General features: G+C 33.9%; 50 protein-coding genes (1 of these 50 running past the window's edge). 29 read left to right on the top strand and 21 right to left on the bottom strand.

Going from position 1 to position 57,671, the window contains the following annotated elements; genetic code table 11:
- The 4 genes from CHB80_RS22625 to CHB80_RS22610 form a co-directional block, all read left to right on the top strand.
- Nucleotides 1-533: the 3' portion of a tetratricopeptide repeat protein gene (locus CHB80_RS22625; RefSeq protein WP_089373802.1), read on the top strand. 268 nt of this gene lie to the left of the window's left edge; the window shows 533 of its 801 coding nt (coding positions 269-801); its start codon lies off the left edge, out of view; its stop codon occupies nucleotides 531-533.
- Between the two features lie 414 nt (nucleotides 534-947).
- A complete protein-coding gene (locus CHB80_RS22620) occupies nucleotides 948-1,175 on the top strand; it encodes a hypothetical protein (RefSeq protein WP_089373801.1) in 228 nt (75 codons plus the stop codon).
- A 195-nt stretch (nucleotides 1,176-1,370) separates the two neighbouring features.
- Nucleotides 1,371-2,993 carry a vitamin K epoxide reductase family protein gene (locus CHB80_RS22615; protein WP_089373800.1) on the top strand — a complete coding sequence of 541 codons (1,623 nt, stop codon included), beginning with the start codon at nucleotides 1,371-1,373 and terminating at the stop codon, nucleotides 2,991-2,993.
- Between the two features lie 78 nt (nucleotides 2,994-3,071).
- Nucleotides 3,072-3,287, top strand: coding sequence for a hypothetical protein (locus tag CHB80_RS22610; protein WP_143337227.1), 216 nt, complete (start codon nucleotides 3,072-3,074; stop codon nucleotides 3,285-3,287).
- Between the two features lie 235 nt (nucleotides 3,288-3,522).
- Here the strand turns inward: CHB80_RS22610 and CHB80_RS22605 are convergent, their stop codons facing one another.
- On the bottom strand, nucleotides 3,523-6,321 hold the full coding sequence (locus tag CHB80_RS22605) for a CHAT domain-containing protein (RefSeq protein WP_089373798.1): 2,799 nt from the start codon (nucleotides 6,319-6,321) through the stop codon (nucleotides 3,523-3,525).
- Nucleotides 6,322-6,341: 20 nt separating this feature from the next.
- Nucleotides 6,342-6,722, bottom strand: a complete 381-nt coding sequence (locus tag CHB80_RS22600; protein WP_089373797.1) for a putative periplasmic lipoprotein — start codon at nucleotides 6,720-6,722, stop codon at nucleotides 6,342-6,344.
- A gap of 87 nt (nucleotides 6,723-6,809) precedes the next feature.
- Between CHB80_RS22600 and CHB80_RS22595 the strand changes: the two genes are divergently transcribed.
- The 4 genes from CHB80_RS22595 (at nucleotide 6,810) to CHB80_RS22580 (ending at nucleotide 10,680) form a co-directional block, all read left to right on the top strand.
- Complete coding sequence (locus CHB80_RS22595) at nucleotides 6,810-7,376, top strand: RNA polymerase sigma factor (RefSeq protein ID WP_089373796.1); 567 nt, start codon at nucleotides 6,810-6,812, stop codon at nucleotides 7,374-7,376.
- Nucleotides 7,376-8,176, top strand: a complete 801-nt coding sequence (locus CHB80_RS22590) for a hypothetical protein (RefSeq protein WP_089373795.1) — start codon at nucleotides 7,376-7,378, stop codon at nucleotides 8,174-8,176. Before CHB80_RS22595 ends, CHB80_RS22590 begins: the two co-directional genes overlap by 1 nt.
- Nucleotides 8,177-8,206: 30 nt before the next feature.
- The gene (locus CHB80_RS22585; RefSeq protein WP_089373794.1) at nucleotides 8,207-9,016 is read left to right on the top strand and encodes a DNA/RNA non-specific endonuclease; all 810 of its coding nucleotides are present in this window, start codon (nucleotides 8,207-8,209) and stop codon (nucleotides 9,014-9,016) included.
- Nucleotides 9,017-9,261: 245 nt separating this feature from the next.
- Nucleotides 9,262-10,680, top strand: a complete 1,419-nt coding sequence (locus tag CHB80_RS22580; RefSeq protein ID WP_089373793.1) for a M12 family metallo-peptidase — start codon at nucleotides 9,262-9,264, stop codon at nucleotides 10,678-10,680.
- Nucleotides 10,681-11,297: 617 nt separating this feature from the next.
- Here CHB80_RS22580 and rodA read toward each other — a convergent pair.
- From rodA to purH, 6 genes are all read right to left on the bottom strand, one after another.
- The gene (gene rodA, locus CHB80_RS22575; protein WP_089373792.1) at nucleotides 11,298-12,557 is read right to left on the bottom strand and encodes a rod shape-determining protein RodA; all 1,260 of its coding nucleotides are present in this window, start codon (nucleotides 12,555-12,557) and stop codon (nucleotides 11,298-11,300) included.
- Nucleotides 12,554-14,476: a penicillin-binding protein 2 gene (gene mrdA / locus CHB80_RS22570; protein WP_089373791.1), complete on the bottom strand. Its 1,923-nt coding sequence runs from the start codon at nucleotides 14,474-14,476 to the stop codon at nucleotides 12,554-12,556. Before mrdA ends, rodA begins: the two co-directional genes overlap by 4 nt.
- Nucleotides 14,473-14,979 carry a rod shape-determining protein MreD gene (locus tag CHB80_RS22565; protein ID WP_089373790.1) on the bottom strand — a complete coding sequence of 169 codons (507 nt, stop codon included), beginning with the start codon at nucleotides 14,977-14,979 and terminating at the stop codon, nucleotides 14,473-14,475. Before CHB80_RS22565 ends, mrdA begins: the two co-directional genes overlap by 4 nt.
- The gene (mreC, locus tag CHB80_RS22560; RefSeq protein ID WP_089373789.1) at nucleotides 14,969-15,802 is read right to left on the bottom strand and encodes a rod shape-determining protein MreC; all 834 of its coding nucleotides are present in this window, start codon (nucleotides 15,800-15,802) and stop codon (nucleotides 14,969-14,971) included. Before mreC ends, CHB80_RS22565 begins: the two co-directional genes overlap by 11 nt.
- Nucleotides 15,803-15,816: 14 nt before the next feature.
- On the bottom strand, nucleotides 15,817-16,845 hold the full coding sequence (locus CHB80_RS22555; protein ID WP_089373788.1) for a rod shape-determining protein: 1,029 nt from the start codon (nucleotides 16,843-16,845) through the stop codon (nucleotides 15,817-15,819).
- Between the two features lie 109 nt (nucleotides 16,846-16,954).
- On the bottom strand, nucleotides 16,955-18,487 hold the full coding sequence (gene purH / locus CHB80_RS22550; RefSeq protein ID WP_089373787.1) for a bifunctional phosphoribosylaminoimidazolecarboxamide formyltransferase/IMP cyclohydrolase: 1,533 nt from the start codon (nucleotides 18,485-18,487) through the stop codon (nucleotides 16,955-16,957).
- Nucleotides 18,488-18,632: 145 nt separating this feature from the next.
- Here purH and CHB80_RS22545 point away from each other — a divergent pair, with 145 nt between their 5' ends.
- A complete protein-coding gene (locus CHB80_RS22545; protein ID WP_089373786.1) occupies nucleotides 18,633-19,892 on the top strand; it encodes an ABC transporter permease in 1,260 nt (419 codons plus the stop codon).
- 72 nt (nucleotides 19,893-19,964) lie between these two features.
- On the opposite strand, the gene CHB80_RS22540 is transcribed toward CHB80_RS22545, so the two are convergent.
- Nucleotides 19,965-20,420 (bottom strand): GAF domain-containing protein, encoded by a 456-nt coding sequence (locus tag CHB80_RS22540; RefSeq protein ID WP_089373785.1) that lies wholly within the window; start codon nucleotides 20,418-20,420, stop codon nucleotides 19,965-19,967.
- Between the two features lie 5 nt (nucleotides 20,421-20,425).
- On the opposite strand from CHB80_RS22540, the gene xrtF reads away from it, so the two are divergent.
- The 4 genes from xrtF to CHB80_RS22520 are packed head-to-tail and all read left to right on the top strand — an operon-like array spanning nucleotide 20,426 to nucleotide 22,293.
- Nucleotides 20,426-21,001 carry an exosortase family protein XrtF gene (gene xrtF, locus CHB80_RS22535; RefSeq protein ID WP_179218252.1) on the top strand — a complete coding sequence of 192 codons (576 nt, stop codon included), beginning with the start codon at nucleotides 20,426-20,428 and terminating at the stop codon, nucleotides 20,999-21,001.
- On the top strand, nucleotides 20,998-21,432 hold the full coding sequence (locus CHB80_RS22530) for an exosortase F system-associated membrane protein (RefSeq protein WP_089373784.1): 435 nt from the start codon (nucleotides 20,998-21,000) through the stop codon (nucleotides 21,430-21,432). The genes xrtF and CHB80_RS22530 overlap by 4 nt, the downstream gene beginning before the upstream one ends.
- A 34-nt stretch (nucleotides 21,433-21,466) precedes the next feature.
- A complete protein-coding gene (locus CHB80_RS22525) occupies nucleotides 21,467-22,021 on the top strand; it encodes a DUF3347 domain-containing protein (protein ID WP_143337226.1) in 555 nt (184 codons plus the stop codon).
- A 56-nt stretch (nucleotides 22,022-22,077) separates the two neighbouring features.
- Nucleotides 22,078-22,293 carry a hypothetical protein gene (locus CHB80_RS22520; protein ID WP_089373782.1) on the top strand — a complete coding sequence of 72 codons (216 nt, stop codon included), beginning with the start codon at nucleotides 22,078-22,080 and terminating at the stop codon, nucleotides 22,291-22,293.
- Here the strand turns inward: CHB80_RS22520 and CHB80_RS22515 are convergent.
- From CHB80_RS22515 to miaB, 11 genes are all read right to left on the bottom strand, one after another.
- Nucleotides 22,286-23,431, bottom strand: a complete 1,146-nt coding sequence (locus CHB80_RS22515) for a serine hydrolase domain-containing protein (protein ID WP_089373781.1) — start codon at nucleotides 23,429-23,431, stop codon at nucleotides 22,286-22,288. The two genes, CHB80_RS22520 and CHB80_RS22515, sit on opposite strands and share 8 nt — an antisense overlap.
- 84 nt (nucleotides 23,432-23,515) lie before the next feature.
- On the bottom strand, nucleotides 23,516-25,261 hold the full coding sequence (locus CHB80_RS22510; protein WP_089373780.1) for a redoxin domain-containing protein: 1,746 nt from the start codon (nucleotides 25,259-25,261) through the stop codon (nucleotides 23,516-23,518).
- 60 nt (nucleotides 25,262-25,321) lie between these two features.
- Nucleotides 25,322-26,818, bottom strand: a complete 1,497-nt coding sequence (locus CHB80_RS22505; protein WP_089373779.1) for a sodium/proline symporter — start codon at nucleotides 26,816-26,818, stop codon at nucleotides 25,322-25,324.
- Between the two features lie 229 nt (nucleotides 26,819-27,047).
- On the bottom strand, nucleotides 27,048-28,682 hold the full coding sequence (groL, locus tag CHB80_RS22500; protein WP_089373778.1) for a chaperonin GroEL: 1,635 nt from the start codon (nucleotides 28,680-28,682) through the stop codon (nucleotides 27,048-27,050).
- Nucleotides 28,683-28,819: 137 nt separating this feature from the next.
- Nucleotides 28,820-29,095, bottom strand: coding sequence for a co-chaperone GroES (locus CHB80_RS22495; RefSeq protein ID WP_089373777.1), 276 nt, complete (start codon nucleotides 29,093-29,095; stop codon nucleotides 28,820-28,822).
- Nucleotides 29,096-29,269: 174 nt separating this feature from the next.
- The gene (gene secG / locus CHB80_RS22490) at nucleotides 29,270-29,620 is read right to left on the bottom strand and encodes a preprotein translocase subunit SecG (protein WP_089373776.1); all 351 of its coding nucleotides are present in this window, start codon (nucleotides 29,618-29,620) and stop codon (nucleotides 29,270-29,272) included.
- Nucleotides 29,621-29,626: 6 nt separating this feature from the next.
- On the bottom strand, nucleotides 29,627-30,502 hold the full coding sequence (locus tag CHB80_RS22485) for a hypothetical protein (protein ID WP_089373775.1): 876 nt from the start codon (nucleotides 30,500-30,502) through the stop codon (nucleotides 29,627-29,629).
- Entirely contained in the window at nucleotides 30,502-31,017 is a 516-nt protein-coding gene (locus CHB80_RS22480; protein WP_089373774.1) for an LptE family protein, read from the bottom strand. The genes CHB80_RS22485 and CHB80_RS22480 overlap by 1 nt, the downstream gene beginning before the upstream one ends.
- A gap of 61 nt (nucleotides 31,018-31,078) precedes the next feature.
- Nucleotides 31,079-32,353 (bottom strand): sigma-54 interaction domain-containing protein, encoded by a 1,275-nt coding sequence (locus CHB80_RS22475; RefSeq protein ID WP_089373773.1) that lies wholly within the window; start codon nucleotides 32,351-32,353, stop codon nucleotides 31,079-31,081.
- Nucleotides 32,354-32,356: 3 nt separating this feature from the next.
- On the bottom strand, nucleotides 32,357-33,262 hold the full coding sequence (locus CHB80_RS22470) for a hypothetical protein (RefSeq protein ID WP_089373772.1): 906 nt from the start codon (nucleotides 33,260-33,262) through the stop codon (nucleotides 32,357-32,359).
- Nucleotides 33,263-33,403: 141 nt separating this feature from the next.
- Nucleotides 33,404-34,855, bottom strand: coding sequence for a tRNA (N6-isopentenyl adenosine(37)-C2)-methylthiotransferase MiaB (gene miaB, locus CHB80_RS22465; protein WP_089373771.1), 1,452 nt, complete (start codon nucleotides 34,853-34,855; stop codon nucleotides 33,404-33,406).
- A gap of 150 nt (nucleotides 34,856-35,005) precedes the next feature.
- On the opposite strand from miaB, the gene CHB80_RS22460 reads away from it, so the two are divergent.
- From CHB80_RS22460 to CHB80_RS22410, 11 genes are all read left to right on the top strand, one after another.
- A complete protein-coding gene (locus tag CHB80_RS22460; RefSeq protein WP_089373770.1) occupies nucleotides 35,006-35,866 on the top strand; it encodes a hypothetical protein in 861 nt (286 codons plus the stop codon).
- Nucleotides 35,867-35,909: 43 nt separating this feature from the next.
- On the top strand, nucleotides 35,910-36,875 hold the full coding sequence (locus CHB80_RS22455; RefSeq protein ID WP_089373769.1) for a lipid A deacylase LpxR family protein: 966 nt from the start codon (nucleotides 35,910-35,912) through the stop codon (nucleotides 36,873-36,875).
- Between the two features lie 94 nt (nucleotides 36,876-36,969).
- On the top strand, nucleotides 36,970-38,211 hold the full coding sequence (locus CHB80_RS22450; RefSeq protein ID WP_143337225.1) for an LVIVD repeat-containing protein: 1,242 nt from the start codon (nucleotides 36,970-36,972) through the stop codon (nucleotides 38,209-38,211).
- A gap of 61 nt (nucleotides 38,212-38,272) precedes the next feature.
- Nucleotides 38,273-39,082, top strand: a complete 810-nt coding sequence (locus CHB80_RS22445; protein ID WP_089373767.1) for an ABC transporter ATP-binding protein — start codon at nucleotides 38,273-38,275, stop codon at nucleotides 39,080-39,082.
- A gap of 153 nt (nucleotides 39,083-39,235) precedes the next feature.
- The gene (gene topA, locus CHB80_RS22440) at nucleotides 39,236-41,731 is read left to right on the top strand and encodes a type I DNA topoisomerase (protein WP_089373766.1); all 2,496 of its coding nucleotides are present in this window, start codon (nucleotides 39,236-39,238) and stop codon (nucleotides 41,729-41,731) included.
- A gap of 3 nt (nucleotides 41,732-41,734) precedes the next feature.
- A complete protein-coding gene (locus tag CHB80_RS22435; protein ID WP_089373765.1) occupies nucleotides 41,735-42,901 on the top strand; it encodes a formimidoylglutamase in 1,167 nt (388 codons plus the stop codon).
- Nucleotides 42,902-43,010: 109 nt separating this feature from the next.
- A complete protein-coding gene (gene porK, locus CHB80_RS22430) occupies nucleotides 43,011-44,384 on the top strand; it encodes a T9SS ring complex lipoprotein PorK/GldK (RefSeq protein WP_089373764.1) in 1,374 nt (457 codons plus the stop codon).
- A gap of 66 nt (nucleotides 44,385-44,450) precedes the next feature.
- Entirely contained in the window at nucleotides 44,451-45,077 is a 627-nt protein-coding gene (porL, locus tag CHB80_RS22425) for a type IX secretion system motor protein PorL/GldL (protein WP_089373763.1), read from the top strand.
- 47 nt (nucleotides 45,078-45,124) lie between these two features.
- The gene (porM, locus tag CHB80_RS22420) at nucleotides 45,125-46,687 is read left to right on the top strand and encodes a type IX secretion system motor protein PorM/GldM (protein ID WP_089373762.1); all 1,563 of its coding nucleotides are present in this window, start codon (nucleotides 45,125-45,127) and stop codon (nucleotides 46,685-46,687) included.
- Between the two features lie 18 nt (nucleotides 46,688-46,705).
- Complete coding sequence (gene porN, locus CHB80_RS22415; protein WP_089373761.1) at nucleotides 46,706-47,605, top strand: type IX secretion system ring subunit PorN/GldN; 900 nt, start codon at nucleotides 46,706-46,708, stop codon at nucleotides 47,603-47,605.
- 122 nt (nucleotides 47,606-47,727) lie between these two features.
- Complete coding sequence (locus CHB80_RS22410) at nucleotides 47,728-48,780, top strand: NAD(P)/FAD-dependent oxidoreductase (RefSeq protein WP_089373760.1); 1,053 nt, start codon at nucleotides 47,728-47,730, stop codon at nucleotides 48,778-48,780.
- On the opposite strand, the gene CHB80_RS22405 is transcribed toward CHB80_RS22410, so the two are convergent.
- Nucleotides 48,781-49,179 (bottom strand): DUF983 domain-containing protein, encoded by a 399-nt coding sequence (locus tag CHB80_RS22405; RefSeq protein ID WP_089373759.1) that lies wholly within the window; start codon nucleotides 49,177-49,179, stop codon nucleotides 48,781-48,783.
- Between the two features lie 81 nt (nucleotides 49,180-49,260).
- Here CHB80_RS22405 and CHB80_RS22400 point away from each other — a divergent pair, with 81 nt between their 5' ends.
- The 5 genes from CHB80_RS22400 (at nucleotide 49,261) to CHB80_RS22380 (ending at nucleotide 57,365) form a co-directional block, all read left to right on the top strand.
- The gene (locus CHB80_RS22400; protein ID WP_089373758.1) at nucleotides 49,261-51,174 is read left to right on the top strand and encodes an ABC-F family ATP-binding cassette domain-containing protein; all 1,914 of its coding nucleotides are present in this window, start codon (nucleotides 49,261-49,263) and stop codon (nucleotides 51,172-51,174) included.
- 201 nt (nucleotides 51,175-51,375) lie between these two features.
- A complete protein-coding gene (locus CHB80_RS22395) occupies nucleotides 51,376-52,506 on the top strand; it encodes an efflux RND transporter periplasmic adaptor subunit (RefSeq protein WP_089373757.1) in 1,131 nt (376 codons plus the stop codon).
- A 3-nt stretch (nucleotides 52,507-52,509) separates the two neighbouring features.
- A complete protein-coding gene (locus CHB80_RS22390) occupies nucleotides 52,510-55,797 on the top strand; it encodes an efflux RND transporter permease subunit (protein ID WP_089373756.1) in 3,288 nt (1,095 codons plus the stop codon).
- A complete protein-coding gene (locus tag CHB80_RS22385; RefSeq protein ID WP_089373755.1) occupies nucleotides 55,787-57,151 on the top strand; it encodes a TolC family protein in 1,365 nt (454 codons plus the stop codon). Before CHB80_RS22390 ends, CHB80_RS22385 begins: the two co-directional genes overlap by 11 nt.
- A 34-nt stretch (nucleotides 57,152-57,185) precedes the next feature.
- The gene (locus tag CHB80_RS22380) at nucleotides 57,186-57,365 is read left to right on the top strand and encodes a CPXCG motif-containing cysteine-rich protein (protein ID WP_089373754.1); all 180 of its coding nucleotides are present in this window, start codon (nucleotides 57,186-57,188) and stop codon (nucleotides 57,363-57,365) included.
- Nucleotides 57,366-57,671 lie beyond the last annotated feature (306 nt).

Genomic DNA, 57,671 nt, shown 5'->3' with positions numbered 1-57,671 from the left:
GTACTTATCAAAAGAAGAATTCAAAAAGCACGAGGGTATGGTTGTTTTATGCAAGTGCTGCTTTGATAGCTATTATTATTTCGATAGGGGTTTTAATGTCTGGACCTCAAAATGTTCAAGAACTATATGTAGATTATTATGATACTTCCGATATTCCATCATTAGTCACTCGTGGCGTAAAAGAAGATACATTACTCATAAATGCCGAACGCTATTTTGAAGAAGGGAAGTATCAGGAAGCTCTCACTATTCTTGATGCTAAAATTGAGACTACTACAAAAAACAAAGCGAGTATACTGTTATACAAAGGAATTTCAGAAATGGAATTAAATCAATTCCAAAAAGCACATACTACCTTTGACCAACTTAGCAATACAGACCTGATGGATGCGCCTATGGGGGCATGGTATAAGGCTTTATTATACTTGAAAATGGATGATCCTGAAAAAGCAAAAACAATACTTCAAGAAATTAGCACATCCTCTTCTAATTATAAGTATACCGAAGCAAAAGAACTTTTAGAGAAACTGTAATCCTTTTGGTAATTAACTTCCTCTATGAATTATTAAATTAATTGATTTTTAGGGGTTTGTGTTTGGTTACGTATTTTTTTCTTACCTTTCTAATAAAATATTGCATCTGTTTTACCATCATATTTTAACCCTTTTTAGAATCAAATCCAGGAGATAAGCAACTATAATTTGATAGAAATTTATGGTATTGAAAACCCAATACCTATAAAGATTGTTTGTTTCTAAAAATAGATAGTGATATCAAAAGTCGAAATACTATTTGTATACGTATATATTTTAATAGGAAGCCAAAACTTTTTTAAAAATAAAAGAACTCAATGCCGATTGAGTTTTCAAAATATTCTTGCAAGGATAGACACAAACTGTGAGTGTCTCAAAAAGTTCATAGTAAGATTAATTATAAATTTTACGATTATGTTAAAAAACATTTTAAATCTAAACGGGGCTCAAAAATTGAGCAAAAATGATCAGAAAGTTGTAAATGGAGGAATGCGTCCAACAATAGGAGGTTGTGCAAGTACTAACTATTGTCCTACGGTATGTGGTTCTGCTCCATCAGGACATCGTTGTGATATACACTGTGATTGTCCAAATACGAATGATGGTATGTGTAATGGTAATGGCGGATATCTTATCCTATAATAAAAAAGAAAGTCGTAGTTTTTATAAATACTATATAAATTACGACTTTCTATACTTAAAAAAACAGCAGCTTAAAAGTAACTTTTATAGTCTTTAAGCTGCTGTTTTTTTTAGAAGGAAAATATTTTTTTTAATTTTTAGGGTAAGATTTTTTGTTGTTCAGAACATATAGGTGTTTATCAAAAACATCAACGTATGGACGAGTTAGTTTTTCGCTTTTTAGTACAATCAAAAATTACTTCGCTTGCTAAGGAAGATATTCATCTTCAATTGCTTTCTCATGCAGATTACCCAAGTATAAATGCGATTACTGACACGTTAGATTATTTTGGAATCGAAAATATAGCAGCCAATGTCCCTAAAGATGCATTGCAACAACTTCCAAAATTGTTTTTAGCACTTATTGAAACAGGAAAAAACACAGAACTTGTTTTAGTAACACAACTTCAAAAAGGAATACGTGTCAGGACACTACAAAATAAAAAGAAGATACGATCTATAGAGAAATTCTCTTCTCAATGGACAGGTACAATCATAGCGATAGAACAAGAAGAAAAAAAAGGTTCTTTTATAACAAGACAATCAAGTTTTAAAACCATTATAACTACGAGTATACTGCTATCTATTATAGTGATGGCGCTACTATTTACAACATCAATATCGCATGCAGTATATACATTTCTAACCGTAATAGGTAGTGTTGTAAGTTATCTGATATATAAAGAAAGTACTGGTGTAAAAGATACTGTTACATCAAAAGTATGTGCGATAGTATCGTTAAAAGTAGATAGCTGTTCAGCAGTAATTACCTCAAAAGAAGGAAGAATTAGTAAAAACGTTGGTTTAGGCGATGCTTCATTACTCTATTTTACAAGTTTATTTTTTGTAATAACCTTAGTTGGGGTTCATACAAGTACGCTATTTACAATAGCCATAGGGTCATTGTTTGTAGTTGCATACTCTTTATATCTTCAGGGAATACAACTTAAGCAATGGTGCGGTTTATGTTTGTTAATATCTGTAGTTTTAATATCCCAATTCGTGACGCTTTTCATTGCGTTTTCAAATTGGGATTTTTCTTTGCTATATGTCATAAAAGGCCTTGTTGTAAGTATGACACTCACTCTCTTATGGTTCTATAGCAAACCATTATTGCAAAAGAATAAAGAATTACTTAAAACAAAGAAAGAATACCTTTCTTTTAAAAGGAACGATGCATTTTTTCTAAACGCACTCCAGCAAGATAGTATTGAAAATTTAAAGCATTTACCTCAAGAAGCTCAAGTATATTTTGGAAACAGAGATGCCCCTATACAAATAACTGCATATACCAACCCTCTATGTGGATACTGTGTTGCTGCATTTGAATTGTATGATAGATTATTAATGCAATTCCCAACAGACGTAGGAATACAATTCATATTCAATACTTCAAAAGATTTAGAAAACCCATCTACTCAAATTGCAAAACGAGTTTTAGAACTATACCACAAAAGTGTTTCAGATGCTTTTAGTGCTTTAAAAGATTGGTTTGCGCACAGAGATGTGGATCGTTGGATAGAAAAATATGGAATACCAAACTCAATGCTTTTAATGGATGACCGTATACTTGAAATGCATCGTGATGTAGCACATCAAAATGATATTCGATATACCCCAGAAACACTTATAGGGAATCAAAAATTCCCTAATAAATATTATACATATGAAGATCTGTTTCTATTTGTTGAGACGTTAAAAGAAAACGCCCCTATAGAAATAAAACATCAAATGAATTCTAATAAAAATAAAAAGAGCCCAGTGGTTACCAGGCTCTAAAACATTCTTGCAAGGACAGACACAAACTGTGAGTGTCTCAAAATGTTCGCAGTAAAATTAATTATAAATTTTACAATTATGTTAAAAAACATTTTAAATCTAAACGGAGCTCAATCATTAAATAAAAAAGAGCAAAAAGAAATTAATGGAGGAATGATCACTGTAGGTGGTGGTTGTGGACCAAATCATTACGCATCTCTTGTGTTGTGCGAAGGAGAATGCGGAACATTAGGATATTGTACTCAGGATTATGATAATCCTAACTGTTTCAAGTGTAACTACGATTTTAAATAAGATATTACTTCAGAAAAAGAGAGCTTCTATATAGAGGTTCTCTTTCTTTTCTATTTCCTAATAAATAAAACACTGCCTTATATACCGAGTCAGTAAAAGAGCTTGTTAATTATCATCATAAATTAATGAGATTTATATGTAAACTTTAGGGTTACTTCTCATGGGTGGCCCTAATTTTACGCTTTTACTAATTCGGAAGTTTTACTAATTCGGAAGATTGATTGCCAATTAATGGCTATTTTTTTGAAGATATACGCTTTCGCGAAAGCGTATAAATGAAAATAACCCCCATTACGAGGAGACTACAACTAATAAGAATCCAGTAGTCCAGGGTAGTGTTTTCAATAAGTAATGTATTGTCTTTCCCCAAAAGTATGGGAGATGCCCAATAATATGGAGATGTCTCAGACCCTGAGTGTTGTTGTAAATATGATTTTTTTGAATGATGTAATGCCTCTGAAGTTGTTAGGCCGTTATTTAAATTCTTATAAAACTGATCTGTAATATAGGCGGTAGATTTGTCATCAATACTCCATAAAGTAGAAATCACACTTTGTGCTCCAGAATAAAAGAAACCTCTGGCAAGACTCATCACACCTTCCCCCGCTTTGTGATCTCCCAATGTCGTATTACAACCACTTAAAAATACAAGAGCCGCATTGTTTTCTGTAAGATATAATTCTTCAAGAGTTATTTTTTCATCTTGAAAAGCAATCCAAGGAGACGTTGTATCCGAAATATCAGCATGTGTGGCTAGATGAATAATGGTATGTTGGTTTAAAGCATCCAGAAAAGCTTGTTTAGTTCCTTTTTCTTGCAATAATTTATCTCCAGGATAATACGCATCTATACTATTAATTTCCTGTAAACTATAATCTAATGAGGTAAGCTGTGTATCTTGAAATTGTACAGGGGCAATACCTAAATACGTATGTTTTTGTGGAGTGACTTCTCTGTGAATATTTCTAATAAATGAATTAGAGTATACATAACGTATTTCTGTATTCTGAATGAGATATGAGGTTTTGTCGGCAGATGTAGAAAGCGCTTCAAAGGGTAAAAATGAGAGATAGCTATCTGGAGAAATAATTAGTTTTTTATTTTTGATTTGACTTCTTACTTCTTCTGTTGGGAAGAGTTTTTTGTAAATAGAATTAGAAAGTTGTGTATAGCGGGTTATATCTTCTTGTGTTTTAAAAGGGCGCTTTAAAAATGTTAATGCTAATTGGATATCTGTCTGCAATGCATTGGTGTTTTCTATTTCAAAAAATTTATTTTTTTGGCTCGTAGAGATACTAATATAGCCTTTGTTATTATTGGAATAAATTCCATATCCATCGTCATTTGAGAGATGATAATTGACTATTACTTCATCAGGCTTAAGTGATTTTTGAAGCTCAGATAATGCTATAATAGAGGGCTCAAATGAGAGTTGTTTTTCAGGGAGCATATTTTCTCGTAATTGTTCTAGGGCTCTTTTCTTCTCTACTAATACTCCATAAAGGTTACTTCCTTGATTTGTGCCTGAAGTTTGTGCTTGTGTTTTAAGAAGCTTTTCTTGTTCTAGAATTTCTCGTTGTAAAACTTCTTCTTGCGCTATAATTTCAGGCGAAATAGTCAAAGACCGTTTATACGCTTGACTAGCTAGATCTTCCATTAAGAGTAATGCTTTATTCTTTTCTATGAAGTAATGTGCTTTTTCTAAATCTTGATGTAGATAACATGCTCTAATGGCTTTTCCATAGATGCTAGTACTTACATTTCTCCAAAACAAACGAGAGGTAAATTCGCTACTATCTACTTTTAAAAGGTCGATAAGTTGATCTCCCATCGTAAAATAAGCAATGCATTTTTCTAGTAATACAGGGTCTTTTGTTTCTTCGTAATAGCGTAAATAGGTTTGTGCAAGAATGGAAAGTTGTGTTAAGATATTTTGTTTGTAGGGAGATGCTAGGAATATTTTTTGGTAATCATCTGTGTGATTTTTAAAATCTTTTAGAGTAAGTATGTGTAATGCATCAAATGCATATGTGAGACCTTCGGGATATTTTCCAAAATAACTGTTAGCAAACCCTATGTTACTAGTTATTTTATGACGCGTTAAAGAATCTTTTTTAGGAGTTATTTTTAATGCTATTTGATCATATGCGAGTGCTGTATTAAGATTTGTTGTCTGGTGTAAATTTCCAAGATCAAGATATGTCTTCCTAATTTTGGAAGAATCGTTAAGATCAATAGCTATTTGTAAAGCTTCTTTATAATACGTTTCTGAAAGATTAATATTTAATGTCTTATACGTATTGTAGAGATAACCTAAGCGATACTTAATGCGATATTGTATGGTTTTAGGTGTTTCTACTAGTTTAGAGATCTCATCAGCTTTTTTTGCATAAGTAATCCCTCTTTCTAGACCTTCATCTGTGTTTGTCTGTATTAAATTGATTGCAGCTCTACAATATACATCTGCTAAGAAGGGAGATGGAGATTTACTTTCCAATCTTTCTATAAGTGTTTTATAATAAAGATCAGATTTATAAAAGTCTTTAGCTCTATAATATGTATATGCTATTCCGAGGTATGCTTTGTCTGCTTGTGGAGTGCTTTTATGAAAATTAATGCTTTTATGATAGCTTTCAATAGCTTTTTTGAATTGGTAGTTACTACGGTAATAATTACCTAATGTATAAACGCTTTTTTGAGCAATTAAAGAATCTGTTTCTTTGGAAGAACTAATATTATTGAAGGCTTTTTGCTCATATATGATAGCATTTTGTATATCATTTTTAATAGAAAACCAATGTGCGGCTTTTTGGTAGTAGGTATAGAGAGAATCAGTATTGTTTTTTTCGAGAGTATTAAAAAGAGATATCAATTGTAGCTCTTTTTGTTTACTATCACTTGAAGAATTTAGAATTGAAGTGATGTTATTACTCTCTTGAGCTGTTATTGATATATTAAAAAGAAAAACCACCCAGATTACTATTTTAAAATAACCTAGGTGGTTTTTTTTATGTGAGTTTATAGGGAAAATCATATAGTGATTTTCATAAAAGATTATCCTCTTCCTCCTTTAGGAACAATAGTTACTCCAGTTGGTGGATCATCTTCTCCATTTTGACCTCCAGGATGTCCTAAATAACGACACCATACTTGATGATAAGGATATCCGTCAGGTTGTGTAGGTGCTGCAAACCAATAATATCCATCGGCAAAATACCCATCTCGAATTAACTGAATAGATAATGGGTCATGAATTTCAGGGTCGAAAAACACATCAAAACATTCAAATTGATTAGCGTATGGGTTTCCTTCTTCTCTTGTATTACTATCTTCTTTAATGATAGCATTACTAGTTTCTACAATTTCATTTGTTTCTTCTGTAGTGCATCCTACAAGGAGAATAAAGGTGAGTAAAGCTAAAAATGTTGTTTTCATAATTAAATTTTAAGATTTATATGTTATTTTGCCCTTATGTTCCAAAAGAACTATAATCTTACCCCCCTAAACCTCCTTTTTTAATTTATGGTCACAAAAAATGGTATAAATTATTTAGAAGGATTGCGAACTGGTGATGAAAAAATCATTAAAGCAATCTATACATCTATGTTTCCAAAAGTAAGGCATTTTGTGTTAAAAAATGAAGGAGGGCAACAAGATGCAGAAGAGGTTTTTCAAAATGCACTCTATCAATTAAGTATTCGTTTGAAAGTGAGTGATATAGAAATTAAGTCGTCTTTTGAAGCCTATTTATTTACCGTTTGTAAAAATATATGGCGTAAAGAATTAAATTCTAAAAAAAGATGGGTAAGAAATGAAGAGGTTATTGCACTTAAGAGTGAAGAAAGTAATCATAGTGAAGCTATTATTGCACAAGAACGTTGGGATCTTTTTGAAGAGAAACTACAGCAATTATCTCCTAATTGTAAGGAGTTATTAAAAGACTACTTCAAAAAAGTGCCTTATGATCGCATTGTAAAGAAGTTCCAATACGCTTCTGAAAATGTAGCCTTTCAGCGTATTTTTAAATGTAAAAAGCGCTTGGCAGATTTGATTAAGAAAGATGGTAACTACGCAAAACTCAAATCGTAATGGAAGAACACGTATACAAAAGAATAGAAGCATATATAAGCGGCAATATGTCTGCGGAAGATGCACAGCAATTTGAGTCGGAAATGGCAACACAGCCAGACTTAAAAGAAGAAGTGGCCTTATACACATCTATAAACCATCATCTCACAGAAACCGAATTTGAGGATACAAACTATAATACAGCTTATAAAAAAGAAATAGACACCTATATAGAAAGTGAAGAAGGGAAAGCGCTCAAAAAGAAACTTTTAAAAGTAAAGGAAGCCTATAAGGCGACTTCGCAAGAAGAGGCGCCTACATCTAAAACACGACCGCTCTATTATATCTTATCTATAGCAGCTGCAGTAATTTTAGTATTTGGACTTTTATTTACTGGAAATTCTAACACCGATTTATATACCGATTATTACCAGTCTTCAGAATTGCCATCATTTACAAGTAGATCAGATGAGACATCACTACTATCAAAAGCAAGTCTTGCTTTTAAGAATAATGACCTAGATACATCTTTGTCAGACTTTAAGGAATACCTATCCGTAAGTAAAGAAATAGATCCGTTAGTATATATATATACAGGATTGATTCATGCTGAAAAAGGAAACCTTGAAGAAGCAATCGCACAGTTTGACCTTTTAGAAACATCACAAAGCCTCGATAATTCTCGTGCATTATGGTATAAAGCATTAACCTATATAAAGTTTAATGAATCTACTAGAGCCAAAGAAATACTAACAACTCTTTTAGAGAATCCATCAAATTATAAGTATACCGAAGCAAAAGAACTTCTTGATAAATTGTGATTCTTTATCGTGTAAACGATATTTGCGCTAATGAAACGAAAATACACCTATCCGCTTCTTGTTGTTCTATTTATGTTAGCCTATTTGGCTTTTGAAAAATATGCCAACCAAAAATTAGATGCGCCTATTATAGAAGCTGGAGCACAAGAAAAAGAAGCTACGAATACTTATTTTTTGCCTACTTCTACAACGGGGCAAGTCATTCATCATAATTACTATTCATTAAGTTATAGCGAACCTCATGAGCAAGCAGAATGGGTAGGGTATGAGCTTAAGAAATCTCAGGTAGTCAATAGTGATTTTAAACGTCCTTATTTTGAAATAGATCCTGCTGTAAAAACACAATCTGCACACTGGCGTAACTATAAAAATTCAGGCTATGACCGAGGTCATTTATGCCCAGCTGGCGATCGTGAGTTTAGTAAAGAAGCATATGATGAAACCTTTTTTACTAGCAATATCACCCCACAACGCCATGATTTTAATGCAGGCGTTTGGAATCGATTGGAACAAAAAGTTAGGTATTGGGCCAAAAAATATGATGGTGTTTTTGTCGTAACGGGAGGTGTTTTAAAAGATAAGAGTACCTCTATAGGTACAGAAAAAGTAACCGTGCCTTCCTCTTTTTTCAAAATTATATACGATCGTTCCGGTGGTAATACACGTATGATTGCTTTTTTGATGGACCATAAGCAATCTGATGCCCCTTTATATGATTTTGTGACTTCTGTAGATGAAATAGAACAACTCACAGGAATTGATTTCTTCCCAAAATTAGATGATGCCATAGAACAAAAACTAGAAACTTCTTCAGATTACAAACAGTGGAGCTTTAGGTAATGTTGCTGTATACGCTTTCGCGAAAGCGTATAATGGTTCATACAAATGATACAGAACAACCACTTCGATTTAAAAAGAATTAGGAATGATAATTCTATGTCTTATCATGTAATAAGCTAGATTCTTTTACTAATTTTCATTCACATTATTACAAGTTAATTTAATCAATAAAAAAATAATTATTTTTTATTGATTAGGTAAGTGTCTGTATTATAATTATTTATATTGCGATTAAAAAAATCGCCATGAAAAAATCACTTTTTTACACCCTAATTGTATCCATTTTTATTGTAGCATGTCAAATTGACGAGCAAGAATTAGAACCATTAAACAACATTGATGAAGCATCTTCCATTCTCATAATACCAGAAACAGAAATAGATGTGTTAATAGTTGTCTCGCAACGATTATCTCAAAATCCAATTGATGGTATTTCTATTTCAAATGAAATTACAAGAGGTTTTAATGAATGGAATATAGCAGCAGATAATAGTGAACTAAATGTTCGTTTAAAAAATATTATTGGGCAAAATCCTCCAATAATTTCTTGGGATTATCATGAAAGTGCAGGTTTAGATGCTAAAGAATTAATCAACAATGCGAGATCTCTAAGAGAGTTCTATAAGGCAGATATCGTGGTGGCTTTAACAGATGGCAACCCCGCAAATGTGATGAATAATGGAGCGTACACTAGTGGCGCTAGAGGGGCTGCTGCAGCAGTTGGACCTGATATAGATAGTGCTTACGCTGTTGTAAATATCAAACATGTATCCGATGGAACTTTTGTGCATGAAGTAGGCCATTTATTAGGGGCAGATCATCAAGCAGGTAATAATACTACTGGGGTAGATAAAGCAAGAGCACGTGCTTTTACAACACCACAAGGACTATTGAGGCAAACAATAATGCATACTACTAATACTCCTGCAAATAGGATACTATATTTTTCAAATCCAGAAGTAGCGTACGAAGGAATACCTACAGGTAATGAAAATAATGCAAATAATGCTTGTGTGATTAATGGAAATGCTGAATTGGTCGCTTCTTTTGGTGAAGCAGTTGAAGAAGAATCTACTTGTGAAATAGGTAATCGTATAGATAACTTACAGTTAAATACCGTGAGGTTGACATACTATTTAAATAATTTCCCTTCAAATGCTAACTGGGAAGTTGTATCTGGTAATATGACTATACAAAGTGGTGGGAATAGTTCTAGTGTCATAGTATCATTAGATCATTGTTTTGCAGGAGGATTGATAAAGGCAAGCGGAGTATCAGGAAATAATTGTGAAAGTATATTTTCTATTGACCCCAAGTGTGCTGTTACTATTACTGATGTAGGCTATTTAAATTTTTCAGGAAGCAATAGTTTAACCTTTATAGCTCCTATTGTTAAAAGTGCTCAAACCAATATTACATCAAGCAGGTTTTTAGTAGAATATGAAGATCAGAGTTCACTTTTTTATTTCCCAACAATAAATTCTGAAGGAAACTTACAAGCGACGATACCTGTATCCTGTAGTAATAAAATAAAAAAGATTACTGCAACAGTTAATGGACTCGACACCTGTACGGGTGAAACATGTTCTGGATTATTTGTTAAAGATTACTTTTTCGGAGTTTGCGGAAGTGGAGGAGGAGGAATTGGAATTGGATTTAACTAGAATAGTTTTTGGGTAACTTGTTTTTTTTAAAGAATTTAGAGGTGATGGACCTATGTTTTATGCTCTGAGTGCAAAGCGATCTATTTTCTTCTAAAGATGATTGAGTGATTTTGAGCATTGAAAATGCAGCGTTTTTGAGAGGCACAACATCGTATTGAAATCACCATTCATTCACTCGATTACCATCCAGTTTTAGTGAAGATATAGTAATAGGTGTTTGCACGGAAAGTTCTATATAATTTGTGTTGAAAAAGCTACAAATTATATAGAACAACCACCCCAATTTTAAAAAGTTAGGAATAATGAATCTATATTCTTATAAAGGCGACTGAGTGATTTTGATCATTGAAAATGCAGCGTTTTTGAGAGGCGCAACATCGTATTGAAATCACCATTCATTCACTCGATTACCATCCAGTTTTAGTGAAGATATAGTAATAGATATTTTGCACGGAAAGTTCTATATAATTTGTATTGAAAAAACTACAAATTATATAGAACAACCACCCCGATTTTAAAAAAGTTAGGAATAATGAATCTATATTCTTATAAAGGCGACTGAGTGATTTTGATCATTGAAAATGCAGCGTTTTGAGAGGCGCAACATTGTATCGAAGTCACCATTCATTCACTCGATTACCATCCAGTTTAATAAAGATAAATAGTAAAATAGTGAATCCCCAAAAGCCAGAGCCTCCATAACTGAAAAAAGGAAGTGGAATTCCTATGGTAGGTAACAAGCCGGTAACCATCCCGACATTTACAGCAAAATGTATAAATATAATTCCTGCGACACTGTAACCATAAATACGGCTAAACTCATTTTTTTGCTTTTCTGAAAGCTGTATGATCCTTAGAATCAGAAGTACAAAAAGAATGATCACTAATGCACTTCCCATGAAACCCCATTCTTCGCCAACCGCACTAAAGATATAATCGGTGTCCTGCGCAGGAACAAATTTTCCAGTAGTTTGGGTTCCCTGTAAAAAACCTTGTCCAGTCCACCCGCCATTACCAATTGCAATCTCACTTTGACGTGTGTTGTAACCTATGCTTTGTGTGTCTGCTTCTATCCCCAAAACAATATTAAAACGATCCCTGTGACGCTGTTGAAATACATTTTCGAAGATGTAATTCACGGAAAAGGAAAATAATGTACATGCAAGAATAATTCCTAAATACAAGGATTTGGAAGGGCGTTTTTTTCTGTTTTTTAGAAAAAATAATATCGCAATTACGGCAACACCTAAGGCAATATATATAGGTCCAAATAAAAGTGTAAGAACAAATAGAACCACTGCAGAGGCACCAAGAATAAGATATACTGCTGCAATACCCTCTCTGTACAATGGAAAGAAAAAAGCAGCATATACTAAAGCGCTACCAGGATCAGGTTGTGGTATAATAATAAGAGCTGGAATTACAATAATTAAGAATGCCCGTAATTGATCACGAATTGTTTTTATATTAGTTTGGATGTCACTAAGATATTTTGCGAGTGCTAATGCAGTGGCTACTTTTGCAAATTCACTGGGTTGTAAGGTGAAAGATCCAAAAGCAAACCAACTCGTAGCGCCGTTTATATTCTTTCCTAAAGGAAATAAAAGGATAAGAGAAATGATAGCAACTACATAAATTAAACTTGAAAACCGTTCAAAAAACTTACTATCTAAAAATAAGATGAATACAATAATGAGGATACCTAGACCAATCCAGATTAATTGTTTAAAGTGAAGATTCTCTAAGCTAAAGAAATTTTCAACTTCAGGATTGAAAGATGCAGAGTATATGCTTAACCACCCAATACTAATAAGCGCTATATATATTAAAATAAGCGCCCAATCAAAACTTCCTATACTACGTGATCCGGCACTCATAATTCCTGATTTTCTTCTGCCAAGAATTTAGCACTTATTTTCTTTCCATCATTTATTGGAAAAGGTCTTCCAAGTAAAGGCTTTGCATATTCTTCTTCAAGACTATGTGTAAGTACCCAGTTTTCTAAATCTTTACGAGTGACTTCGCCTTTGATATATTTTTCGATCATAACAGAAGCGATACGACCTCCAAAACGAGCACCCCAATAACCATTTTCTACAAATACAGCGATGGCAATTTTAGGATTGTCTTTGGGGGCAAAAGCAACAAAAACAGAGTGATCTGTTAATTGTACCGTTTTTCCGCCAATTTTCATTTTATTTTCTGCGGTACCTGTTTTTCCACATATTTCAATACCCGGGACTTTAAGAAAATTTGCTGTTCCTCCACTATAATTATAGACGTTATTAAGCCCTTCTATGACAGGTTCAAAATGTTGCGGGTCAATTGTAGTAAATTGTTTTTCAGTGTATATAGAGGGAATAGTGTCTACTCCTTTTATATTCTTAATAATATGTGGTTTGTAAAACCAGCCTCTATTTGCTATTGCAGCTGTAAAATTTACCATTTGCATAGGTGTCATCAGAACTTCTCCTTGACCTATAGCGTTAGATATTGTAGCTGTAGTTCCCCAGCGGTATGTAGGATAGTTATATGTTTTATTATAACGACTTGCACTAGGAATTAAGCCTCTTCTCCCAGAAGGTAGGTCATAGCCCATAAAATTACCAAGACCAAAACTTGCTAAGTGCGCTCGCCATTTTTCAATTCCTTCTTGAGGCGTACTATATTTATCTATGGTATTGCGGTATGCTGTAGCAAAATAACTATTACAAGAATAGGCAATACCACTTACAAGCTGTACCGGACTTTTATGATGGTGACAACCTAACGGTTTTTTTCCTCCATAACGATAGCCTCCATTACAATACACTTTATTTTCTGTAGAAATTACACCTTCTTGCAAGGCAATAAGAGAAGTTAATGCTTTAAATGGTGAACCAGGAGCATATTCTCCACTAAGAACACGATCAAATAATGGTTTAGTGATGGTGTCTGCATCTAATTGCGTATAGTTTTTTGAACGTTCTCTTCCAACGAGTAGTGCAGGATCATAATTGGGCGCTGCAACTAGAGCAAGAATTTCTCCTGTAGCAGGTTCTAGTGCAACAATACCCCCTCGTTTATTTACCATAAGCTCTTCTCCATATTTTTGGAGCTCTGCATCTATAGTTAATTGTATGTTGCGTCCAGGAACAGGTAATGTGTCTAGCTTTCCGGCTTTATACGGAGCGATTATTCTATTAAAACGATCTTTTTGAAATCTTTTTACGCCTTTGACACCACGTAAAACTTGTTCATATTGTTGCTCAACTCCTTGTCGACCTATCAAATCCCCAGATTTATAATAAGGATCCTTTTTGATCATACTTTGGTTTACTTCTTGAATATATCCTAAAAAATTAGCGCCAAAATCTATTTGGTAATCTCGAAGCGAGCGTTTTTGAATATAAAAACCTTCATATTTATGCATTTGTTCTCCTAAATAGGCATAGTCTTCTGTAGACATAGTAGGAACAATAACAGAAGGTAACCAAGAGGCTCTTCTTTGTGCTCTATTTAATTCTTTAAGTAATTTTTCTTTTTCAATACCTAACAATTTACATAATCCTAATGTGTCAAAAGGTTTTATGTCCTTAGGTATTGCCATAAGATCATAGGAAGGCTGGTTAGAAACTAATAATTTGTTGTTGCGATCATAGATATGCCCTCGTTGTGGATAATCATATTCTACTTTTATAGCATTGTTTTCTGATTTTATAACTGCAGAAGTATCGTATATCTGTAAATAGAAAAGCCTTCCCATAAATAATAGGCCGGTGCTAAGTACAATAAAAAGAAGTAATAATTTTCTCATTCTCGACGACTGCTAAAAAGAATATTAAACATCAGACATAATATACTGGTGAATATACCTGTAAACAACGTTTTTTTAAGGATGTAAATTATATTAGAGATGTTAAAAACTTCCAAAGAAAATAGTACAAGATGATGAACAAAAACAAGACTCGAAATATATACTAAACGTTCATAAAAAGAGACGTTGGGAAGTTTAATGGCATTGTATTCATAACTAACACCAAAAGTTAAGCGTAAAGCAATAGGTCTAAAATATGCAACGACTAAGCAAGCTGCAGCATGAATGCCACCACTATTACCAAACATATCAATAGTAAGTCCTGTTAAAAATGCTAGAATTAAATATAATGAGCGATTAGCATTAAAGGGGAATACCAAAATAAATAACATATAAGGATATGGGTTGATATATCCCATAAAATCAATATTATTAAATATCAATACTTGTGCTAATACCAAGCTTAAAAAACGAACACTATTTATAAGGACACTATTCTTCATTAGTGTTATTTTCTTCTAGTGTTCTTATTTCTTCTTTATCTATATTTTTAATGATGTATACATGACCTAGATTGGTCATGTCATTAAATAAACGTACAGATAGGGTATAGAAGTTTTTACTATTATCTAACTCAAAATTCTCAATAGTACCAATAGGAATTCCTTTAGGAAAAATAGCAGATTGCCCACTGGTTTCTATAGTATCTCCAATCTTTACATGGGCTTGTTCCTGCATATCAATTACAGTCATGATATTAGGGTCTTGACCATTCCACTCCAAAGTACCATAATGATCTGAAGCGCGTAATTTTGCACTAGTCTTAAAATTGGTGTTTAATATGGATAGGACGGTACTATATTTTGTAGATGTCTTTTCAATAAAACCAACAATTCCTTGGCTGGTAATCACTCCCATTTCAGGAAAAATGCTATCCCTTTTTCCAGCTTTTAGCGTAATAATATTATCAGTTTTTGAGTACGGATTTTCTAAAACTCTAGCTGGAATATACTTAAACTGACTTTCTGTTGTATTATAAATAGATAGCGAATCAGATGAATTTGTGATTGAGTACAATTTGGATTCGTTTTCGCGTAAGCGTGCATTTTCTTCTAGTAATTGCTGATTGTACGTCTTAAGATTAAAATAATCTTGCATATTACTTAATGATTCGTAGACTCCTCCTGAAAGAAAATTTGCTGAATTGACAAACTTACTTTTATGATAAGAATGTGACTGAATTGTAAATACAAGAGAGATAAAAAATAAAAAAGCAAACAGTAGGAAGTTTTTATTCCTAATCAAAAAATTGATAATCTGCTGCATGGGTCAACGACGGGTTATTTGATGAGTACGCTTTTGTATTTTGCAATGTTTTTAAGACAAATCCCAGTTCCTCTTACAACGGCTCTTAAAGGGTCTTCTGCAATGTATACTGGAAGATCTGTTTTTTGAGAAAGACGTTTATCTAATCCTCTAAGCATAGAACCTCCTCCTGCTAGATAAATTCCTGTATTGTAAATATCGGCAGCGAGTTCTGGTGGTGTTTGTGATAAGGTCTCCATGACAGCATCTTCAATACGAAGAATAGATTTATCAAGTGCTTTTGCAATTTCTCTAAAAGAGATCTGTACCTGTTTTGGCTTACCAGTTAATAAATCACGTCCTTGAACACTCATTTCGTCTGGCGGAACTTCAAGATCTTCTGTGGCAGCTCCTATTTGTATTTTGATTTTTTCAGCACTACGCTCCCCAACATACAAGTTATGTTGTGTGCGCATGTAGTAGATAATATCATTTGTAAATACATCTCCTGCAATTTTAACCGATTTATCACATACAATTCCTCCTAAGGCAATTACTGCAATTTCAGTAGTACCACCTCCTATATCTACAATCATGTTTCCTTTAGGTTGCATGATATCTACCCCAATACCAATAGCCGCAGCCATAGGCTCATGGATCAGATGTACTTCTTTTCCATTTACACGCTCTGCACTTTCCTTTACAGCTCGCATCTCTACTTCTGTAATTCCAGAAGGAATACAGATAACCATACGTAAAGCTGGCGGAAATAATTTTTTCTTTAATGCAGGGATTTCTTTAATAAACATGCTGATCATCTGCTCACTAGCATCAAAATCTGCAATTACACCATCCTTAAGAGGTCTAATTGTTTTGATGTTTTCGTGGGTTTTTCCTTGCATTTGTGCCGCTTCTTTTCCTACAGCAATAATCTTTTTTGTAGTACGATCACGGGCAACAATAGAAGGGCTATCCACCACAACTTTATCATTGTGAATAATCAGTGTATTTGCAGTACCAAGGTCAATGGCAATGTCTTCAGTCAGGAAATCAAAAAATCCCATAGGGCGAGATAGGGTATTAAATTTTAAATCGGTTTGTCGTATTCTCTAAATGTACAAATAATATTGTGTTTTTTTACGCTTTCGCGAAAGCGTATAATATCCTAAACAATTAATGTTTAAAATGACGTATTCCTGTCATCACCATAGATATATTATGATCGTTGCAATAATCTATCGTAAGTTGGTCTTTTATAGAACCTCCTGGTTGAATAACCGAAGTGATTCCAGCCTTGTCAGCAATTTCTACACAGTCTGGAAATGGAAAGAATGCATCACTTGCCATTACCGCTCCTTTTAAATCAAAATTAAAGGAAGTTGCTTTTTCAATAGCTTGACGTAAAGCATCTACTCTTGATGTTTGACCAGTACCACTTGCGCAAAGTTGTTTGTTTTTACAAAGAACAATAGTATTTGACTTGGTGTGTTTACATATTTTTGAAGCAAACAATAAATCTTCTAACTCACTATCTGTAGGTTTAGTATGTGTTGCTTGTGTTAAATTTTCTTCAGTATCTGTTTGACCATCTCTATCTTGAACCAGTGTTCCGTTAAGACAGGTACGTACCATTGTTTCTGGAAGTGTTACTTCTTTTTGAATGAGGATGATTCTATTTTTCTTTCCTTTTAAAATTTCAAGAGCATCATCATCAAAAGAAGGCGCAATGACTACTTCGCAAAACAGTTTGTGTATTTCTTCTGCGGTTGCTTTGTCAATAGTATTATTTGCAATAAGAACTCCTCCAAAAGCACTTGTAGGATCACCTGCTAGTGCATCTACATATGCCGTATGCATAGTGTCACGTTGTGCAAAGCCACAAGCATTGTTATGTTTTAGGATGGCAAATGTTGGTGCTTCTCCAGTAAATTCATTCATTAGATTTACAGCAGCATCTACATCTAATAAATTATTATAAGAAAGTGCTTTTCCGTGTAGTTTATCAAACATGGCATCAAAATCACCAAAGAAGAATCCACGTTGGTGAGGATTTTCTCCGTAACGAAGTACTTGCCCTTTATGTTCGCTTACTTTTAAAGCAGGAATTTCATGATCTGCATTAAAATAATTAAAGATAGCAGTGTCATAATGAGAAGATACGCCAAAAGACTTAGCCGCAAAACGCTTGCGATCTGCTAAAGTTGTTGTTCCTTCGCCATCAGTAATCATTTGTAATACCTCTGCATAATCATCTACAGAAGAGACACAGAGTGTATCTTTAAAGTTTTTTGCTGCAGCACGAATTAGAGAGATACCTCCAATATCAATTTTTTCAATAATATCTTGCTCAGATGCCCCAGAGGCAACCGTTTTTTCAAATGGGTATAAATCTACAATCACAATATCTAATTGAGGAATTTCATATTCCTTCATTTCAGCAACATCACCTTCATGATCCTGTCTGTTAAGAATACCTCCAAATACTTTTGGATGTAATGTCTTTACACGCCCACCTAAAATTGACGGGTATGATGTTATATCTTCAACAGGTACCACAGGGATTCCAAGATCGTTGATGAATTTTTGGGTTCCGCCTGTAGAATAAAGCGTAACTCCTAAGTCATGAAGCTTTTGAACTAGGGGTGCAAGACCATCTTTACTAAAAACAGAAACTAAAGCGGAACTTGCTTTTTTAACATCGCTCATTATAGAAATTTTATGTGATTTTGGATAAGTGGCAAAAATAGCGATTTAACAGTTTATACAAAGGAGTTTGGTTATATAAATTTGGCACTTTTGTAACATATTTTAAAGAAAGACGTCTTATCTTTAAATTTTCCAAAATATATCGATGTTTATTTACTTACGTGTACTTAAAGAAAGCTTTCGTTTTGCAGTAAATGCATTACGTAATAATAAGCTCCGAACATTTCTTTCACTTATGGGAGTAACTGTCGGTATTTTCTCAATTATTGGCGTACTTGCCGCTGTAGATTCTTTAGAAAGACAGATTAAGGATAGTCTTTCATCTCTAGATCAAAGTACGATTATACTATGCCATGTATCTTTTGGTCCTACAGATGTTCCTCGTTGGAAAAGAGAGCAATTTCCATTAGTTACCTATGAAGAGTATCAACATCTTAAGCGTACTTTGCCAGGCGCAAAAGCAATCTCATATGTGCTTAATGTACCGTCGCAGACTATAAAATATGAAGATGAAACGCTAGAGAGAGTTCAGGTAGGCGCTACAACGCATGAGTATTATGATATAGAATCCTTGCAATTTCAAGAAGGTCGATTTTTTAATGAGGCAGAATCTATTAGTGGTTCTAATGTAATTGTTATTGGAGATGAGATTAAGAATCAACTCTTTGGAGAAGATGGAAATGCTATAGGAAAGAAAATAAAAATATTTAGTCGTAAGCTTACGGTTATTGGAGTACTTAAAAAAGAAGGAAATGCATTAGGTGACTCTAAAGATGAAGCCGTAGTTCTTCCTGTTAATTTAACTAGAAAGATTTATGGAGATAATAATAGATCTACATTTCCTCAAGTGATTGTACTTCCTGAACCAGACGTAGATAATGAAGAGTTTCTGGCTACATTAGATCAGAAATTACGTTTAAAAAGAGGAATCAAAACAAGTGAAGTAAGTAACTTTTTTGCAAATCAATTCAAAGGACTTACTGATTTTATAGATGGAATCATTGGTGCTTTAAAACTCATAGGATGGGGAATTGGTGGTTTTGCACTCTTAGTTGGTGGTTTTGGAATTGCCAATATCATGTTTGTAAGTGTGAAAGAACGTACCAACCTTATCGGAATTCAAAAAGCATTAGGAGCTAAACGCCGATTTATATTATTTCAATTTTTATTCGAATCTATAGTGCTTTCTATTTTTGGAGGAATTATAGGAATGTTCCTAGTATGGTCTATTTCACTTGGGCTAAATGCATCAGGAATCACAGGAGACTTTAAGTTTGTACTTTCTCCATTCAATATATTTTTAGGGTTATCAGTAACCTTCTTTATTGGAATATTGGCAGGTATTATTCCTGCGATAGGTGCTTCGCGATTAGATCCTGTAGAAGCGATACGTACAGGAATGTAATTAATTATAAAAAACTAAAAGACCCCAAAATGTTCTAACATTTTGGGGTCTTTTAGTTTAGATAATTGCCAATTATAAAATGGTAACTACTTGTTCATTTACCCACTCTAAAAAGCGTTCGTCTTCTTCAGTAAAAGCATCTGGTGTATTAGAGTCAATATCTATTTGCCCAATATTTTTGCCATTTTTAAAAAGTGGTACTACGATCTCACTTTTTACAGTAATACTGCAGGCAATGTAATTATCTTGAGCAGATACATCAGGAACCACAAAATTTTCATTAGAAACTGCTACTTGGCCACAGATTCCTTTCCCAAAAGGAATTACTGTATGATCTGTAGGTGCACCTACATAAGTTTCTAGATGTAAGGTTTGTGTGTCATGATTTGCAAAGTAAAACCCTACCCAATCATAGTAAGGGATTGTCGTTCTTAATGCTTCACATATTTCAGTAAGCCTATCTTTTGTGGATAATGTTGTTTTTGCTACAATAGCACTAACTTCTTTTTTTAAATCTTCAAAAGCCATTTTTAATGTATTTTTGGGAGATAAATCTCAATAACTTGTTCAAATTAATTATCAAATATAAGTCGGTACTTCGTTTTATCCTTACGTTTATAGGAAGTTATTTTGTACTTGTGCTACTTTATAATTTATACCTTACTTATGGAGCAAGTAAGATATATTATCCAGACATTATTACGCATACTGTAGCAAAGCAAAGTGAATCAATCATAAATTCATTGGGATATGACATGAAAGTTGTTCCTAGTAAGGTAGAACCTGCTATGAATCTTACTATTAATAATAAAGTTCTAGCGCGTGTCATAGAGGGCTGTAATGCAGTAAGTGTGATGCTTCTTTTTACCTCGTTTATGCTTGCTTTTTTTGATGGTTGGAAACGCACGTTGTTATTTATTCTTGGAGGGATTGCGCTTATTTACGCTATGAATGTTACGCGTATTGCATTGCTAACAGTCGGGATATATGAATACCCAGAATATACAGAATTACTTCACGGGACTATTTTTCCAGCAGTCATATACGGGACTGTATTTTTATTATGGTTAGGGTGGATTCGATCGTATAAAAAACAACCTAAATCATGAAAATTGCTATACGTGTACTAGTTGTTTTTTTATGTCTCGTCGGATTTGCTTTTATACGCTTTCGCGAAAGCGAACTCTTCTATGACCCCTTGATTCCATTTTTTAAGAGTAATTATCAGAAAATGACTTTACCAGATATGGAGTCATGGCGTTTGTTTTTTCACATCTTTTTGAGATATGCTTTAAATATGTTTTTATCACTTGTGATATTATGGGTCGCTTTTAGAGAAAGAGGGATTATCAAATTTGCCTCTCTTTTTTATGGAGTTGTCTTTGTAGTGTTGATAGTTATATTTAGCATATTACTAAAAACACAAGGGCTTGGTGAATACTTACCCATTTTTTATGTACGAAGATTTTTAATACAACCTATACTACTGTTTATGTTATTACCTGCATTTTATTACTATAGGAAAGTAAATAATTCTTAATCCCATCGTATCTTTGTAGGTAAATTATACCGATATGAAAAAGTACATATATCTACTCGCAATGATCACTCTTTTTTCTTGTAAAAACAATGATCCAGAAGTGAAAACAGCTCCTTCTCAAGAAGTTTCTTCTCAAGCAGTTCCTGTCACTAGTGATTTAAATGAAACAAGTACTAAAGTGGATGTTACTTTTGAAAACGAAAAGTTTACAAAGATTTATAATGCATACTTAGATGTAAAAGCATCTCTGGTAAATACAGATAAAGAGGCTAGTGCAACTACCACACGTGCCTTTTTTATGCTTTTAAAAGGAAATGAGGCCTATACAGCCATACATACAGCAACAATTCCATTTACAGAAGCTACTACTGTAAAAGAAAGACGTGCTATTTTTGAAAAAGTTTCTAAGGCTATGGAAATTCAAATAGCAAAAGAGAAAATAACATCTGGGGCTATTTATAAACAATATTGTCCTATGGCTTTTAATGGTAAAGGGGCTTATTGGTTGTCAAACTCTAATGAGGTTCGCAATCCGTATTTTGGAGATCAAATGCTTAAATGTGGTGTCGTAGAAGAAGAAATTAAATAATATTTTTTGAATAAGGGGTAAGCATCCACTAGCTCTTTGCTTTTTTGTTTAAGGTTATGAAAAAAAGAAAATTAAGTACACTCCAAATAGTTACCATCGCTTTTATTGTACTTTTTCTTATTTGGGAACGTAATATTCAGTTGTATTTGAGTGAGCATGATCTGCAAAATAGCTTACAAACGCGTAAAGATTTATTTGTGAGTCTACCTATACTATTAGTACTGATTGTGGCTTCTGTTCGTCAATGGAAAAAGAATACTACATCTAATTGAGCGTAGCAATTTCTCTAAATAGTGTTGCCCAATTTACACTTCCAAATTTATCTCCCAAGCGTATAATGACAATCTCTTTTTCGGGGTTGATGTACATAAATTGCCCTAAAATCCCTCTAGCCTGATAATCTACATAGGGTGCTTTTGCTTCTTCAAGTTGTAATTTTGTAGTATCCTCTGTAGACTTTTTGTAATCTTCTTTTGTGATATTTCGCCACCAGTGATGTGAATATCTGTAATTACTCCTTTTGTCTGTAAATGAAGTTGTTTTTTCTACCCAATCTTTTGGAATAATTTGTGCTCCATTCCAGTTTCCTTCTTTAAGATATAATCTTGCGAATTTTGCATAATCTCTAGTTCTTGCGTTTAGGCAACAAAAAGCTTTGGTTGTTTGATGCTTTTTGCTATCAATACTCCATGATGCATCATATTCCATGCCTAATGGTTGCCATATTTTTTCTTGAAAATATTCATGTAGCGGCCTCTGGGTAGCACTTTCTAGCGCAAGACTCAATAGTTGTGTGTTTCCACTTTTATACTTCCAACGCACTCCTGGCGTTTCGTTTACTTTCAGCTTATTGACATATTTTTTTAAGTTAGTTCCATAATAGAATTTTGCAACTTCCCCAAATGGATTGAAATACCCTTCACTAAATTTAATTCCTGATTGCATATTAATGACATCGGCTAAAGTAACGGGGTCAAAAGAATGATCAAGTTCAGGAAGGTATTTTCTAATAGGATCCTCTAGTGAGGTGATATGTCCTTCTTGAATAGCAATACCAATCAAAGCAGAGACAAATGATTTTGATACAGAAAATGATGGGTGGTCTGTGGCTTTAGTATACTCATCAAAGTATTTTTCATATAAAATTTGATCATCTTTAATAACTAAGAAAGCAGTAGTGCCACTTTTTTCAAGAACGTTTTCAAAATCATTTATTTCTGGAGTTGTAAAGTTTTGAGTGTCTTGTATTTCTTTAAATAAAAAAGGAGTTTCTCCTTTTTGAATAGGAACACTTTCAAACTTTTCTAAATCACCGGTGTCTGCAAAATTCCAATAGAAAAACCTACCTACATGACAAGAGTTTAAGAGAAGTAAAAAACTGAATAGTATAAGGTAATGTTGCAACTTCATAATATAGTATTTCGCTAGAGTTAAAAGAATTAGTGCAAGTGTTTTTAAAATACTTACACTATTTATACGCTAAAGAAATATTATTTATTCTTCTGCGATTGTATAATTCACAAGTCCCATAAACATTTCATCACTGCTTTGATATCCAAAAACCACTTCTTTAGAAGGATCAGGGTTTAAAGGGTTTTGAAAAGAATTATTAAAAACACCTTTGGCTGTAATGACAGTTCCTTTAGGTAATAAAATGGGCTCAGTATAATTGTATACAAGTTGCCAGTTGAAATCAAAATCAGGAACAGAAATTAAATCTATAATTTCACCATTTGGTTTTTTGGCAGTAATTTTCATTTGCTTACCGCGAAAATGCATATGTGGGAAAATACTATGAACATATACATCTTCAGTTATTTTATCTTGAGCTATTGCAGGCGTATTTTTTTCATAAGGCTCGATTTTAAAATCGTCAGAAAAGACACCTAATGAATAGTATTGTTTTTCAGGTTTTTCATCATGAAAATACAGATGAATTTTAGAGATATCCTCTTCCTGTTTCCCCGTTGTTGTATAATGAGTTTGTAATATTAATTCGATATCCTTATCAATATAAATTCCAGATTCATTTGGGAAGATGGTAGACTTTGAAGTTCCACTAGCAACAACAGCAATAAGATTGTCAATCCATTGTCTTTCTGGGCGATCAACGACCAATTGTGGTTTTGATGAACTAGCTAATGTAGAGTGATGTACTACTTTAGGATTTCCAGGTACAATCGTAACGCCAGCAAGCCATTTGCCTTCTGGAAGGTTTAATTTAATTCTCTGATGGCGATAATCTATAATACCCGTAGCTGGAATGATCTCTTTTTTGAGTACAATAGTTGTATCAGGTACAAGCGTTGTTTCTGGAATTAGGGCCTCTTTAGGAGTTAGTGATTTTAATGGATCATCTCCATCTCCATAGGTCATCCCATCTTTTATCCATCGGACTAGTTTTCTTCTATCTTTCTCTGCAAGCTCAAATGTATTACTGAAAGAACCAATAACTGGATCTGCTTTCCATGGAGGCATACGTTTGCTTAGCATTACCTGCTCTATCATTGCAGACCAACCTACTATTTTGTCATAATCAGTCATAGACCATGGAGCAACTCCTCCATCTATATGACAGCGTACACAATGATTGGTTAAAATAGGAGCAATGTCTTTTGTAAATGTAAGTGTGTCTTTTTCTAATGTATGTTGTCTTGTTACTCGACAACCTCTGGTCATCTCTTGTTTATTAAGAGGTGTTTGGTTAGCGATTATAGCATCTAGCGCATCTCTCAAATACGTTTCTGTAGGTTTTGATTTTTGAGTTTCATAATCTAACCTATTATTTAAAGGACCTCTATATATAACTTCTCTAGATGTTGGGTCCAGGATAATAGCTTCAGCAGTGATGGTAATATCTAAGGCGTCTGCAACAAGTTGTACATCATCACTAAGAACAGGAACTTCAAATTTAAAATCAGTACTTTCTTTAGCAATCGTACCTCTTGTATCCTGCATATTGCTATTGATCATGAAAAATGTAAAGCCTTCCGATTGATAATCGTCTACAATTTCATGAAAATCGGATAAGGCATTTCGCACGATGGGGCACCCATTTCCTTGAACAAAAAGCACAATAGCTTTACTGTCATTATACGTAGATAATCTATGAAAGTTGCCAGAGGCGTCGTAAAGAGCATAATCATTTATTCTAGCATCAGGAATTGCTACAGGTATTTCTTTTTTACAAGAAATAATGCATAATGCGCATAAGAATAGGTATGTAAATATCTTTTTCATTTAGATAGCAAAAATAAATAAATAGAAATGATTATCTCTGTTAAAATGAGTGTTATAAAACTAACTAGTCTTAGGGTATAATTTTGTGAAAATGATACCAGCAATTATGGATAGTAGAAACGAAGGTGCTAACACATCTAATTTTTCAAAATAGATACCTACTCCGTCTATAGATTGCACTATAAATTTAAATATTGGGACACATAAAAACCCTGTAATCATAGATGCAAGAGCTCCTTTCTCTGAGTAAGGCTTCCAGAATAGTGATAAGATAATAACGGGGCAAAAAGTAGCGGCAATACCTGACCACCCAAAAATTACAAACCAGAAAATGGTTCTATCTGGTGATAATATGGCGACTGATAAAGCAATAATTAAAGCTACAACAGCAAGCGCTAGTGTAATTAACCTAGAAATTCTAGTAAGTTTTTTTTGTTCTACTTCGGGGTTTATAATTTTCTGATAAAAGTCTCTAGATAACGCACTAGAAGCAACAACAATTAGAGAGTCTATGGTAGACATAATTGCAGATAGTACAATAGCTATATAGATAGCAACAATAACAATAGGGAATATATTTTCTATCATAACGATGAGCACGCCTTCACCAGCGGTGCCTAAAACTGCTTCTGGATCTTGCCCAACAGAAGTAAATAAATAACGTCCTAATAAACCAATGGTAACTGCAGCAAAATCAGTAAGTAATGTAAATAAAATAGCAACCCATTTCCCTTTGTCTATTTCGGCTTCATTTTTTACAGACATAAATCGAACATAAATCTGAGGAGAGCCTAAAAATCCAAGCCCGATCATAGCAAAACCTAAAATAGTAAATACAGTAAGTAGTGGTGATGAAGTATCTCCCCAAATACTTGTGAGATTAGGATCAATTTGTGTAAGGCCATTTACAATACTCCCGCCATCATCAATAGATAGCCATGCTATAAAAGGAAGGCATACAAGACCAAAAAACATTAATATACCTTGGAAAAAATCAGACCAAACAGCTGCTAAGAAACCTCCTATATACACATATGCCATTACAATAATAAACCCAACAATAGCGCCAGTGAAATAGTTAATTCCTAATAGGGATTCAAAGGCTTTTCCAGTGGCATCTATTTGCGAACTCACATAGATAACTACAAATAAAGAGAGCGCTGTTGCTGCTACCTTACGTATGGTTTTTCTTCCGGTATTAAAATGACTCTCTAAATAATCTGGTACTGTTATAGAGTCATATTTGTCTGTAGCTCTTTTAAAACGTTTGGCCATAAAAAACCATGAGATACCTACTCCTAATACTTCTCCTAAAACCACCCAATAGGCAGAAAATCCTGCAATGGCTCCCATTCCTGTGAGCCCTAAAAGAAGCCATCCAGACTCTCCTGTGGCTCTTGCGGAAAACGCTACTGCCCAATAGCCTAGTTTTTTACCGCCAACATAAAAATCACTAACTCCTTTTACTCTTTTAGAAGCTACAACACCTATAATAACGAGAATGGCAAAATATAATCCAAGTACAATGAATTTGGTAAGCAGACCTTCAGGGAGCATATTATTTGTTTTGTATGTAATGTACGGATTTTTGAATAAGTAAAATGAAGGGGTTGTATACGCTTTCGCGAAAGCGTATAATAGCTAATCACGCGGTGCTATTAATTATTATGATATAAAAAGAAAAGGTCTTTGTCGTGAAACAAAGACCTTTTTATATTCTATATATAACTGAAAGCAATTAGTTGTCTATTCAGGAATAGCTAAATAATTGCCTGCCACGCTGTGACTACATCATGCCTGGCATTCCGCCTCCACCCATTGGTGGCATTGCCGGAGCAGCCTCTTCTTTAATATCTGTAAGTGCACATTCTGTTGTAAGAATCATTCCTGAAACAGATGCTGCATTTTCTAAGGCAACACGTGTTACTTTTTTAGGATCGATGATTCCTGCTTTGATCATGTCTGTATACTCTCCATTTTTTGCATTGTATCCGAAGTCTTTTTTACCTTCAATTACTTTAGCAATGACAACAGATCCTTCACCTCCTGCATTGGATACAATAGTACGTAATGGCTCTTCTATAGCACGGTTTACAATTTGTACTCCTGTTGCTTCATCTGCATTTTCGGTTTTTATTTTTGTAAGAGCAGTTTTTGCACGAACAAGCGCAACACCTCCTCCAGCAACAATACCTTCTTCTACAGCAGCTCGTGTTGCATGAAGTGCATCATCTACACGGTCTTTTTTCTCCTTCATTTCAATTTCTGAAGCAGCTCCTACATAAAGCACAGCAACTCCTCCAGCTAATTTTGCTAGACGTTCTTGTAACTTCTCTTTGTCATAATCACTAGTAGTAGTTTCTATTTGAGATTTGATTTCTCCTACACGAGCTTTGATCATTTTTTTGTCTCCAGATCCGTTTACTACTGTGGTATTATCCTTATCTATCGTAACTGTTTCTGCAGTTCCTAACATATCGATAGTTGCGTTTTCTAATGTAAAACCACGCTCTTCTGAGATAACGGTTCCTCCAGTTAGGATAGCAATATCTTCTAGCATTGCTTTACGACGATCTCCAAATCCAGGTGCTTTTACAGCAGCAATTTTAAGAGCTCCACGTAATTTATTTACAACTAGTGTAGCAAGTGCTTCACCATCTACATCTTCTGCAATAATAAGAAGAGGTTTTCCTGTTTGAGCTACAGGCTCCAATACAGGAAGTAAATCTTTCATTGAAGAAATTTTCTTGTCAAAAAGTAAAATGTATGGGCTGTCTAATTCAGCTTGCATTTTCTCACTATTTGTTACAAAATATGGAGATAAATATCCGCGATCAAACTGCATTCCTTCAACAACATCAACATAAGTTTCTGTTCCTTTAGCTTCTTCTACAGTGATGACTCCCTCTTTTCCAACTTTTCCAAAAGCTTCAGCTATAAGCTCTCCAATAACACTATCATTGTTTGCAGAGATAGAAGCTACTTGCTCTATCTTTTTTGAAGAGTTCCCTACTTTTGTAGTTTGCTTTTCTAGATTTTCTGTAATTGCATGTACCGCTTTATCAATACCGCGTTTTAAATCCATTGGATTTGCACCAGCAGCTACGTTTTTAAGACCTTCTTTTACGATAGATTGTGCAAGAACTGTAGCGGTAGTAGTACCATCACCTGCAAGATCATTGGTTTTTGAAGCTACTTCTTTTACCATTTGTGCTCCCATATTTTCAAGAGCATCTTCTAGTTCTATTTCTTTTGCAACAGTAACCCCATCCTTTGTAACGTGAGGGGCACCAAATGATTTACTTATAATTACATTACGTCCTTTAGGGCCTAATGTTACTTTTACTGCATTAGCAAGTGCATCTACACCACGTTTAATACCGTCACGTGCTTCAATGTCAAATTTTATATCTTTTGCCATGATAATCTTTTAGATTGTCATCTCCGTATAAACGGAGATCTGTTATATTATAATTTTGTTTGAGTTGCGATTTATATGCTTTCGCGAAAGCGTATATCTTTAAAAGTATATACCTTTAAAGATTGGATGTTGTTACATTATACGATGGCAAGAATGTCTTCTTCTTTCATAATCATATAATCTTTACCGTCTAATTTAAGCTCGGTACCTGCATATTTTCCATAAATAACAGTGTCTCCTGTTTTTACAGTCATATCATAGTCTTTCTTACCAGAGCCTACAGCAACAACTTTTCCTTTTTGTTGTTTTTCTTGTGCCGAATCAGGAATGTAAAGTCCAGATGCGGTTTGCGTTTCTGCTGGTAGTGGTTCTATCACTACACGATCAGCAAGTGGTTTAATGTTTAAAGCCATTTTTTGATTCGTATTTATTAAGGTTAAATAAGTTAAATTTTATAGTTGTTTATTAGTCAGAAATTATGCCAGTCATAACATGCTGACAAATTTACAGCGCAGATGACATAACAGTATAAAACAGAAATGCCAACTTAAAAAGCTGGCATTTCTGAGCATTTATGATGCTATATATTATTCTTCTGGTGTGTCGTCTGTTGTTGTGTTACCGTCTGTTGTTGGTACAGTAACTGGAGCTGTTGTTTCTGTAGCATTTTCGTCATATACTTGAGACTCGCTTGCTTCTGCTCCAAAAATAGAAATATTACTTAACAAGATAAGTACTAATAATAATGTCGCTAATCCCCAAGTTGCTTTGTCAAGGAAATCTGTTGTTTTCTGAACACCGCCTAATTGCTGTGTTCCTCCTCCTCCAAAAGAAGAAGATAATCCTCCACCTTTAGGATTTTGTACCATAATTACTACTACAAGTAAAAAAGCTACGATAACGATTAATACTAAAAATATATAAAATGTTGTATTCATGATTCTTTATTTTTCTTCTAATTGCTCTACTGCCCGAATTTGGTCTGCAAAGAAACCACTTTTTTCTGGATATTTCAAACTTAAAATTCGATATGCTTGCTTTGCTTTTTTAAAGTTTTTTTGCTCTACGTAAACACGTGCTAAAGTCTCTGTCATTAAGGCTTCAGAAGGTATAAGAGATTCTTTGGCTAGGTTTTTTTTAGGAGGAGCTGTAGTGGGTGAAAACTCAATTTTAGGATTAGATTCTATAAAAGAGTCTACAATATCTTGCTTGCGCTTCTTGCTATTGGTATCTGTGTTTTGAGTTTCTGTAGGTTTGGGTAAGGTGTCCTTTTTGATGATTTCACTTGATGGTTTTTCTCTTTTAATAGGTGAAAACCTAGAGAGCTGTAACCATTCTTGAAAAGAGTGAACTTCGTTTTGGTCAAAGTCTAAAGGTTTTCCAACGGAGAGTATTTCTTTGGGAGAACGCTTTGTGATTTCTGAATCTTTTTTTTCTACAAATAAATTTGGGTCTAGAATCTTTGAAGCTTTTTCTTGCTCTTCTTCTTGCACTTGTAAAGAGACATCTTGTAGGTTTTCTACCTGTAATGCTCTAAGGTGTGTTTCTTGTTGTTTTATTTGAGTGCTTATTTCATTTTGAATAAATACGTCAGAAGTGATGTATTCAAATAAAACAGATCTATCTGTAGTATGCGCTGCAGTTACTTTAAGTGCTTTATTGTAAGTGAAACTTTCTTGGTTTTTAAGGCCTTTAATATATAATGCATGTGCACTTTGAAAATATGGAAAGTCATCAATTAAACTTCTAATGTCACTTGTATGTACACTTGAAATATTTTCAGGGTGTTCTAAGAGATATGTAAATGCTTGTGTGTTCATTACCACTTAGCTAGTGATTCATTAACAATATCTTGCGTAATACGATCAAAAATTTCTTCTAATGCTGTGTCAAGATCACTACCTATCAACTGCGTCGTAGCAGAAACATCAGAGAAGAAAGAAAAACGTCTTTCAAAATCATCTTCTCCATCTGTTTTTGTATTGTTGTAATAACGCACATTTACTGTAATAGTAAGTCTATTTTGAGCAGCAGTATTTTCTGATGTAGAGGCTTGTGGGGCAATGTAATATTCTACAATCTCACCTTCAAAAAGAAGCTCTCCATTACTAGAGACTAAACTTAAGTTTGTTTGATCCTGAATTAAATCTTGTAATGCAAAAGTGAATGTACGGTCAATACCAGGTTCAACAATAGGTGCTTGGTTTTGGAAAAAATTGACCTGAAAAGTCTTAATATTTTCATCAATAGAAATACCATTAAATGAATAAATTCCACATCCTTGAAAGGTTAGGAAGCATAAAATAGCACAAAGTAAAGTAGTTGTTTTTTTCATACCGATATAACGGCTAGTGTCTGTTAAAATTCCTTAAGCAATATACAATGATCTTATAAAATTATAAGTCAAATTGCTTAATCTTTCTATATAATGTACGCTCGCTTATTCCTAACTCGTCTGCAGCAGCTTTTCGTTTACCTTTATGACGTTCTAATGATTTCTTGATAAGCTCTAATTCTTTATCGTGTAAAGAGAGTGTTTCTTCTTCTTCTATTTCTTCAGCAAAGTGATAAGGGTCTTCTTTTGATTCTTGAATAGGAGTGGGTGTAGCAATAGGAGTCACTTGCGTAGTTTGCTCAGGAATGTGTAATACTTCCATTACTTCCTCGGCAGTGTCATAACTATCTTCCTTATTATATATCTTATTAATAAGCGTTTCATTTTCTTCTCTTACATCTGCTGTATTTCCATTCTTCATGAGTTCTAATGTTAGCTTTTTAAGATCATTAAGATCTGCTTTCATATCAAATAATACTTTGTATAGAATCTCACGTTCATTAGAAAAGTCTGACGACTCCTTCTTTTCTATGATGGCTGGAAGTTTACTTCCTGTATCTGGCAAATAATTGCGTATGGTGTCTGCGGTAATAGAACGATTTTGTTCTAATACAGATACTTGTTCTGCCACATTACGTAATTGTCTGATGTTTCCAGACCATCTGTATTGAATAAGTAATTGCGTAGCTTGTTCATCAAGACGAATGGTAGGCATCTTATATTTCATTGCAAAATCTGATGCGAATTTTCTAAACAATAAATGGATATCGTTTTTGCGCTCTCTTAATGGAGGCAAGTTTATTTCTACGGTACTTAATCTGTAATATAAATCTTCTCGAAACTTTCCTTCTTTAATCGCTTCAAACATGTGCACATTAGTAGCTGCAACGATACGCACATCTGTTTTTTGTGTTTTTGACGATCCTACTTTTAAGAATTCACCATTTTCTAAAACACGTAGTAAACGTACTTGCGTGGGTAATGGAAGTTCGCCTACTTCGTCAAGGAAGATTGTACCACCATCGGCTACTTCAAAATATCCACTTCTGGTTTGAGTGGCTCCTGTAAAAGCCCCTTTTTCGTGACCAAAAAGTTCACTGTCTATCGTTCCTTCTGGTATAGCTCCACAGTTTACAGCAATATATTTATTATGTTTTCTATGAGATAATGAATGAATAATTTTAGGAATACTTTCTTTTCCCACACCAGACTCTCCTGTAACTAGTACTGAAATATCTGTAGGTGCTACTTGAATTGCTTTTTCTATAGCACGATTTAATTTAGGATCATCTCCTATAATTCCAAATCGTTGTTTTGTAGTTTGTATTCCTTCCATCTATTAATAATATTCAAAATTGTATATGTAACGGAGTTCGCCATTTATTGATTCGTTCATAAGAACAGGGTATCCTTCTTCGTTATATTCATATTCATAATCGTGGATCGTAGTAAAATCGTTAATATAACTTGTAAATATTTGTTGCGTTATATTATGTTTTGAGTGATAAAAGAAAGAATCGTAACCATTAAAGTCTATAAAAGGTGCATATAATGAAAAGATAGGATTAGAAGGTAAGCCTGCCTGAAAAGGATTTGTTTTGTCATCATAGGCAAACGTCCAATCGAAAGTAGGATATGTTTCATCTAGATTTGGGTCATATCCAAAATTGCTAATTGTAGTCATATCATCATTATTATATCCAAATATGGCATTTACAGCTATTATTTCTCCAGTGTCATTAGATACGCCACGAGATAATAGAGGCTTTTTAAAAGATTCATCCTCAAAAACAAACTCACCTCTTGTAGAAAATGGTTCTCCATCATTTTGTAATGATTGAAAGGTCATGATATTATCATTGTAGTTTATTGTTGTAAAACTACCCCCAGTATCATTTGCTGTGCCAAACGAAATCCATAGATCGTTTTCATATCCAAATCCTACAGATCCTACAGTTGATGTATATCCAATTAAGTTACTTTCAGAATTTCGTATATATGTTCTATAGGTTTCTCCGCAGGAATTAATTTCCATTATTTGTCCATCTGTATTGAAATCTATAATTCTCGGGGGGCAATCTATTCCAATAATTTGCCTTTGTACCTGTTTAATAACAAGAACGACATTTTCTTCTGGTAAAGTTTCCTCAGGAATTTCGTTTTCGGGTATTGTGTCATTTTCAGTTGAACAACTAAAAAAAGTAAATGATAAAGCAAAAGCACACAAGTAAAATATAGGTTTCATAATGAATGGTTTTTAGTTAATCATCTAATTTATTAAAGGTTAAATATTGAAAAGGAAAACTTGTTCGTGTTTTTAAGTAAACCTTTATCGGTTGTTTCTTGTCGTTTTTTGCTTTCGCGAAAGCGTACATATTATTATTTATTATTGCCAGTATGCGGCATATCCTACAGGCTCTCCTATAAGTGTTCCTGTGGTGCATTCTGTAATCTTTACATCTACATATTCACCTATTTTATAGTTCTCTTTCGGAAAGACTACCACGATGTTTTGGTCGTTACGTCCGCTCCATTCGTTTTCATTCTTTTTTGATTGTTTTTCAATAAGAACTTCTACGGTTTGGTGTAAATACTTCTTTAAATTATCACGAGACATGTCTCTCTGTAAATCAATAACTTCTTGAAGGCGACGTTTTTTTACTTCTAATGGGATATCATCCTCCATCTTACGCTCGGCTAATGTGCCTGGACGCTCTGAGTAATAGAACATAAAGCCATAATCATACTTTACATAGTTCATGAGCGCTAGTGTATCTTGATGATCTTCTTCGGTCTCTGTTGGGAATCCCGTAATCATATCTTGACTAATTCCTATATCTGGAATCATACGTTTGATATCATCTATAAGTGTTCTATACTCAGCAGCCGTGTGTTGACGATTCATAAGTTTAAGAATACGATCGCTTCCACTTTGTACGGGTAAGTGTATGTAATTACAGATGTTTTTATGTTTAGCCATTGCCTCTATAACATCGAGTGTCATATCTTGAGGATTGCTAGTAGAAAAACGAATACGTAGTTTTGGATGTGCTGTTGCCACCATATCCATAAGTTGTGCAAAATTTACGGCAGTAGCTTTTGCCATCTCACTTGCTTTCTCAAAATCTTTTTTGAGTCCTCCGCCATACCATAAATAGGAGTCAACATTTTGCCCTAATAGTGTCACCTCCTTGTACCCTTTTGAAACCAAATCTTGTACTTCTTCTAAAATGGATTGTGGGTCGCGACTACGCTCACGTCCTCTTGTGAATGGAACCACACAAAACGTACACATATTATCACATCCTCTAGTAATAGATACAAAAGCAGTTACGCCATTGGTTTGTAGCCTCACAGGAGAGATATCTCCATAGGTCTCTTCTTTAGATAGAATGACATTTATAGCATCTCGACCTTCTTCTACTTCACTTAGAAGATTAGGAATATCTTTATAGGCATCAGGACCTACAACAAGGTCTACAATTTTTTCTTCTTCTAAAAACTTGCTTTTTAGACGTTCAGCCATACAGCCTAAAACACCTACTTTCATTTTTGAGTTTTTCTTCCTCTTGACTGCTTGGTATTTTTCTAGACGCTTACGAACAGTGATTTCTGCTTTTTCGCGTATAGAACAGGTGTTTACAAGAACTAAATCTGCTTCTTCGAGTTCTTGTGTTGTATTATATCCTTCTTTAGCAAGTATAGAAGCTACAACTTCACTGTCGGAAAAGTTCATTTGGCAGCCATAACTTTCTATAAAAAGTTTTTTGCTGTTACTTGCATTTCCTTCTACAACTAATGCTTCTCCTTGTTTGTTTTCGTCTATTATTTTCTCCATTCTATTGATTGACTCACTATTAATTGTCAATGATCGTGCAAAGATACAGTTTAGAACGCATTGTGACAAAGTGTCAGTTTTATTTTTGCACCTAGTTTTACTACATTAGGGAATTATTGAGAACTATTATTTTAAATATAACAATCAGCTATGTATAAAGGGCTTTTCTTAATTGCTTTTGTGTTGCTATTTTTTTCTTGTAAAGAGTCTGTTATAGATCCACCTGGCTCATATATATATGTAGCGCATACAAGACTCAATTCTAATGATAGTTTATATAGTAAAGTATATGATATTGATTTTTCTAACTATGATATGACTTTGTTAGGTGGTGACTTAGCGATGAGCTCGTTTTCTAAACGCCGTGTGATACTTCCTCATTTGGATAGTATTTTTGATTTTAAAAACCCAAATACAATTTGGAGTATAGGAAATCACGATAATGTATCAGATAAAAGATTTTATGAGGCAACACTCAGAAATAAATATCATGTATATCAAAAAGATGATGTGACCTTTATTACATTAAATTCTCAAGATAGTTTAAGCTCTATTGTAGGAAAGCAAAAAGAGTTTTTGTTTTCGGTTTTAGATACTATACAAACTCGTTCAGTATTATTAATGACGCATAAATTGATTTTTATGAATGATCATCCGGTATTGGATGAAAAAATTAGCAAGGTCTGTAATGCGAATAAAGGCGATTGTTTTCATTGTCATAATGCCAACAATTTTTATACAACTGTTTACCCTAAATTATTAGAAGTTAAAAACAGAGGTATACAGGTGTTGTGGGTAGGTGGGGATCTTGGGTATAAGACTTCAGAATTTGAATATATAGATGATCAAGGTATTGTATTTCTTGGAAATGGATTTTGGTTTAAGAAAGACTGGAATAAAGTTTTGTTGTTTTCAAAAGCAAAAGATGCTGCGCTAGAATATAAATTTGTTCATGTAGATTCTCTTCTTCAGGAGCAGTCAGAAGTATTAAAAACATCACAATCTAAATAATCTCTATTTTTTTCGACTAACGAATTATTGATTTTATAATTCTATGAAAAACAATTCTTGTTGTATGAATGTATTTTTTAACTATAGGTCTGTTCTAAGGAATATGGTTTTACGATACACTTTTCTTCTTCTTAGTATAGTTAGTTTTTCTCAAGAATCATATAAACAACAGGTGTCATTGCAACATGATAATGATTTTCTTTTTGCAATAGATCGTTATTACTCTGCAGGAACTTTTATAGGGTATAGTCGTTTGTTAGAGGGTGATTTTTTATTTAAAAGAGAGAAAGATGCACCTATACAATTAAATATACGTTTAGGACAGGAGACGTATACACCTAGAGAGTTGTTTGAAAGAGATTTTGATCTATTAGAAAGACCGTATGCAGGCTACTTATTTATATCTACCCAATTATCTAAAGTAAAAAAATCAAACATTTGGCTGCTCCAAGGGGAGTTTGGCTTAGCAGGGCCACAATCTTTAGCAGGCGATGTTCAAGTGGCATATCATAAGCTTATAAATACTTTTGTCCCTGTTTGGGAAGGTCAGATTGCTAATAGCGTTCATGTAAACTTTCAAGGGAAGTATATCTCAACGATTGATTTAAATAAGCCTTATCTATTTAAAAGTATATCCTTACAGTCTACAGCTTCTTTAGGAACGCGTCTTACTTATTTAGAGCAAGGTGTAAATGCATATATTGGGAAAAGATCTTCTTTAGCAACGAGTGCAGCCTTTAATCGTATTGGTAGTGAGAAAGAGTTTTATGGGTATGTAGGTGTGGCTTATAGATATGTTGTTAATAATGCGCTTATAGAAGGGCATCCGTTTGGAGATGATTCTCCATTTACTTTAGATGCCATAGCTTCTATTGGTAGGTTTGAGTCTGGTATTATATATAGAGAAGGCCGAACTACATACAGTATGGTATATCATTACAATACAAAAGAAACGGCAAGAGAAGGCCGTTTGCAATATGCGGCTATCACGATTTCAAGACTGTTCTAAGTTAAGTAATTGTTACCAATCATTTTAGGAACGCAACCATTATGCTTTTCCGACATCTTAGTAGTATACTAATTAATCTAATAACGATACTATTATGAAAAAGATATTCCTTTTATCATTCCTGAGTGTTTTTACCTTGTTTTTTTCTTGTAATGATGATGATACTAGATTTGAAACTAGAATCGTGGCAAATGCAGTGCTTGAAAGTAAAGATGTGGTTAGAGCATCTATTGCAGTTGAGTCTGAGCGCCCTATTAACGAATCAGGAAAAATATATACCTACACACATTATGTCTTTGTTAATGATCGTAATTTAGGGGTACATGTTATTGATAATCGTATTCCAGAAAGTCCACAGAAAATAGCATTCCTGAAAATTCCAGGTAATTTTGATATTGAAGTTCGTAATGATGTTCTATATGCAGATAGCTATGGTGATTTAGTGTTGTTTGATATATCTAATATAGATGCTATTACTTTTATTGATAGGTATGAAGATGTTTTTAGCGGACTTGGTTTTTCACAACCCGCTTTTGAACAATCATTTGATCAAATAGATTATGGAGATTATGACCCTACAGAATCCTTTATTGTAGATTGGTCTTTTACAGAAATTCAAGTAGAGATTCAGACCTCTGATGGTGAAATTGCTCTAGAAACTACTGATGGTGCTTCTGGAGATGTAACGGGACAAGGTGGATCTTTTGCAAGATTTAAGATCGTAGATACGTATCTGTATGCGGTAGATTTTTCAGAACTCTATGTTTTTGATATAAGCACTCCTGGCACTGCGAATCAAGTAGGTCAAAAAGGTATTGGATGGGGAATAGAAACTATTTTTAATAGAGATGAATACCTTTATATAGGAAGTCAAAATGGAATGTTGATCTATAATATAGAAGACAGAACACAACCGCAATATACTTCTGAGATTAGTCATTGGGAAGGATGTGATCCTGTAGTAGTAGATGGAGATTATGCATACTTAACGTTAAGAGGAGGGAATCTATGTGGTCAAGATTTAAGTATTCTGGAAGTAATTAATATTGAAGATAAGAGTAATCCATATTCTGTGCGAGAATATGCAATGCAAGAGCCTTATGGATTAGGGACTAAAGAAAACCTATTGTTTGTAAGTGATGGTCCAAACGGATTTCAAATCTATGATAAAACAAATCCTGAAGATTTAGTGCTTATTGAAGTGATTGAAGATATTAATGTATTTGATGTGATACCACTTGAAAATCGATTACTTGCTATTGCAGGAAATACACTTTATCAATATACGTATGAAGCAAATGGATTGTCATTACTTAGTGAGTTTGTGATTAATTAGTAAGCAATAGAAATTATTATAAAATAGAAAAAGAGTGTTATGTAAAATAACACTCTTTTTTATGAAGTATATTCTTTTAATTTTACTCAAAATAAATGACATGACATTTTTAGAGATACAAAAAAGGATACATAAAAATGCCCCTGTAGATTTTGGAACTGTATTTAGCGATGCTCTTACTTTATTTCAGAAAGTATGGTCGGAAGGACTTATTATGCTACTTATCACATTTGGAGCGATGATAGGAGTGATGCTCATTCTATATATACCCTTGGTGGCAGGAGCATTTATTATTGATGGGACAGGTTCTATAGAACCAAGTGAAGAAGCGTCTATATTATTACTTATTGGAATGTTCTTGGTTTATGTATTTCTTATCGCATTCATGGGATTTTTAACAACGGGATTGCAGGCAGCCTTTTATAGACAAGTGCGTTTGAGAGATCAGGGATTGAAGCAAGATAGGAGTGTTAGTTGGGGGATGTTTTTTAAAAAGGGATATGCAGGTAAACTTTTTTTAATCTCATTGGCTACTACAGGAATTTCATTAGTTGCACTATTATTATGTGTATTTCCCGCTTTTTATGTAGCAATTCCATTGCAGTTTGTGGGAGTTATTTTCGCCTTTAATCCTAAATTATCTTTAAACGAAATAATAACAGCCTCCTTTAATATAGGAACAAAAAAATGGGGGATTGCTTTTGCGTTGATTATTGTTTCAAGTTTATTAGCTCAAATGGCGGGTCTTATTTTATGTGGTATTGGAATCTTATTTACAGCATCTTTTGTGCACTTGCCTGTTTATTTTATCTACAAAGAAGTCGTTGGATTTTATGAAGAAGACGAGACAATTGCTCGAATTGGAGCATAAGTAATTCTTTTTTATACGCTTTCGCGAAAGCGTAAACATTTATAAATCAATTGGTTTTAGGATGTTTTTTTTAACCTTTTTGCAGAGAATTATACGAGTTGGATTTTTAAATTAAATATTTAATCTACTTTTGTAATCCCAAAAAAGGAAAATATGGCAAAGAATCTCGTCATTGTAGAGTCACCCGCAAAGGCAAAAACTATTGAAAAATTTTTAGGAGAAGACTATAAAGTAGAAAGTAGTTTTGGTCACATTGCAGATTTACCATCTAAAGAATTAGGTGTAAATGTAGAAGGTGACTTTAAGGCAAATTATATTGTCTCAGACGATAAGAAGAAAGTAGTCAAAAAACTAAAAGATCTTGCAAAGAAAGCAGAGATGGTTTGGTTAGCTAGTGATGAGGATCGTGAAGGAGAAGCTATCGCATGGCACTTAGAGCAAGAATTAGGGTTGATCCCAGAGCGTACGAAACGTATTGTTTTTCATGAGATTACAAAAACAGCCATTAAACGCGCTATAGAGAATCCTCGAAAAATAGATTACCATCTTGTTAATGCACAACAAGCACGTCGTGTATTAGATCGCTTAGTTGGATATGAGCTTTCTCCAGTGTTATGGCGTAAGGTTAAAGGAGGTTTATCTGCGGGAAGAGTGCAGTCGGTTTCTGTGCGTCTTATCGTAGAAAGGGAAAGAGAAATTCAGAAATTCTCAGCCGAAGCGTCGTATAGAGTTGATGGTACCTTTGTAAATGAAAATGGAAAATCCTTTAAAGGAAAACTTCCGAAAAATATTAAAAGTAGAAATCTTGCAGAAGATTTTCTTACTAAAAATGCTACAGCCCAATTTAAAGTAGCATCACTTACTACAAAACCTGCGTCAAAATCACCGGCACCTCCATTTACAACTTCTACCTTACAACAGGAAGCGAGTCGTAAACTATATTTTTCTGTAAGTAAGACCATGACATTAGCACAGCGTCTATACGAAGCAGGACTTATAACCTATATGCGTACAGATAGTGTAAACCTGTCTGTAGATGCTAAAAATGCTGCAAAAGCAGAAATTATTTCTGCATATGGTGAAGCATTTAGTAAAGAGCGTAACTATAAAGGAAAGTCAAAAGGAGCTCAAGAAGCTCATGAGGCTATTCGTCCTACAGATTTTTCTCGCCATACGGTTAATATGGATAGAGATCAAGCTAGATTATATGAACTTATATGGAAACGCGCTATTGCTTCTCAAATGAGTGAAGCAAAATTAGAACGTACAAATGTTCAAATAGCATCGTCTGCAGGTACAGATAATTTTACTGCAAATGGAGAGGTATTGAAGTTTGAAGGATTTTTAAAAGTGTATTTAGAAGGTCAAGATGATGAAGATGCAGATGCAGAAGAAACAGGATTACTTCCAGCACTTAAAGAAGGAGAAATTTTATCAAATACTGTAATTACTGCTACAGAAAGATTTACAAGACCTCCATACAGATACACAGAAGCTTCACTTGTAAAGAAATTGGAAGAACTTGGTATTGGGAGACCGTCTACATATGCACCTACTATTACAACGATTCAAAATCGTAAGTATGTTGAAAAAGGAACAGTAGATGGCAAAGAAAGATCTTATGATGTGCTTACCCTTTCAAGAGGAGAAGTCGTAGCAAAGAAACATACAGAAACTGTAGGTTCCGATAAAGGAAAACTAGTCCCTACTGATGTTGGAATGGTAGTCAATGACTTTTTAGTAAATCATTTTGAAAATATTCTTGATTATAACTTTACAGCAAAAGTCGAGCGGGATTTTGATGATATTGCAGAAGGAAAGCAAGAGTGGACTACAATGATGAAAGAATTTTATCAGAAATTCCACCCGCATGTAAAAGATGTTGAGAAAAATGCTGATAGAGAAGTGGGGGAGCGTATACTAGGAACTGATCCTAAGACAGGGAAGCCAGTAAGTGTGCGTTTAGGTAAGTTTGGTCCGATGGTTCAAATTGGAACTGTAGAAGATGAAGAAAAACCACAATTTGCTAGTTTAGGCCCTGATCAACAATTAAACAGCATTACTTTTGAAGAAGCAATGGATCTTTTTAAATTACCAAAAGATCTTGGGGTATATGAAGGAGAGGATGTGCAAGTTAATAATGGTCGTTTTGGGCCTTATGTGCGTTTTGGAAAAATGTTTGTCTCTCTCCCTAAAGGAAGAGATCCTATGGATGTAGATCTTGATGAGGCTATTGTCTATATCAAAGAAAAACAAGCGGCAGATGCGCCTATATATACCTATGAAAATTTACCAGTTCAAAAAGGAACAGGACGTTTTGGGCCTTTTATAAAATGGAATGGTATGTTTATCAATGTCAATAAAAAATATGACTTTGATAATCTTACAGATGCTGATATTATCCAACTTATAGAAGATAAGAAGCAAAAAGAGATCGATAAGGTTATTCATAATTTTGAAGCCGAAGGTATACGAGTAGAAAAAGCACGATGGGGAAGATCTAACATTATAAAAGGTAAGATCAAAATTGAATTACCTAAAACAGTAGATGCTTCAAAATTAACGTTAGAAGAGGTGCAAGACATTATAGAAAAGCAAGCACCAAAAAAGAAAACAACCCGTAAAAAAGCAACTGCAAAAAAGAAGTAAACTATGACATTTGATTTTTTATTGCCCGTAACAGATGTTGCCATTGCGCATATTCAGTTGTTACACCATCAATGTATAGGCAATACAATTAGAGTGCATAGTGACCGTGAAGGGTTTCCTGATTTAAATGGTGTTAAAATAGCCTTGATTGGCTTACGCGAAAACAGAAGGGATCAAGATCATTTAGGTGAAAAACTGTCATTTACAGAGATAAGAAGGGCTTTTTATGAATTATTCCCTGGTAATTGGCATACGCTTATAGCAGACCTTGGAGATATTGATAAAGGGGATAGTATTGAAGATACTTATTTTGCAATTCGAAATATTACAGAAACACTAGTTAAAAAAAATATTATTCCTGTATTTCTAGGAGGAAGTCAAGATTTAGTATACCCCATATATAGATCTTATGATAAATTAGATCAAATGGTAAATCTTGTAAATGTAGATAGCCGTTTTGATTTAGGAGATACAAGTAAGCCATTAGAAAATCATTCGTATGTAGGTAGGATTATTGTTGATAAGCCTTATAATTTATTTAATTATAGTAATATAGGGTATCAGACGTATTTTAATCCTCAAGAAGAAATTGATTTAATGGATCGATTGTATTTTGATGCATATCGCTTAGGAAACGTTACTGCGCATATTAAGAGTGTGGAGCCTGTGATGAGGGATGCAGATATAGTTGCTGTAGATATGGGATCTATAAAAAGTAGTGAGCTAAGTTATAGACATAATAAAATTCCTAATGGTTTCGAAGGGAAAGAAATATGCGCTATCTGTAGATATGCAGGTATTAGTGACAAAGTAAGCTCATTTGGAATCTTTGAATATAAAAACGATGCGCATGAAGAAACAGCAGCAATGCTGGTTGCTCAAATGTTGTGGTATTTTATAGAAGGGGTGAATTATAGAACAAATGAAGATTTAGATGTAGAAAAAGGAAGTTTTATTACATATCAAGTACCTGTTGATGATGAGGTGCTTACGTTTTATAAGAGTAAAAAAACAGAAAGATGGTGGATAGAAATACCATTTATTTCTGGTTTGAATAATAAATTGAAAAGGCATACGTTATTACCTTGCACGCATCAAGACTATTTAGATGGCTGTAACCAGAATATCCCAGAAAGGTGGTTTAAGGCGCGCAAAAAGAATGAGGTATAACCAGTACTAACTAAAAATAGAATGAAAGGTTTTAGGCAAATAAATTGTTTATTTCAAAATAAATAAATAGGTTTACGGCCTAAAATCTAGAATACTTAACCTATATCCTATGAAAAAGTGTGTTGCATTTATTGCGATAATGACTTTGTTATACAGTTGTGGCAAAGGAAACGATCGAGGAGAACTTGTCGGTGTTAAAGGCAAGAGCTGGCATCCAGAAAAACCTTATGGAATGACCCTTATATCTGGAGGAGCATTCATAATGGGAAAAAGTGACGACGATATCGCTGCTGTTGAAGACGCCCCTACAAAAACAGTGACTGTTCGTTCATTCTACATGGATGAAACAGAAATCACAAATTCAGAGTATAGACAATTCGTGCATTGGGTTAGAGACTCAACAATACGTACTAAGCTTGCTATTATGGCAGATGACTTAGGAGAAACTCCAGGTAGTGGAGGTATTGGAGACTTTGCATTTGCCGATGGTGATACAGAGAACTTAAATCCATATCAGCAGTACATGTATGATAACTATTATGGATTAGGCGAAACTGGCTTTGAAGGCCGTAAGCTTAATAAAGACATAGATATCATATGGGATACAAATGAGTATCCTGATGAGTATTACTCTGAAGTAATGGATACTATGTATATCCCAATAGAAGAAGCATACAATGGTCAGCGTACTATTGATGTGGATAAACTTGAATTCAGATATACCTATTTAGATATAGAAGCTGCCGCTAGAGTTAAAGATGGTAAGCGTAAAGACTATATCAAAACAGAAAGAGTAAAAGTATATCCAGATACTACTGTATGGATTAAGGATTTTGCATATTCTTATAATGAGCCTATGCATAATGATTACTTCTGGCATGACGCTTATGGAGATTATCCTGTAGTAGGTGTAGATTGGATGCAAGCAAAAGCATTTTGTGAGTGGAGAACACTTCACAAGAATGAATATCAAAAAACAAAGAAGAGACAATTTGTTAATCGTTTTAGACTTCCTGGAGAAGCTGAGTGGGAATATGCTGCTCGTGGTGGATTAGAAGGAGGAGATTTCCCTTGGGGAGGTCCTTATGCTAAAAACGATAGAGGTTGTTTCTTAGCAAACTTTAAACCTTTACGAGGTGATTATGGTGCAGATCAAGCATTGTATACTGTAGAGGCAGATGCATACGAGCCTAATGATTACAACTTATACAACATGGCTGGTAACGTTTCAGAATGGGTAGCGTCATCCTACGACCCTAACTCATATGAATATATGTCTACAATGAATCCTAATGTGAATGACATTTCTAATAAAAGAAAAGTGATACGAGGTGGTTCATGGAAAGATGTAGCTTATTTTCTTCAAGTAAGTTCTCGTGATTATGAATACCAAGATTCAGCTCGTAGCTATATTGGATTCAGAACAGTGCAAGATTTCTTAGGACTTGATGAAAAGGTGAACTTACGTAAGGCACCTAAATAAATTGTATTAATTACCCCAAATTATATTTAACTAAATCTAAACCTTAACTAAAAAAACTAAATTATCATGGCAAAATCAAAATCTGGTAAGAAATTAATGAATATGGTCTACGGACTAGGAGCAGCAGTAGTAATTATTGGAGCACTTTTTAAAATAATGCACTGGCCTTATGGAGACTTAATGCTTATTATAGGGCTTGTTACTGAAGCGGGAGTATTTGTTGTTTCAGCTTTTGAATCAGTAGATGAAGACTTAGATTGGTCATTAGTATATCCTGAATTAGCAGGAGGTCAATCAAAAGGTAAAAAAGAAGCACCAAAAGATGTTGAAGGTCTTCTTTCTCAAAAATTAGACAATATGCTTAAAGAAGCTAAAATTGACGGTGAGTTAATGGCAAGCTTAGGAAGTAGTATTCGTAATTTTGAAGGAGCAGCTAAAGAAATTTCTCCTACAGTAGAAGCAATGAATTCTACAAAGAAATATAGCGAAGAGATGGCACTTGCTGCAGCTCAAATGGAATCATTAAATAGCCTTTATAAAGTTCAAGTTGAATCTTCTAGTCGTCAGGCTGAGATTAATGAGCAAGTAACTGCTAATGCAGGAAAACTTAAAGAACAAATGGAAAGTTTGGCAACAAACCTTTCTTCTCTTAATGGAGTGTATGGAGGTATGTTATCTGCAATGTCTAAATAATTTAAGTTGGTTATACAACTAATAACTAATCTTTAAAATATAAAGACATGGCAGGAGGAAAATTATCTGCAAGGCAGAAAATGATTAACTTGATGTATTTGGTGTTTATAGCTATGCTAGCACTCCAAATGGGCAAGGAAGTATTATCGGCATTTGGATCGATAAATGCTAAATTAGATAGAGCTAATAATAGTTTCAATACTAAAAATGATCTAGCTTTAAATGATTTAAAGAAAAAAGCAGGAGAAAATGAAGAGTTCGCTGCTGCTGCTGTTACAGCACAGAGCGCTTCAGAATTATCTAAAACACTTTACGATTTCTTAGGTGCTCAAAAAGAAATGATATTTACCGGAAATAATGTAAAGGATAGAGAAGATTTTGAGTCTATGGATAAAACTTCATTTTTAGATGAAAGATATCATAGAGGAGGAAAAGTGTCTCCAGAAGGACAACAATTACTAGATCAAATGGATACATATCGTAATGGTATGATTGCTCTTATAGGTGATAGTAATAAAGATTTGGCTGATCAAATTGCTGCCGATTTCGCTACAGATGATATTACTGATAGTGAAGGTAAAACTCAAGATTACATTAGCTATCATTTTGTTGGATTTCCTATGGTATCTTCTATTACTAAAATGACTCAAATGCAGAATGATATTAAAGTGGTTGAAAATGAGTTGTTATCTAAGTTACTTTCAGGTAATCTTAAAGAATTAGCTTCTATTGATAATTATGAAACAGTAATGACAACTTCAAAAGGAGCGTATTATACAGGTTCTACTTTTGATGGAGTGCTTTCTTTAGGTCGTGTAGATGCTTCTACAAAACCTTCTCGTGTTGATCTTAAATTAGATGGACGTCCTATATCTGCTGATAAAGTAAGTTATGATGGAGGAAAACTAGTTTTAGGAGTAAATACTGGAGGAGTAGGAGATCATAATATTACAGGATCATTATTTTACCCTCAGGATGGTAAAGAAATTGAAGTAAAAGTAGATCAAAAATTTACTACAATTAATAAGCCTAACTCTGCTACGATTGCAGCTGATAAAATGAATGTAGTATACCGTGGGGTGCAAAATCCTATGACTATTACTTTCGCTGGAGTTGCTGATAGCAAGGTGAAAGCTAGTGGTAATGGATTAACACCAGCTGGTGGATCTAAGTATACGATGTCTCCTGGTAAAGGAAAAGAAGTGACAATTAATGTTTCTGCTACCTTACCTGATGGAGGAGGAACTGTTTCTGATAATGCAACATTCCGTATCAAGGATATTCCACGTCCAGTAGGAACAATGCGTAATGACGATTCTGGAGCAATGAAAATGACAAGAGAAGCTGTGGGAGGTGCGCCAGTAGGAGCAACACTACCTGACTTTGACTTTGATTTGAACTTAAGAGTGAAGAGTTTTAAATTCAAAGCTCCTGGTTCAGCAACAGTTTTAGTTCAAGGTAATAAACTAAACCAACAAGCTAAAAATGCACTTAGAAAAGCAAAAAGAGGTTCTAGTGTGCAAATCTTTGAAATTCAAGCTGAAATACAAGGGAATAGTACGTATAAATTACGTAGAATTTCTCCAGTAATTATTGAGTTATCAAACTAAATCTAATAGTATTTAATTATGAATCTTAAGAAATTAATTCTAGTAGCATTTGTTTTTGTGATGACAACATCTGTGTATGCACAAGGAAATATCCTTAATGCAAAAACACCAGATGAAATGTTTGAAAGCACAGAAGGACAAATTGCAAATGACAATGACGAGCCTCTTCCTTATGGGTATGTAGAAAAAAGAGATGTTCTTTGGTCTAAAAATACATGGGAAGTAGTTGACCTAGATGAACGTGTAAATTTCCCATTGTATTATCCTATTGATACAGTAAACATTGGATCTGATAGACGTTCATTATATGATGTTTTAATGAAAAACATCAAAAATGGTAAGATAGATGCAATTTATGACGATTCATATTTTACAAATAAGATCACATTAGAAGATATTCAAGCAGCACTAGAAGTTACTAGAATTAGTGATGACGGTATAAGAGAGCAGAATGAAGGACTTGAAGTTTCTGATTATAACAGAGAAACTATCCGTATTACTGCTCAAGATATCAATGCCTACCATGTAAGAGGGTATTGGTATGTTGATAAGCGTCAAGGTGAGCTAAAGTATCGTTTATTAGGTATTGCTCCTGTCTCTACAGATGTTAACTTTATAGGTAGTGATGATGAGTTTGGTCAAGAAAATCTAGAGTTATTTTGGGTATGGTTCCCAGGTGCTAGAGAAATATTGCATAAAGCAAAAGCTTTTAATAGAAAGAATACTTCTATGCCAATTTCTTTTGATCACTTATTAAACAGTAGACGTTTTAACGGTATTGTTTATAAAGAAGATAATGTACAAGGAGATAGACAAGTGAAAGACTACATTAATAACAATGCAATGATGCAATTATTAGAGTCTACTCGTATTAAAGAATCAATACGAAATCTAGAACAAGATCTTTGGAATTATTAATGTGATTCTATAAAAATATAAAAGGTCATTTAGATACGTTCTAAATGACCTTTTTTTATGCCTAAATTTTTAGAATACTATCTGTAGTCTCATATATCCAATAGGTAGTATCTTTGTTTTGTATGCAAAAAGTAGATTATATTATTGTTGGTTTGGGATTAGCAGGAATTGCTTTTTGTGAACAATTAGAGAATGCCGGAAAATCTTTTTTGGTATTTGATAATGGATTAGGTGGGGCTAGTCGTGTGGCTGCTGGATTATACAACCCCGTAATTTTAAAGCGATACACACTCCCTTGGAAAGCAATAGAACAATTAGATATTGCAATTCCTTATTTTAAAAGAATAGAAAGGAAAATTCAAACTCAATGTATTCAAGAACTGCCAGTTCAAAAAGTATTTTCATCTATAGAAGATCAAAATAATTGGTTTACTGCTTCAGATAAACCTGAACTGGAGCGATTTGTTTCTACTGAGTTAATTTCGGATACTAACCCATTTATTAATGCACCCTATGCATATGGTAGAGTTTTAGAAACGGGAAGGATTGATATTAAAATACTTCAAAAAAAGTATCAAGCTTATCTTGAATCTAAAAACGCTTTCGCGAAAGCGGACTTTGACTACTCAGCAATTGAATTTACCGAGCACGGAATAGCGTATAAAGGAATCCGAGCAAAACGTATTGTTTTTGCCGAAGGATATGGTATGAAGAATAATCCTTATTTCAAGCAGCTGCCTTTGGTGGGAAATAAAGGAGAGTATATTATTGTAAAAGCAACACATTTAAAACTCACAGCTGCTATAAAAACATCGTTTTTTATTGTTCCTTTAGGAGACGATTTGTATAAAGTAGGGGCTACATTTAATTGGGAAAATAAAGATATTGTCCCTACCAAGAGTGCTAGAGAAGAGCTTATTCAAAAATTTACTTCCTTAGTTTCTTGTGAATATGAAATTATAGATCAGGAAGTTGGAATTCGCCCTACTGTGAGTGATCGAAGAGCTTTGCTGGGAGTGCACCCTGAATATCCTCAATTAGTTGTCTTTAATGGTTTGGGAACACGTGGAATTATGATGTCTGCGATGCTAGCAATAAATCTTTATGAACATCTAGAAAATGGAGAAGATTTACTAGAAGAAGTAAATATAAAACGGTTTGATAAAAACAAATAGTTATACGACGTCTACTAGTCTATCTTTTGTTTTATCATATTTCATGAAAAAGTTAATCCATATATTTCGCGAAAGCCTCATAATGATAGGTAAAAACAAAATCATCGTACCTACAATTGCAAAAAATGTATTTAATAGCGTAGCTCCAATAAAGAAATAAGTAATCGCAAACGCAATAGCTGCAAAAATAATTCCGACAGGATAACTTACATACATTGCCCCATAAAAAAAGGAAGGCTCAATTTTGTATTTAGTGTCACAATGAGAGCATCGTTCATGCATCTCTAGTGTTTGTGATAATACGTAAGGGTTAGATTGTTTGTACATAGATTCATTCTGGCAAACTGGACATTTGCCAAATAGAATACTATTGATTTTTGTTCCTTTTAAAAATGCCATAATGAAGTTGATTTACAGTGCAAATTTAAGCATCTTTGCATTCTTCTTTTAGAGAAGACTATAATTTTTATCTATTTAGAGATGCTTAATATCCATAACCTTTCAGTATCATTTCAAGGAGAATATCTTTTTGAGGAAATAACATATAGACTTAATGCAGGAGATCGTGTAGGGCTTGTCGGAAAAAACGGTGCAGGAAAATCTACCATGTTGCGAATTATATCTGGAGAGCAAGAATATGATACAGGTTCTATTGCTATTGAAAAAGAAATTCAAATTGGATTTTTAAAGCAGGATATTGATTTTACAGAAGGACGAACAGTACTTGAAGAATCCTATGAGGCATTTTCTGAAATTAAAAAACTGGAAAAGCAACTTGAAGAAATAAATACACAACTTTCTGAGCGTACAGATTACGAAAGTGATAGTTATAACCAATTGATGATAGATCTTAATGAGATACAACATCAATATGAAATACACGGAGGTTACAATTATCAAGGAGATACAGAACGTATCTTGCAAGGATTAGGATTCAAAAGAGAAGACTTTAATAAGCTTACGGATACCTTTTCTGGAGGTTGGCGTATGCGTATTGAACTTGCAAAACTGCTATTGCAAAGCAATGATATCTTATTGCTTGATGAGCCTACAAACCATTTAGATATAGAGTCTATTATCTGGTTAGAAGGGTTTTTGAAAAATTATACCGGAGCTATTGTAATTGTATCTCATGATAAAATGTTCTTAGATAATGTAACCAATCGTACTATAGAAATATCCTTAGGAAGAATATATGACTACCCTAAAGCATATTCTAAATACTTGGTATTACGTAAAGAATTAAGAGAACAGCAGTTAGCAGCTCAAAAAAACCAACAAAAACATATAGAGCAAACGGAAAAGCTTATTGAAAAATTCAGAGCTAAAGCTTCTAAAGCTACAATGGCACAGTCACTTATTAAAAAACTAGATAAGATAGACCGTATTGAAGTAGATGAGGATGATAATAGTGTCATGACACTAAAGTTTCCTGTATCTGTTACACCAGGTAAAGTAGTAATTGAAGCAGAAAACATTGCTAAAAATTATGGAGATAAGAAAGTGCTTCAAGATATAGATTTGCTTGTAGAACGGGATACAAAAACTGCTTTTGTGGGGCAAAACGGTCAAGGGAAATCTACATTGGCAAAAATTATTGTAGGTGAACTAGAGCATAATGGACATCTCAAATTAGGTCATAATGTGCAAATAGGATATTTTGCTCAAAACCAAGCAGAATATTTAGATGGTAGCAAAACAGTAGAGGATACGATGATAGATGCTGCCGATGAAAAAACAAGACCACGAGTACGAGATATTTTAGGATCTTTTCTTTTTAGAGGAGAAGAGGTAGATAAATATGTGCGAGTACTTTCTGGAGGAGAGCGTAATCGATTGGCTCTTGCTAAAATGATGTTGCAGCCCTTTAATGTGCTCGTAATGGATGAGCCAACCAATCACCTTGATATAAAATCTAAAAATGTATTAAAGGATGCTTTGAGAAATTTTGATGGGACGCTTATTGTTGTGTCACACGATAGAGATTTTTTACAAGGCCTTACAGATAGGGTGTATGAATTTAAAGATTATCGTATCAAAGAATATTTAGGTGATATAGACTATTATTTAGATGCTCGTGAAGTAGAAAGCTTACGCGAAATTGAAAAAAGAGATGATCAACCTGTTAAGGTAGAAACTAAAAAAGATAATAAACAATCTTACGAGGATCAGAAAAAATTGAAAGGCCTGAATAATAAATTAAGTAAGATTGAATCTCAGATCAACAAACTTGAACGGGAAATCAAAGCTATAGATGTTGAAATGGAAATTAATTATGATGCAACTGTGGCACAGCCAGATTTCTTTGATAACTATCAAAATAAAAAGAAAGCACTTGACCAATTGATGGAAGATTGGGAAGAAACATCAGAGCAAATAGATGCAATAGCATAATAATATTTCTTGCATTTTTACTTCTCAGTAGATATTTGCTTTGTCGCTATATGGTTAGTAATCCCTGCTATATTCTAGCATTTAAATTATGAGTTTTTTAACGATATGATACCTAGTGGGTGCATACTTTTGCATCTGGTATAGATGAATCATAATTTTTTTGGATAATTATACCAACTTACCAGAACCAAACCATAACCTATGAGAACAGTTTTGCAAATTGTTGTTAGTCTAATCATTTTAGTTTTAGGCATCTTTTTTATGACTAAACTTTTTGGCTTAGATAAAAAAGAAAGACCAAAACCAAAACCCGTTATTAAAACGGTTTTTGTAGATACAGTTCAAAATGGAACTGTTCCTTTGGTTATAGAAGCAAATGGAAATCTTACGGCTAAACGTAGAGTTGAATTATATTCTGAGGTTCAGGGAGTTCTTATAGCCGGTAATAAATTGTTTAAGCCTGGTCAAGTGTTTCGAAAAGGAGAAACGCTTTTGAGATTGAATGCTTCAGAGTTTAGAGCAACTGTAAACTCTCAAAAAAGTAATTTGATCAATCAAATTACAGCGTTATTGCCAGATTTAAGGTTAGATTATCCAGATGCGTATGCAAAATGGGAGCGATATGTCAATACATTTGATGTTAATAAATCATTGCCAGAACTTCCAGAGATAACTTCAGATAAGGAACGTTACTTCATAACCGGTCGCAATATTCTTACTTCTTATTACAATGTAAAAAATTTAGAACAGCGATTATATAAGTATCGTATAACAGCTCCGTTTTCTGGAATCTTGACAGAAGCAAATGTAACAGAAGGAACACTAGTGCGTAGTGGTCAGAAAATAGGAGAGTTTATAGAAACAGGTGTGTATGAACTTCCAGTCGCCATTAGTAAAATTTATGCAGATTTATTAAAGGTAGGAAAAGAGGTAACTCTAAAGAATTTAGATGATTCAAAAGAGTATAAAGGAGTAGTTACACGTATTAATGGAAATATAGAACAAGCATCACAAACAATCACTGCATTTATAGAAGTTAAAAATGAATCCTTAAGAGAGGGTATGTATCTTGAGGCAGAGTTAAGTGCTCGTCAAGAAACAGATGCAATTACCATTAATAGAGATCTACTGCAATCTGAAAAGCAACTATTTGTTGTAAGAGATACCATTTTAGATATTATAGATGTTAAGCCTGTTTATTTTTCTGAAAAAACAGTAGTTGTAAAAGGAGTGCCTGATGGTACTATCTTAGTTGATAGACCAGTTCCTGGAGCATATGCAGGAATGAGAATAAAGGTCTATGAAGATGGTAAGACAGCAAAAACCGAATAAGTCATGAGAAAACTAATCTCTTACTTTATAAAATATCATGTTGCTGTAAATGTAATTGTGATAGCTTTTGCCATCTTAGGTATTTTAGGAGCGAGATCGATGCGATCTTCCTTTTTTCCGCTAGTAGATTCTAAAAATGTACTGATTACAATTGTCTATCCGGGAGCTTCTCCTCAAGAAGTAGAAGAGGGTATTGTCTTAAAGATTGAAGATAACCTCAAAGGATTAGCAGGTGTAGATAGGGTAACATCTACCTCTAGAGAAAATAGTGGGAGCATTAATGTAGAAATTGCAAAAGGAGAAGATATCGACTTTATGCTTCTAGAAGTAAAAAATGCGGTAGATAGAGTTCCTTCATTTCCTACAGGTATGGAACCACTTGTAGTGTCAAAACTAGAAGCAGTACGACAAACAATATCTTTCGCGGTAAGCGGAAAAGACATTCCGCTAGCTACACTAAAACAGATAGGACGTCAGGTCGAAAATGACTTAAGAGGCGTAGAGGGAATCTCGCAAATTAATGTCTCAGGATATCCAGATGAAGAAATTGAAATCGCAGTAAATGAGAATAACTTACTTGCTTATAATATTTCTTTTGATGAAGTTGCTCAAGCAGTTTCAAGAACAAATATCTTAACTACAGGAGGAACTGTAAAAGCAGATGCAGAAGAATACTTGATAAGAGCAAATAATAGATCTTATTACGGAAATGAACTTGAAAATATTATTGTAAGAGCAGATGCTACCGGCCGAACAGTTCGCTTAAAAGATGTGGCAATAGTACGTGATCGTTTTTCAGAAAATCCCAATGCTACTTTCTATAATGGAGAAACCGCACTTAATGTGGTAGTAACCAGTACAAATTCTGAAGACCTTATCTCTAGTGCTGAAAAAGTAAAAGAATACATAGAAGATTTTAATGTCAAGTATAATAATGTAGAGTTAAATGTAATTACAGATTTATCTACAACCTTAGTACAACGTACAGAACTTCTTACGGAAAATGCGATTGTGGGAATGATTCTGGTACTTATCTTTTTAAGTCTATTTCTAAATACACGATTAGCTTTTTGGGTAGCATTTGGACTGCCAATTGCCTTTTTGGGAATGTTTATGTTAGCCCCTTATTTTAATGTGACAATTAATGTGTTATCATTATTTGGGATGATTATCGTAATCGGTATTCTGGTGGATGATGGTATTGTGATTGCAGAAAATATATATCAACATTATGAAAAAGGCAAAAAACCTATTCAGGCGGCAATAGATGGAACAATGGAGGTGATTCCTCCTATTGTATCTGCAATTATAACCACCTTATTAGCTTTTGGAATCTTTCTGTTTTTAGATGGTAGAATTGGAGATTTTTTTGGAGAAGTATCAGTAGTAGTTATCTTGACGCTTGGTGTTTCATTAATAGAAGCTTTAATTATTCTTCCAGCGCATTTAGCTCATTCAAAAGCATTACGTAAAGACGGTAAAAAACCTACAACAACAATAGGGAGGTTATTTTCAAAATTAAGATATATCAATACGTTTGGAGATAATATCATGTCTTGGTTAAGGGATAATGTTTATAGCCCTTTGCTTAAGACAACATTGCGATATAAATTAATAACAGTCTCTCTATTTATATTTGTCATTCTATTGACAGCTGGAAGCTTTGGGGCTGGAATTATAAGAGGTGCATTTTTTCCTCAAATAGCAAGTGATCGTGTTCAGATTACGCTCAATATGCCTAATGGAACGAATGAAAAAGTAACAGATAGTATTATTTCTTTCATAGAAGAAAAGGCAATAGAGGTAAATAAGGAATTTACAGAAGAGTATTTTGCAGGTACAGATAAGGAACTCACTGAAAATATTATTAAAAATTTAGGACCAGGTAGTGCTGCTGCAACCTTAACGATGAATCTTTTGCCTGGAGAAGAACGCCCAGATGAAATTACATCTATTCTTGTGACAAACCGCTTACGCGAAAAAGTAGGAGAGGTGATTGGCGCAGAGAGTCTTGTTTTTGGAGGAGGAGGAAATTTTGGAGGAAGCCCAGTTTCAGTTTCTCTTTTAGGAAATAATATAACAGAACTAAAAGCGGTAAAAAAAGAGTTAAAAGATATTTTACTAGCCAATCAACTTCTTAAAGATGTTACCGATAATGATCCTGCTGGAATTAAAGAAATAAGATTGGAGTTAAAAGAGCAAGCCTATGCTTTAGGGCTTAATCTTAGTACGGTAATGGCGCAAGTAAGAGCTGCGTTTTTTGGAACACAAGCACAGCGTTTTCAAAGAGGGCAAGATGAAATAAGAGTGTGGGTGCGTTATGATAGAGAAGATCGTTCTTCTATAGCAGATTTGGATGCCATGCGTATTTTGGTACCTAATGGCGAGCGTGTACCACTTCAAGAAATAGCAACCTATACCATACAAAGAGGTGATGTGGCTGTAAATCACTTGGAAGGACAACGCGAAATCCAAATATCAGCCGATCTTAAGGATCCTAAAAATACAAGTGCAACCGATATCGTAGCAGAAATACGTAACGAAATCATGCCAGAAATACTCTCTAAATATCCAACAGTAACTCCGTCTTATGAAGGGCAAAACAGAGAGGCTAATAAGCTTACAGATTCTTTAGGTCCCGTAGGTATTGTTGTATTGCTGCTTATTTATATCACCATAGCATTTACATTCCGTAGTTATAGTCAGCCTATATTATTAATATTGTTGGTGCCGTTTAGCTTACCTGCCGTTGCCTGGGGACATTGGGTTCACGACTTTCCAGTAAATATTCTGTCTATGCTTGGAATTATAGCACTTATTGGGATTATGGTAAATGATGGTTTGGTGCTTATAGGTAAATTCAATACAAACCTGAAAGAAGGGATGTCTTTTGATGATGCCATTTATGAAGCTGGTCGAGCTCGTTTTAGAGCAATATTCTTAACCTCGATTACAACCATAGCTGGACTAGCACCATTAATTTTTGAGCAAAGTAGACAAGCGCAGTTCTTAATTCCTATGGCAATATCTATTGCGTATGGTATTGGCTTTGCTACGATTCTTACATTAATACTTCTTCCTATATTTTTATCTTTTAGCAATAGTATAAAAGTCGCTTTAAAATGGATATACATAGGAGGAGATGTCACTAAAGAAGAAGTAGAAAGAGCTATTAAAGAAAAGAAAGAAAGTGAATCCCATATGTATTCAGATCAAGAATTAAAAGAATCACTAGAGATCAATGAAGAGTTGCAATCAGAACCAATAATTGAGCATGAACATGAATCTTAAGCAGTATGTTATAACTTTTGTTATTGTGGTATTCGCTTTCGCGAAAGCGTACGCACAAGAAACCCTATCGGAAGTATTGCCTAAAGAAGAAGCAGTATCTCTAATGCTTGAAAATAACTTTGGCATTCAGCTAGCAAATAATCAAGTGGCTATCTCAGAAAACAATACCAGTATTCTAAATGCAGATTATCTGCCTACCATATCTGGAAATGCAGGTGCAAACTTTGATAGAACAACTAGTAATACAGATTTTGGAGGCGCAACAGATCAAGAAGGAAATCCAAGACCAGATATAGAAATAGAAGGAGCAGAGACTACAAGGTATAATGCATCTATAAATCTTGATTATACATTGTTTGATGGGTTAGGACGGTATTACAACTATAAACAACTTAAAGAGCAATACAATCTAACACAACTTCAAGCAAGGGAAACGATAGAAAATACAATGTTGCAACTGTTTTCTGTGTATTATGAAGTCGCTAGATTGAAAGAAAATGTAATTATTCTAGAAGGAGCGCTTCAGGTAAGTAAGGATAGGGCTGTTAGAGCACAATATCAATTTGACTATGGGCAGGCAAATAAATTACAGATATTGAATGCTAAAGTAGATATCACAACAGATAGTATCAATGTATTAAATGCGCGTCAAAGTTTAAGAAATGCACAGCGAGATTTAAACGTAGTGCTTAATAGAGATTTAGAAAAAACCTTTCTTGCAGATACTACAGTTTCTTTTGTAAATGCGTTAGTTATAGATAGTCATATAGAACAAGCAATGCAAAATAATGTAACCTTGCTTCAGTCTGAACAAGATATCATTATCAGTGACTATCAAATTAAAAGTGCCAGAGCTTTGTTTTTACCTACAATAGGTCTGACAGGAAGTTATGGTTGGAATCAGTCTAACAATCCAGCATCTGCTTTTTTTCCTAGTACAACATCTACTTCTAATTCATTAGCTGCAGGGGCAAGCTTACGTTGGAATATCTTTGATGGTGGTAGATCGATAGTCGCGCTTAAAAACGCAAAGATATTTAGGCAAAGCCAAGAATTGGTAAAAGAGCAATTACAACAGCAAGTGCAACGTGATATCGCAAATGCAAAAGGAGATTATAAAAATGCACTTACTATTTATGATCTTCAAACGCAAAATGTAAAAACCAATGAAGATAATTTTAAGCGTTCTCAAGAAAGATTAAAACTAGGTCAGATTACAAGTGTTGAATTTAGGCAAGCGCAATTAAACCTTTTAAATGCGCAGGTTACAAAAAATGCTGCAAAATACACTGCAAAATTGGCTGAGTTACAACTTTTGCAACTTACAGGACAACTTCTTAATGTTGCTTTCTAAAATAGGTAGATAGTAGTAAATTAAAAATACAGTTATGTATGAATATTTTTTTCAATGTCCACACTGTTGGGAAGAGATATCTATGTTGCTAGATCCTTCTGTTAATACATCCTATGTAGAAGATTGTGAAGTCTGCTGTAATCCCATTCAGGTTTCAGTTGCTTTTGAAGAAGGCGAGCTACAATCATTTCAAGCAGAGAGTATTGAACAATAAGGATATTTTGTTGCGATAGTATCATCTAAATAAGTAATGACTAATAGTTTATTTTCTATCATTATATGGTATTGTTTTGCAGTGGGTTGTAATTTTTTTTAAAAAAGGTTGTGATTTTTCTTTTTAGTTAGAAAAGAGGTGTTATCTTTGCGGTCCGTTTCGGCGAAAACGGGTAGTTCATTAGATTGATTTTGGAGTTATTTTTTCGGATAAAAAAAGATTAAATTTTTTTCATTTTTTGTTTGTTTGGAATAAAATAATAGTTGTACATTTGCACCCGCTTTGCGAGGGATATTGTAGAGCGAA

It is taken from the genome of Dokdonia pacifica, assembly GCF_900188275.1.
Taxonomy (GTDB): domain Bacteria; phylum Bacteroidota; class Bacteroidia; order Flavobacteriales; family Flavobacteriaceae; genus Dokdonia; species Dokdonia pacifica.
Note: the sequence above shows the minus strand (reverse complement) of the source record. Positions and strands in the feature narration are given on the sequence as shown.

What these genes read in the sequence shown, in the direction of transcription:
- CHB80_RS22385 (WP_089373755.1), top strand. Translation starts at nt 55,787, where the DNA reads ATGAATCTTAAGCAGTATGTTATAACTTTTGTTATTGTGGTATTCGCT.
- CHB80_RS22445 (WP_089373767.1), top strand. Translation starts at nt 38,273, where the DNA reads ATGAAGTATATTCTTTTAATTTTACTCAAAATAAATGACATGACATTT.
- rodA (WP_089373792.1), bottom strand. Translation starts at nt 12,557, where the DNA reads ATGAGTGCCGGATCACGTAGTATAGGAAGTTTTGATTGGGCGCTTATT.
- miaB (WP_089373771.1), bottom strand. Translation starts at nt 34,855, where the DNA reads ATGGAGAAAATAATAGACGAAAACAAACAAGGAGAAGCATTAGTTGTA.
- CHB80_RS22610 (WP_143337227.1), top strand. Translation starts at nt 3,072, where the DNA reads ATGTTAAAAAACATTTTAAATCTAAACGGAGCTCAATCATTAAATAAA.
- CHB80_RS22460 (WP_089373770.1), top strand. Translation starts at nt 35,006, where the DNA reads ATGTATAAAGGGCTTTTCTTAATTGCTTTTGTGTTGCTATTTTTTTCT.
- CHB80_RS22470 (WP_089373772.1), bottom strand. Translation starts at nt 33,262, where the DNA reads ATGAAACCTATATTTTACTTGTGTGCTTTTGCTTTATCATTTACTTTT.
- CHB80_RS22480 (WP_089373774.1), bottom strand. Translation starts at nt 31,017, where the DNA reads ATGAAAAAAACAACTACTTTACTTTGTGCTATTTTATGCTTCCTAACC.
- CHB80_RS22515 (WP_089373781.1), bottom strand. Translation starts at nt 23,431, where the DNA reads ATGAAGTTGCAACATTACCTTATACTATTCAGTTTTTTACTTCTCTTA.
- CHB80_RS22620 (WP_089373801.1), top strand. Translation starts at nt 948, where the DNA reads ATGTTAAAAAACATTTTAAATCTAAACGGGGCTCAAAAATTGAGCAAA.
- groL (WP_089373778.1), bottom strand. Translation starts at nt 28,682, where the DNA reads ATGGCAAAAGATATAAAATTTGACATTGAAGCACGTGACGGTATTAAA.
- porL (WP_089373763.1), top strand. Translation starts at nt 44,451, where the DNA reads ATGGCAAAATCAAAATCTGGTAAGAAATTAATGAATATGGTCTACGGA.
- mreC (WP_089373789.1), bottom strand. Translation starts at nt 15,802, where the DNA reads ATGCAGCAGATTATCAATTTTTTGATTAGGAATAAAAACTTCCTACTG.
- CHB80_RS22505 (WP_089373779.1), bottom strand. Translation starts at nt 26,818, where the DNA reads ATGCTCCCTGAAGGTCTGCTTACCAAATTCATTGTACTTGGATTATAT.
- purH (WP_089373787.1), bottom strand. Translation starts at nt 18,487, where the DNA reads ATGAGCGATGTTAAAAAAGCAAGTTCCGCTTTAGTTTCTGTTTTTAGT.
- CHB80_RS22395 (WP_089373757.1), top strand. Translation starts at nt 51,376, where the DNA reads ATGAGAACAGTTTTGCAAATTGTTGTTAGTCTAATCATTTTAGTTTTA.
- secG (WP_089373776.1), bottom strand. Translation starts at nt 29,620, where the DNA reads ATGAATACAACATTTTATATATTTTTAGTATTAATCGTTATCGTAGCT.
- CHB80_RS22595 (WP_089373796.1), top strand. Translation starts at nt 6,810, where the DNA reads ATGGTCACAAAAAATGGTATAAATTATTTAGAAGGATTGCGAACTGGT.
- CHB80_RS22380 (WP_089373754.1), top strand. Translation starts at nt 57,186, where the DNA reads ATGTATGAATATTTTTTTCAATGTCCACACTGTTGGGAAGAGATATCT.
- CHB80_RS22540 (WP_089373785.1), bottom strand. Translation starts at nt 20,420, where the DNA reads ATGGCTTTTGAAGATTTAAAAAAAGAAGTTAGTGCTATTGTAGCAAAA.
- CHB80_RS22410 (WP_089373760.1), top strand. Translation starts at nt 47,728, where the DNA reads ATGCAAAAAGTAGATTATATTATTGTTGGTTTGGGATTAGCAGGAATT.
- CHB80_RS22455 (WP_089373769.1), top strand. Translation starts at nt 35,910, where the DNA reads ATGAAAAACAATTCTTGTTGTATGAATGTATTTTTTAACTATAGGTCT.
- CHB80_RS22580 (WP_089373793.1), top strand. Translation starts at nt 9,262, where the DNA reads ATGAAAAAATCACTTTTTTACACCCTAATTGTATCCATTTTTATTGTA.
- CHB80_RS22615 (WP_089373800.1), top strand. Translation starts at nt 1,371, where the DNA reads ATGGACGAGTTAGTTTTTCGCTTTTTAGTACAATCAAAAATTACTTCG.
- CHB80_RS22525 (WP_143337226.1), top strand. Translation starts at nt 21,467, where the DNA reads ATGAAAAAGTACATATATCTACTCGCAATGATCACTCTTTTTTCTTGT.
- CHB80_RS22495 (WP_089373777.1), bottom strand. Translation starts at nt 29,095, where the DNA reads ATGGCTTTAAACATTAAACCACTTGCTGATCGTGTAGTGATAGAACCA.
- CHB80_RS22400 (WP_089373758.1), top strand. Translation starts at nt 49,261, where the DNA reads ATGCTTAATATCCATAACCTTTCAGTATCATTTCAAGGAGAATATCTT.
- CHB80_RS22390 (WP_089373756.1), top strand. Translation starts at nt 52,510, where the DNA reads ATGAGAAAACTAATCTCTTACTTTATAAAATATCATGTTGCTGTAAAT.
- mrdA (WP_089373791.1), bottom strand. Translation starts at nt 14,476, where the DNA reads ATGAGAAAATTATTACTTCTTTTTATTGTACTTAGCACCGGCCTATTA.
- CHB80_RS22530 (WP_089373784.1), top strand. Translation starts at nt 20,998, where the DNA reads ATGAAAATTGCTATACGTGTACTAGTTGTTTTTTTATGTCTCGTCGGA.
- CHB80_RS22585 (WP_089373794.1), top strand. Translation starts at nt 8,207, where the DNA reads ATGAAACGAAAATACACCTATCCGCTTCTTGTTGTTCTATTTATGTTA.
- CHB80_RS22600 (WP_089373797.1), bottom strand. Translation starts at nt 6,722, where the DNA reads ATGAAAACAACATTTTTAGCTTTACTCACCTTTATTCTCCTTGTAGGA.
- CHB80_RS22510 (WP_089373780.1), bottom strand. Translation starts at nt 25,261, where the DNA reads ATGAAAAAGATATTTACATACCTATTCTTATGCGCATTATGCATTATT.
- porK (WP_089373764.1), top strand. Translation starts at nt 43,011, where the DNA reads ATGAAAAAGTGTGTTGCATTTATTGCGATAATGACTTTGTTATACAGT.
- CHB80_RS22485 (WP_089373775.1), bottom strand. Translation starts at nt 30,502, where the DNA reads ATGAACACACAAGCATTTACATATCTCTTAGAACACCCTGAAAATATT.
- CHB80_RS22520 (WP_089373782.1), top strand. Translation starts at nt 22,078, where the DNA reads ATGAAAAAAAGAAAATTAAGTACACTCCAAATAGTTACCATCGCTTTT.
- CHB80_RS22545 (WP_089373786.1), top strand. Translation starts at nt 18,633, where the DNA reads ATGTTTATTTACTTACGTGTACTTAAAGAAAGCTTTCGTTTTGCAGTA.
- CHB80_RS22475 (WP_089373773.1), bottom strand. Translation starts at nt 32,353, where the DNA reads ATGGAAGGAATACAAACTACAAAACAACGATTTGGAATTATAGGAGAT.
- CHB80_RS22590 (WP_089373795.1), top strand. Translation starts at nt 7,376, where the DNA reads ATGGAAGAACACGTATACAAAAGAATAGAAGCATATATAAGCGGCAAT.
- xrtF (WP_179218252.1), top strand. Translation starts at nt 20,426, where the DNA reads ATGTATTTTTGGGAGATAAATCTCAATAACTTGTTCAAATTAATTATC.
- CHB80_RS22565 (WP_089373790.1), bottom strand. Translation starts at nt 14,979, where the DNA reads ATGAAGAATAGTGTCCTTATAAATAGTGTTCGTTTTTTAAGCTTGGTA.
- CHB80_RS22605 (WP_089373798.1), bottom strand. Translation starts at nt 6,321, where the DNA reads ATGATTTTCCCTATAAACTCACATAAAAAAAACCACCTAGGTTATTTT.
- topA (WP_089373766.1), top strand. Translation starts at nt 39,236, where the DNA reads ATGGCAAAGAATCTCGTCATTGTAGAGTCACCCGCAAAGGCAAAAACT.
- CHB80_RS22405 (WP_089373759.1), bottom strand. Translation starts at nt 49,179, where the DNA reads ATGGCATTTTTAAAAGGAACAAAAATCAATAGTATTCTATTTGGCAAA.
- porN (WP_089373761.1), top strand. Translation starts at nt 46,706, where the DNA reads ATGAATCTTAAGAAATTAATTCTAGTAGCATTTGTTTTTGTGATGACA.
- CHB80_RS22555 (WP_089373788.1), bottom strand. Translation starts at nt 16,845, where the DNA reads ATGGGATTTTTTGATTTCCTGACTGAAGACATTGCCATTGACCTTGGT.
- porM (WP_089373762.1), top strand. Translation starts at nt 45,125, where the DNA reads ATGGCAGGAGGAAAATTATCTGCAAGGCAGAAAATGATTAACTTGATG.
- CHB80_RS22450 (WP_143337225.1), top strand. Translation starts at nt 36,970, where the DNA reads ATGAAAAAGATATTCCTTTTATCATTCCTGAGTGTTTTTACCTTGTTT.
- CHB80_RS22435 (WP_089373765.1), top strand. Translation starts at nt 41,735, where the DNA reads ATGACATTTGATTTTTTATTGCCCGTAACAGATGTTGCCATTGCGCAT.